This window comes from Paenibacillus sp. DMB5 (assembly GCF_001517085.1).
Lineage (GTDB): Bacteria > Bacillota > Bacilli > Paenibacillales > Paenibacillaceae > Paenibacillus_AQ.
This window is the reverse complement of sequence record NZ_LRAC01000016.1, coordinates 1-52,977: the sequence shown is the minus strand read 5'-3', so window position 1 is coordinate 52,977 and position 52,977 is coordinate 1. Positions and strand designations below refer to the sequence as shown.

Here is a 52,977-nt window from a genome sequence, read left to right as displayed (position 1 = left end):
TAACGTTGTTCTTCCGTAAGTTTTGTTGGTTGCCCAGGAGAATGATCCATTTCTAAACCTGTGAGTCCTTGGGTCTGATAGGCTTGCCAATAAATACTGATCGTTTGACGTGCACGACTAAGTAGCTCACCTATGTCCTCAAAAGTATGGCCTTCGAGGCGAAGGCGAACCGCTAAATATCTTTCGTAAAGTCGTTTATCTGAAGTTTGTTTCATCGCTGTATTCAATTGCTCAATCTCTTTGTTACTCATTTTCATCGCCGCCTCGAGTTTATTTACTAGGTATTACCCGATTTGGCGACGAGAAAATTATGTTAGTTTATTAAATGCGTTCTATATAGTTGGAAAAACGTCACTTAGATTCATGCATTTCGCACCATTAGCCATCTTTGAGCTGAAATAAGTGGCGTTTTTCACCTAAATGGTCTTATCAATGAAAAATAATAAAACTAAGTTGCAAAAATCCAACTAGATTTCTGAGGCGCATAGAATAGGCAGATTACAACCTGCCGCGTCTCATCCGGGCAGAGCCCGGCATCCCTTTATACATTAGACATCAAGCAGCCGTAACCGCAGCTGCCGCCTCAGCTGTACAGCAGCTTCAGCACCCGCAGGCCCGTGCCGGTGCTGCGGCTGTCCCGGCGCCCCGTATTACGGATCGTAATCCGCATTAAGGCGCGCTCCGCCTGCACCGGAAACATGAACGGCACCGGACGGTAAGCACCCGGGCACCATTCATCAAACAGATTAACCTCCGTAAATACTCCGCCGTTAAGCGAATACTCAAAGCTGCCGGAATCCGGCCCGCACAGCAGGACAATCCCCGCACGCTGTCCGGTCACCTCAAAGCTGAAGCCGCAGCAGGATTATCTGTCCAGGCATGCACGGTTGAGAACCGCCAGTTCATCAGCGGCTCACCGGGCGGAAGCTGCCCTACACGAAAGTCCAGGGAATACGAGGCAAAGCTGCAATCAAGCATTGCACCGTATTCATAATTGCAGCGGTCGAGCGGAACAGGCGGCAGAAGATTTTCCGCCGCCGGCTCACCAGGAGAACAGTCTCCCAGCAGTGCCTGTTCCAGATACCTCCTCACAAAAGCTGCATATAGCGCATGTCCTTCATCCAGCGGATGATAGCCGTCAGGAGCGCACTGCTTCCAGTCCAGCTGTCCGGCCTGGATCATCGCATATACCCCCGCTGCACAGTCGACCGACGGGATGCCATAATAGCCGGCCACCTCTTCATGCACCGCGATGTTGAAAGGCTTATAGCCGGTCAGGTTTTTGTCAGCCGCTGTATAGATGAAGACCAGGTCCATGTCCGGATTCAGCCGCCGGCACTGCCGGACAATCCCTTCCATGCCACGCACCGATTCTTCCCGGCCGTCCCCGTCATTCACGCTGAACTCAACGAACAGCAGGTCAGGCTCCCCTTCGTGAAACACATGCTCCGCCAGCCGGTGGGCCCCGAACGAGGAATCGGTGCCGCCGACTCCGGCATTGATGCAGCGCAGCTGGCGGCCTTCATACACCGACTGCAAGTACACGCCGGTCAACGCCCGCCAGCTCGCTGTTTCAGGCTCTGAAGCGCCTGCCCCTTCCGTAATGGAGCCGCCCAGAAAGGCAACGGTAAGCGAGGAACTGCCGGCAAGCTTCCTCCGCATGCCGGGCAGCCCCCGGCGCGGGGCAATGATTCCATTGCCGCCGCTGCTCCGGTGACTCATCTTCTCACCTCCGTTTGCTGGCAGTACAGGCTTTATTTTCATTTGGCTGAAGCATCATAGGCCTTTTGCAGAATTTCCAGGTACCGGTCCAGCTTCAGATCCTTCAGGCCTTTGACATAAGCATCCCAGTCCTTATTCAGGTCCTTGTTGCCGGTAATAAACTGCAGCTCATTCTGCTCGATGTAATTTTTCAGATTCGTCTGCAGCATGCTGGCTTCATCAATCTCTGAAGGATCAATCCAGATCGCCCAGATCGGGAACAGCTCCTTAGGCTCATGGCCTTCGTAAAGCAGGGTCGCATCATAAAGTCTGCGTTCGTATCCGTTCGATGCATAAATATCCGTTCCCTGAACCCAGGTGTCGCGGTACTCCTTAGGCATATAGAAATGCCCCATACCGCTCCAGCCCGCATTGCGCGGGGCTTCGCCCTCAGCTACCGGTATCGCCTTGATTACAGGCTTCACATCCTTGCCGAGTGCCACATCTCCCTCAGCCGGATCTGTCCAGTCAATCCCCTTCATACCGCTGGCAGCATTGGTCTGCCCCTCCGGAGTGAACATGTAATCGACCATCTTGATCAGGGCGACCTGCGCCTCTTTGCTGGCTTTGTTGGTAATGACGAACTTGGCGCCCGGTGATACGCCGCCGGCATCATGTGTTGCATAGGAGATGCCCTGCGGTCCGGTGAGCGGAGCCAGCGGATTGTAATGCGCCGAACGGGTATTGCCCGCATCGATGTTAACGAAGATTGCCGGATGCATGCCTGCGCCTGCGCCGAGGATCTCGGCCTCGGCATTTTCACCGATTTTTTTGAAGGCCTCCGCATTCTGGGTAAAGGCTCCCGGATCAATCAGGCCGGCATCGTACAACGATTTGATGTAAGCCAGACCTTCCTTCCACTCCGGCTTAATCGCTGCGGACTCCACCTTGCCGTCCGTCAAATTGAGGTAATTGCGGTCATCGTCATAGACGAAGCTGTTCATAAGATAAGGGATAATGCGTACGCCGAAATCTTCGGTTGATCCGCTCAGCGGCACTTCATCGGCCTTGCCGTTGCCGTTCGGATCCTGTGTTTTGAAGGCCTCCAGCATCTGCTTGAATTCCTCCGTTGTCTTCGGCTCCTCCAGATTCAGCTTCTTCAGCCATTCCGTATTGATCCACATTTTGTTCGGGTAGGAGCAGTGGAAGCATTCGGCATATGCTCCGAGCCCGTAAATGTTGCCGTCAGGCGCTGTAATCAGCGACTTCATTGCCGGTGTCTTCTCCATTGCCGTTTTGATGTTGGGCGCATACTGCTCAATCAGGTCATTCAGCGGAATCAGCACACCCTGCTGCCCGTATTTCAGCACATCGCCCTGGGAGAACTCGTCAATGTAGGCAGTCAGCAGATAGGCATCGGGATAATCGCCGCTGGCCAGGGAAATCTGGCGTTTCTCCTTGGCGCCGTCGGACGGATTGATCTGCCAGTCAAACTTGATATTGAATTTGTCTTCAACGTGTGCGGTGAATTTATTTGTCGGGATGTCAATACCTGATTCCTGGACGGCGAACACGCTGACCTCTACAGGCTGTGAAGCGCTCCCGGTATTAGTGCTGCCGGATGCTGTAGCGGACGGGCTGTCTGTATTGTTATTGCCCGAACAGCCGCTGAGCACCGCTGCGAATACGGTAGCCAGCATTACGAAACTTAACAGACTTTTTCTCAAAGCCGATCAACTCCCTTTTTATTGTTGGACAAGGCGAAATTTTAAAGTGCTGCTGTACTTAAAAAGAAAGGCCTCACCCCCTTGCCGCAGGCATGTTGCCTTTAGCCCTTGACTGAGCCGACCAGCATTCCCTGTACGAAATACCGCTGTACAAAAGGATAAATGACCAGCACAGGCAAAGTGGCGACGACGATCAGCGCATATTTGAGTAACTCCGCCATCTGCTGCCGCTCCACCATCGCTATTGCATCCATGTTCCCGGCACTGTTGTTCTGGATGATAATACTGCGCAGCACCAGCTGCAGCGGGAACAGATTGGCCGATTTCAGGTAGATCAGGGCATCGAAATAGGCGTTCCATTGCCCTACCGCATACATTAGCACCAGCACAGCAAGTATCGGCTTCGACAGGGGCAGCACCACACTGAGAATAAACCGCATATCACTGCACCCGTCAATCTCGCTGGCTTCAAGCAGCTCCTCAGGAATCGAGGCCTGGAAAAAGGAACGGGCAATGATCACCTGCCAGACCCAGATGGCATTCGGAATGAGCAGCGCCCAGCGGGTATCGATCAGATGCATCTCTTTCACCACCATATAGGTGGGAATCAGCCCGCCGCTGAAGATCATGGTGAAGGTAATTATCATCATTAACGCATTGCGTCCAAAAAAAGTTCTGCGCGACAGCGGATAAGCGATCATAATCGTCAGGATCACACTGATCAGCGTACCGGCCGCCGTATAAAAAATAGAATTGCCGTACCCACTGATAATCTCGGGCGTATTGAACAGCACCCTGAAGCCCTTGAAGGAAATATCGACCGGCCAGAGCCAGACCTTGCCTGAGGTGACGGCTGCCGGAGAGCTGATCGAGCTGCTGATAATAAAGATAAGCGGATACAGTACAGCGATTACCACCAGGATAAGCACCGTGTACACTGCGGCCAGAAAGATCCGGTCACCGGCGGACTCTCTGATTTTACGGGAAGCTGCGGACGAAGCTGTCATACAGAAACTCCTCTCCTACCAGATACTGTTACTGGTGATCCGCTTGGCAAGCCCGTTGACGGTAACCAGCAGCACCAGATTAATCAGTGAATTAAACAGGCCGACTGCGGTGGCGAAGCTGTAGTTGGCATTCAGCAGGCCGATCCCGTAGACGTACGTGGCAATGATCTCCGAGTTGACGATATTGAGCGGATTTTGCAGCAGATAGACCTTTTCAAAGCCGATCGCCATCACATTGCCCACATTCAGAATCAGAATAATGACAATCGTCGGCACAATGCCGGGCAGGTCCACGTGACGGATTTTTTGAAACCGTGAAGCACCGTCCACCTTAGCTGCCTCGTAGAGCGTCGGATCGATGCCCGCAAGTGCCGCCAGATAGATTACTGCACTGTAGCCGGCCGTCTGCCAGATATCGGACCACACATAAATCGAGCGGAACATCCCGGGTTCGCCCAGGAAATTCACCGATTCCAGCCCGAAAAAATTGAGCGCAATATTGGCAAAGCCCAGACGCGGTGCAAGGAACAGCATAATAATCGACACCATAACAACTGTGGATATAAAATAAGGCGCGAACGAGACCAGCTGGACGAACCGCTTGAACCGGCCGCCGCGGATTTCGTTGATCATCAGGGCCAGCAGAATCGGGATCGGGAACCCGGCCAGCAGCAGGTAGCCGCTGAGCAGCAGCGTATTTTTGACCAGCGTCCAGAACATCGGATTTTCAAAAAACAGCCGGAAATGCTTGAGCCCGACCCAAGGGCTGCCCCAGATTCCCTTTATAACGTTGTAGTCCTTGAAGGCCAGGACGGCGTTCGCCATCGGATAATACTTGAAAATAAGAAAGAACAGCAGCGGCGGAATGACCAGCAGATGCAGCTGCCAGTGCTTTAATATCTTTTTCCCGGCAGCCTGCAGTCTGGCCCGGCCGTTGCTGCGGGGCACTGTCCGGCTGCGCAGGGCTATGTCTTTTTGCAGGTTGATCTCCCCCTAAAAGTTTTGTTAGCGTATACTTCAGAGGATAGCTTCGTACAAAACTCTCTTCGGAAGCATAGGCTTTGTTTTGTGACTTTTGTGTGATAGCGCTTTCTACACGAGTTGATCATAGTGGATAACCACCGTCCCTGAACAGGTACACTTCCGTATTTTGCGTACATTTCACCCTGTTTGCAGGGGGCAGTACTTCCTGGTACGGCCTCTATCCCAGCATTTTGTAAGCGGATTCATATTATTGCAGCAAAATAGAACGGCTGCACCCTCCCTGCCGGATGATGCAGCCGTAAGCGGTAATCCATATTCAAGCCTGACCGGAGCCGGCCTCTATTCAGCACCCGATTGCCGGTACGTACTCGGTGAGATTCCAGTTAAGCGCTTGAACGCTCTGCGGAAGGAATGTGAGCTGTTGTAGCCGACCAGAGCGGCTATTTCATCGACAGTATAACGGCTGTCCCTGAGCAGAACCGCTGCACGGTCCATTCTTACCTTCACCAGATGATCGGAGTAATTGACCCCGGTCACCTCCTTGAACAGCTGGGAGATGTATTTTTCCGGCCGCTCCACATGCTCTGCCACCCGGTAGAGGGTCAGCTCGGAATCGGCGTACATTTCCTCGGTGTACTGATACATCTGCTGGACGATCTGGGTGTGGGCCGCTTTTTTCTTATTGGCAATGTAACCGCACAGCTCCTCCATAACCGTCTGGAACTCGGCTCTGATCATGTCCGGCGGCTCCGCGGAGCTGATGTCAATGATCCGCCGTCTGGCCCCCTCGAAGACAGGGGATTCCATAAAAGCCTTCTGATCCAGCAGCTTGAGAAAGGTTCCCTTGATCTCCCCGATCAGCTGGTGCTTCATCTCGACGGACAGCTCCCGTCCGCCCAGGTTCTGCTCAAAGGCCCCATCGAGAATCCGCACCGCCTCCGCCAGCTCTCCGGCCCGCAGTGTACTGATCAGCCGCTGCTCGGTATCGAGCGGATAATAATAAGTGCTGCTGCTCTCAAGCTGTGCTTCATGCACCCAGAGAACCCCTTTATTGTTCGTATAGACCGCATACTCCAGCGCCTGCTTAGCCTGCTCGAATGAGCCGCTGACCTCCATAGCCGAAGGGAAATAACCCCCGAAGCCGGACTGGATCGAGATCCGGTATTCCTTCAGGACGAACTGGGCCAGATTCTCCATAATGCCAGTAATACGGGCTTCCTGCTCCGGTGCAGGCCCTTCCTCCCCTGTCTGCGCAAAGAACAGGACGACGATTTTATCCGAGCCCAGGTCCGTTACCGGCAGGCTTCCGGCCATGGATATAAACGCCTGCTTCACCAGCAGCCTGGCCGCGTTCAGCTCATTCAGAATTTCCACACTGTCCATCCCGTTATATCCGCTGATCAGGATAACTCCGGCATATCCGGCTCCCTGATCAAGCCCGATATCGGCCTGGGCGGCTGCAGAGACGATTTCTTCCCGCGACTCGAATTCCCCGGCAATCAGCCGCTTGACAAAAGCGTCCCGCACCAGCGGAAGCTGGCGTGTAAGCTCGCTTTCCAGCAGCCTGTTCTTGGAAATCATATCGGCGATATTTCCGCTCAGGAAATCGAATTCGCTCTGTTCTGCCGTTTCCTCCTTGCCGAACTGCTCCTTCATCACGCTGATCAGCCGGTTGATCGGAGCACTGTTGCGGTAAGCCAGCACCAGACCGGCCAGCAGGCCGAGGAACAGTGTACCTCCGGTGATCAGCCAGGACGTATACTTGATCCTGTTGGCGTCCTCCATCAGGCTGCTGCGGGGAATTCCGGCCTGGTACACCCAGCCGTTCGTATCCGAAGCGGTCGTAATGACCAGATCGTTCCGGTAGAACTGGCTGACCTTCCCGGGATCGAACGAAGCGTCGGCGTGCAGATCCTCCATATAGGGTTCATCCTGCCCCTGCAGCACAATCGTTCTGCCCTGCGCATCGCTGATATGGACCCAGCCCCCGTAGCGTTCGGTCAGGCCGGAGAGGAGGCTGGCAATAATTTTTTCGTCAATCATTACAACCACTACGGCAGGAGATGAATCGTTGAAGCTGTCGAGCGGCAGCGACTGCATATAGGTAATAACCGAGGTCTGTACACCCTTGCCGACAAAGGCGCTAAGCGGCCTGATTTCGCTGCGGTGTGTTTGCTGGAGCACCTCCGTCCGCCACTTTTCAAGCGGCAGCTCATTATAATGATAGATCTCATAATAATGCTCCGGACGGTAGGAAGAGCCTGAGGTCAGCACCAGGTCATAGTTGGCGAGATAAATATAATAATCCTGCAGAAAATCATTGGTCTGTCCGAAGGTGAGCACATTGCGCATCGTTCTCCAGATCCCGTAGACGTTCTTTTCCCCGCTTCTTTCATTCAGCAGCACATTCAGCTCCGGGTTGATTGCCAGCTGCCGGGTCAGCCCCTCCACTTCAGCCATCCGGCGCTCCAGCAGCTCCTGGCTCTTCTGCAGCTGGATTACGCTGTTCTCAATGGAGATGGATTCCGTTACGGAAATGGAGGTACGGTAAGACATATAACCGCCAATGCCGGGAATGATCAGAATCACCATATAAGAGATCAGAAATCTGCGGAATATCTTGGAGTACTTGAGCATGGATTCATTCCCCTCCCGATTGATAGCGCTATCATTATATAAGCTTAAAACAATTTGCCCGGCAGTCAAGTCCCTTGTCAGGCGCTGCCCTGACTGAATCGGCATTAGGCTATCTTAAACTTAGCTGATCCTGTAGCCTATTCTATTGCAGCTTCTGCTGCACAATGCTCGGTTTCTCCAGCTTTCGGGCTTCTGGCTGCCCGGCGAAAAAAGGAGCCGCTGCCGGCTCCTTTACGCTTTGCTTCCTTGCATTTTTTCTCATACCGGTACTTAACGGTGCCGGCAAAAGCATCAACGGCTCAGCTCTTCCCCGCCCCCGCTCTTTTCCGTGTAGGTGTGATCCATCGAAGCCTCCAGAATATCCCCGAAGGCCCAGTGTGTGAGCGGAACATCGCTCCATGGGGAGGCATCCGCACCGGATAACGGTCCTCTGCCGAGCGCCCTGTTTACGGCAGTCACTGCTTCAGCACGGGTCACCGGCTGGCCGGGGCGGAAGGTGCCGTCAGCATACCCTTTCAGGATGCCGGCTCCCTGCGCCTGCAGGATAGCGGATTCTGCCCAGTAACCAGCCGCAACATCACTATATCCGGCTCCAGGCGCCGCAGTAATATTCCCAAGCAGCACTACGAGGCTGGCCAATTCTGCCCGGGTAATCTGCCGGTCCGGCTTGAAGCTGCCGTCCGGATACCCGTTCATCAGCCCCATGGAGGCTGCACCGGTTATAGCCTCTACCGCCCAGTGACCGGCCTTTAGATCACTGAACGCCGGTGCTCTCCCCCGCTTTCACGGTCAGCTGCCTTAACCAGCAAAGCCGCCATCTCAGCCCGGGTAATCTTCTGCTCCGGTTTAAATAATCCGTCAGGGTAGCCGCTGATATAGGCTGCATGCTGCTTCACGGCATCCGGGTCCGCTGCCGGTGACGCGCTTGGCACAGGCGTAGCGGAAGGCGTTGCCGACGGAGCTGCCGTTGCTGCCGGAACCCCTCCCGGAACAGCGGTCTCTGGTGTCGGGGTTGGAGCCGGTGATGCTGTAGCTGATGGTGCAGGCGTTGGCTGCCCGCCGGGATCTGTAGGCTCCACGGGACCAGCGTCTCCGCCGCCGACAATATAGCTGAGCTGGTCGCTGAGCATCAGGCTGCCTGAGGCTTTAACCGCCTTCAGCACATGAACCCCGCTGCTTAGGCCGCTCAGGCTGAAGAGCTTCTGCAGAACCTGCCGCTCACTGCCGGAGGCACTGACTGTCTGGATGAATTCGCCATCCAGATAGATATCCATGTCGCCCAGTCCAGGCCCCTTGGGTCCGCTCATGGAAATACCGGTTCCGCTAAACGTATACTCCAGATAATCCCCGTCAGCTTCCGTATAGTGGACATCATTCAAATAATCTCCGTTAAAGGCAAACGTCAGCTGGAGCGTGCCTTCCGGCTGTGCAGCCAGAAACTCCTGCTTCACTGTTACCGTATCGCCTGAAAGTGTATAATCCGTCTCTTCAGCCAATGTATAAGCGCCCTGGCGGATTCCGCCGAACAGGGAAGGCTGACGCAGCAGCTTTACCTCCAGCCCGGCTGGCGCAGACTTGTCGAAGACAGCCTCCACCGGATTGATCAGATCGGGGATTTCCACCTTCAGCATATCCAGCAGCATGAAGCTGCCCGATTTCTTTACCGCCTTCAGGGTATGAAGCCCTTCGGGCAGTCCTGTAATGCTGTACAGGTTCTGCTGTGCCAGACGCCCGTTATTGTAGGCACTGACCGTCTCCTTGAACTCCCCGTCGATGTAAATATCCATATCGCCCTGGGAGGCGTCTTTCTCGGTATACAGCTGGATGCCCGTACCGTTGAAGGTATATTCGAAGGAGTCGCCATTCTGCTCGGCGTACTGTACATCATCCTTGTAATCGCCCATTCCACGGCCTGTGCTTCGTGACCACGAGCCATTGTATACAATAGCCGGATCGTCATTGTTAATGAACGAATAGCGGACCATAGCCGAGCCCGTGATGCTTATCTCAAGCACCGCACTGGCGCCTCCGTCGAACGTAAAGGTCAGCTCCGCTTTACCTGAAGGCAGATTATACAGGTAATCCTTACGGATAGTGACCCCGTCACGGCTTACTGTATAGTCTCCGCCCTTTGCCAGCAAGGCTGTGCCGTTTCTGACCTCCTGCAGGGAGTCACTGCCCGCCGGAAGGCTAACGGACACATCCGCCTGTTCGCCCGGCGCTTTATCGAATTCAGCTGACGCCGGGTCAAGCAGCCGGCTAACGCTGATTTTCAGCGCATCCAGCAGCATGTATTGGCCTGAGCCCTTCACTACCTTCAGCGTATGCTCTTCATCAGCAAGACCCTTCACACTGTAGACAACCTGCTGGGCTTCCTTGGACCCCGGTGTGTAGGTGCTGACCGTCTGCGGGCTGGCTTCATCGTCCAGGTAGACCAGGATATCCCCTTGCGAGGAATCCTTCTCCGTCAGCAGTTCAATGCCCGTTCCCTTAAAGGTGTATTCAAAATAATCACCGTCCGTCTCGGTATAGTGAACATCCCCCCGGTAATCCCCGTGGGTTCTGCCCGACTGCGAGGACCAGGCTCCGCTGTAGACAATGCCGCTGTCGCTGTCATTGATATAGACCGCTTGCGTGACTGTCCCGCCGCCGGGCTCAGTTGGAGTTCCGCCGCCGGGAGGCTGCGTTGATTCAGTGATCTTTATAGAGATGTCCTGTGAAGCAGGAGTCTGCTCCTTGCCGCCGTTCCGCTTCCAGGAGCCGGTATAGCGGACATTCGTATCATCATCGTTGACAATGGATGTTCCGCTCTTGGCCGTAACCTTGAGCAGCCTTGAGGCATGCGGCTCCAGCGTTCCGCTGCTGAAGCCGGTATCGAATGTCCCCAGCTCGCTGCGGCTCCACAGATCACGGACAGAGGCCGGCCCCTCCAGCCCGATGTCACTCCAATCCACATCCACTGCGGCGCTGCGGCTGCCCAGATTGAACAGGGCCACGTTGTAAGTCCCGTCACCGTTATTGGCATACCAGACCTGCTGCTGGCTGTTCATTGACACCGGATGCGCCGGATGTCCGGCCTGGTTGACGGCGATGACCTCCTCATTAGTCAGCAGCTGCATTCCGAAATCATCCAGCCGGGTCATATCATTGCCGATATAGAGCTGCGCCGCCGACACTGCCCAGAAGGTCATGGCTGTCTGCCGCTCATCCCGCGTAAGTCCGTCCATCGCACCGTTGCCGACATTGAGGGAATCAAAATCATTCCAGCCGCCGGGGCCGGCTTCCCTCCACCAGATCGCGGCCTCAGGGAACAGGCGGGCGATATTGGCCCACTGGGTCAGCCCGACACTGCTGTCATAGGACTCCACATCCCAATGGATCCGCCAGCCGTTGGCATACTGCTTCCAGAAGTCCGCGTAGTTGTGGTCAAGCGCCCATGACAGCTCAAACCAGATATCATGCCGGTCCAGCGCCTTGGACCAGGCCTCGACATCCCCGCGCGCATCACGGCTGAGATTATTGATGCCCGAGCCTGGAGTAACGCTGTCGAACTTCACGAAGTCGATGCCCCACTCGCCGAGAAGATCGGCGATCGAGTCCACATATTTTTGGGCACAGGGATTAGTGAAATCAATTTTGTAAGTATAGGAGTTCCAGTAATCCATAACCGTCAAAGGCTTATAGGTGATGTCCTGTATTCTGCACTCCCCGTTGGTGCCGTATATTTCGAGATTCTGGTTATAGGCGTCAATCGATACACCCGGAATCAGATAAATCCCGATCTTCTGGCCGTTGTTATGCACATAGTCGATAACGTCCTGGAACCCGTCCGGATAGCGCTCTGCGTTAGGTATTGGCCGGCCGTATTCATCCATGCCGCCGTTCCAGCCTGCATCAATATTGATATATTCATAGCCGTAGGCCTGGAGCTTCTCGTGCATGGCATCAGACTGCTCCTTGATGCGCTCTGCCGATATCCAGTTACCGGATGGTTCATATACCTGCATGCTGTAGCTGCTCCAGCCCATATACGGCTTCTGGGCCAGCGCTTTGTCCGCTGCTTCTGCCACATTCCCTGTGATTCCCGCTATTCCGGCCTGTACAGCTACCATCATGCAGAGCAGCAGACTGACCCCGATCCTTTTAGCCAAAGACTTCAAATTATCCCAGCTCCCCTCGCAGTTTATAAAGCGCTTCCATTAATGAATGGAAATGCTTTCCGTACGAGAAAATCATAGAGGCATACGTCCGGCTTGAACAGGTACATCTGCGGTACCCGGCGTACAGCATTCCCGGTTTACAGGGGGCAAATGCCGCGGGAACAGCCATTTTTCCCTCTATGCCAAAAAACCCCGCGGAGATTATCGCCCTCCTGCAAGGTTCAATGGGAAAACTGCTATATTTGCCGTTACAATGTTCCTGCAGTCTGCTTCCGGCCTTCCGGCTGGCCAGCCGTATAACGCTGTCTTACTTCCTCCACCACATTACGCAGGCGGTCGCAGGTGGCGAGCAGCTGGTCAACCTCTTCCCGGCCCACCTTATTAATGATTTCATTCAGGATACCTGAATAACGGGCCATCCGCTCCCGGAATACTGCCTGCCCCTCACCGGTTAGGCTGATATATACGGCTCTCCGGTCGGCCGGGGAAACCGTCCGCCGGATAAAGCCCTTGTCCTCCAGCGCACTGATGGTCTGTGAAGCGGTAGGCCTGCTGATCTGCAGCAGCTCGCTTAACCTGGAAACCATGATGCCGCGGCACTCCGGCGAATCCGGCCGGGCCTCCTCTTTTTTCATCATCACATTGATCATGAACATCATCAGAAATTCACCGTAGGGAAGCGGATCATTCCAGTTCGTACGGTTCGTTAAACTTCTGATATTCTCAAGTACCTTCAGCAGCTGCTCTTCCTGATGATTCTGGGAATCCATAAGATACCTCCGTGTATGGTATAGTCAGCCCGGCCGTTACATCGCCCGAAATACAGCATCATTCAGCTTCTGCAGCAGATGCCCCAGCTGTTCACGTTCCGCTTCACTAAAGTCCTGCAGCAGCTGCGCGAACTTGTCCCGGCGCAATTCCGTATCACTCTTCAGCGTCTCAGCGCCCAGCTCTGTCATCTCCAGCGTATAGGCTCTGCCATCCTGCGGATCGGGAACGCGGAACACATAGCCTTTTTGCTCGAGGGCTGAGGCTTGCCTGCTGATTGTTGAAATGTCCAGATGGAACTCATCGGCCAGGGCCTTCACGCCGGCGGAGCCGTGCGATGCAATCTGATGCAGCAGCAGATAGGCCGAGTGATCAAGAATCCCATACTTTTTGTAAGTGCTGATGGAGATCAACCGGCGGCTGAGAATGGTCATTTCCAGTTCAATTGCTTCTAGCGGGCTTCGTTCCATAATGTGCAGCAGCCTCTCTTTCCTGCATATTCCGATATTTATTGACTTCAAATTCGCAGCTTGTATAATACAAGTATATAGTTTCATTATACAAGTTATTTCAGCAAAAGCTAGTCCATTCACAGGTGGGGGAACCTCATGAAAGCTCATGAAATCATGATTCGGCAGGTATACAAGGTGAAGGAATACGATACCGTGCGTACCGTTATTGAGAAATGCCTGGAGCACCGGATCAGCGGCATGCCGGTCATCAACGACCGGAACGAAATTGTTGCCTACATCAGCGACGGGGACATCATGCGGTATATCGGAAAGCACGATGATCTGATCGTTGATTCCTTTTTCCAGATCAATGTGATTAAAGGCGACGAGGATGAATTCGAGGAACGGACCCGGCGGCTGCTGAACCTCAACGTCATGTCCATCGCCAAGAGAAAGGTGACCACGGTAGCCTGGGACGAGGATGTTGAACGAATCGCTGCAGTTCTGGGCAAAAAACAGATCAAAAAGGTTCCGGTTGAACGCAACAATGTGCTTGTCGGTATCATCAGCCGCGGGGATGTCATCCGCCATTCTTTTAAATCCTTGTTATAGCAGCAGGCAGTAGCACAAAGAGACCGCCCCGGCTCAGGACGGCCTCCAGTACATTATTCTTTTAACAACGTAAGTTACAGCTTGAGCAGCTGATCCACTTTGACCGGCAGTCCGGTGGCAATCGACTGGTTAGCGGCAATGCCGGTCAGAATCGACTGGGCACCGTCAATGTGCGAAGCTGCCCGGTTAAAGCGGTCATCCGCCGGACGCTCGAAAATATCGCGCAGCATCACCGGGTCCCCCCCGCCGTGTCCGCCTACGCCTTCCTCAATCTCCACCTCATACGGGGCAGCAAACTGCGGGAAAACCGTAATCTGCTTGTCTTTTACCGCACCCTCCTGATCCTTGCCGCCTCCGGCATTGACGTAGGATTGCTCCACAACCTTTACCTCCATCCGGCCTTTGGTGCCGTTGAATACTATATTGAAGCCTTCCCACGGCAGGTAGGCATTCAGGGAGTAGTTCATGATTGTCTTGTTCTTGTATTTGACCATAACGCCCATGGTATCCTCAATGCTGATATTGTCGCCAAAAACGCTCTGGTCGCGCAAATACCCGTCCTCGTGCTCGGTGTCCAGATACATCTTTTTCAGCTGCTCATTGTCCTTGAGATGCAGGGCAAACGGATCATTCTCTGCCGCCTTGCTTCCGTGCACCCGCTGGTAGAACTCGGTAACCCCGCGCTTCTCGGCATTCTCCCGCCCGTAGAAACGCAGATCGCCCATCGCAAATACCGTATCCGGCTGCGAGCCGAGCCAGAAATTCATCAGGTCAAAGTGATGCGTCGATTTGTGGACCAGCAGCCCTCCGCTGTTGCGCTTGTCGCGGTGCCATCTGCGGAAATAATCCGCACCGTGCTGCGTGTTAAGCAGCCATTCAAAGTTGACGGACAGCACCTCACCGATCGCCCCGTCCATCAGCAGCTCGCGGATTTTGGTGTTGTGCGGCGCATAGCGGTAGTTGAAGGTTACGCGCAGCTTCTTGCCGGTGCGTTCGATTGCACCCAGAATTTCCTTGCATTTTTCCACATCCGTGGTCATCGGCTTCTCGGAAATCACATCACAGCCCAGCTCCATGGCCCGGACAATATAACGGTGGTGCGTGCGGTCAACACTGGTTACGATCACGGTATCCGGCTTCGTCTCTTCGATCATTTTATCAAACTCATGGGCCTTATACGCTGGAACAGCATGGTAATTATATTTGTCCGTCAGCAGGGTATTCACGTAAGCCATTCTCGCCCCGTTGACATCACACAAGCCCACGATCTCCGCGGTCTCCCGGTAATTCGTTATAATCTCCCCGTAAAAGAATTCGGCCCGGCCGCCCGTGCCCACAAAAGCATATTTCTTGCTTCCCACTGTAATCACTCCATCGCTATTGTTTTGAATGCGTTTACTACGTATATTGTATAGTATAAAATCCATTCATTTCTAAACGGTTTTTGCTGAAAATGAGCTTTTTTATGCATATATTATCCTTAGTGTAGGAGTGAACAAAGTGCAGGAGGAGAAGCAGGAATTTCTATTTTGTGTGGAGCAGGTGAAAAGGGCCGGCGCCTTCAGCATGGACACCGACCATTTTCATGAAACCTATGAAATCTATTATCTGCTTGCCGGGGAGCGCAGCTACTACATCAACAATCTGGTCTACTCCCTGCGCAAGGGCGATCTGATCTTCATTAACCGCAATGAGCTGCACCGGACGATGGCCAAAGGCGCGGTACGCCATGAGCGCATCCTGATCAACTTCCGCCGGGAATTTTTGCAGGGGATGCTTAGCGGCAATGGCCTGGAGTTCCCCTTCTTCAATGTGCAGTGCCTGCTGCTGCGGCCGGATGCGCACGAACAGGGCACCATTGAGAACCTGCTGTTTGCGATGCTGAAGGAGCAGCAGGAGCCGCGGGGCCACCAGAGCCTCTATCTGCAGACGCTGCTGATCCAGTTCCTGATTGAAATGAACCGTATCCGCGAAAGCGCGCAGGCCGCAATCACCCCGGCCAATGACGAGAAGCAGCGCAAGGTATATGAGATTATCGAGTATCTGCAGGCCAGCTACGGCGGAACTGTAACACTAGAGGAGCTGTCGGAACGGTTCTACCTCAGCGTTCCGTACCTGTGCCGCCTGTTCAAGCAGACGACCGGCTTCACGATTATTGAGTATCTGAACACGATCCGTGTTCAGGAAGCCCAGCGGCGGCTGCGGGAGAGCAGCGACTCCGTCACAAGGATTGCCGAGGACACCGGCTTCGACAGCATCGCCCACTTCGGACGCGTATTCAAGGCAATCGCCAAGCGCTCGCCGCTGCAGTACAGGAAGCAGAACCGTTGAAGGGATAGGCCGGCCTCCACTGCTCGCAGGCGCGATTATTCTATTATAATCTGCGGGCAAGCAGACAGACCGAACCGGACAAAAGCATACCGTTCCTGGTAGACGTGTGTATCCGGCGGCAGGTCCTTGTCCGTCCAGCCCGGTTTGTCCTTGAAGCTGTCCGGCCCCACCTTAAATACTTCTCCCTTGATATGGTGATGGGGCCCGAGCAGATTGCGGCAGCTGCCGGTCAGGATCAGCTCAATGTCGTTACAGCCTGGCACGAGATACGGAGTGATATCTGTTTCGTACGGCTCCCACATAAAGGTCTGCACCTTCGTTCCGTTAATGAGCAGCTCGCTGACGATGGCATCCGGCACATTCCTGAAGCTCCACTTCGCAGACGAGATATTCTCCATGTCTATATCAAACGTCTGGTTCAAATGAATACTCCCGGCAAAAAACGGGAACCCCTGCCGCGTCAAGTCTCCGGCACTCACCTGCTCCGGGGCTTCTGTCAGGACGAAAGGCCCTTCCGTCCATACCGCCCTGCGCTCAGTGTCCTCATATGACCCGGCAGACTCCACTCCGAAAGAGCCCAGCAGATAGATGCTCTCCATCTCTTGCTCCAGCGTCAGCTTGTTGCCCTCTGCCTCGAACTGCTGTGCCCGCTCCAGCTTGGCCTGCAAATCAGCCGAGTGGCGGAACTCCGTCTTCAGTATGACCGTATTCCGGCCGGATACGGCCATTCCCTGAATATCCAGCCTGCGCATGGAGATATCTCTCCACCAGCCGCAGTCTGCAGAGGACACGGGTGTACCGTTCAGAGATATTTCAAACGCCTCCGGCTGCTCCAGCACGAGGTAGAGCTCCCGCCTGCGCCGGACATCAAAGGCTACATCAAATTCAAAGGCCAGCTCGATCAGAACGGAGCGCCCCAGGGCAAGCAGCTGCTCCTGGATGAAAATTACCGGCTGCGGCCCGGACCATGCTCCGCCATCAATGCGCACCCGGGCATTGTCCAGGATTAAGCTGTTCAGGTCGATGCGGGAGATTTGCCACACGGGGTCCAGTTCTTTAAAGTGCCGGTCTTCCGCAGAGGGAGCTGATAATGCACAGCTGTTGACAACCGGAAGCTGATCTGCCCCGCCGTACCGGTCTTCCGCAGCTGCCGGAGCCTCCCGCAGATCCTGCTTCAGCATCAGGGACTGCCCGGCCTGAAGCGACAGGCGCAGGCGGACACCGTCTGCGGACGCATCCTGCGGCAGATGCCTGATCTTCCCGGTTTCGAGATCAATCTGCGATACCGGCCCTTGCCCGCTCAGCTCAGCCGTCAGTCCGGTAAAGGCCTCCGTACCGGAATTGACCAGATAATAGAGCAGCGATCCCTCAAGCTCCAAGGTCCGCAGATTAAGCTCATCTGCAGCAATTGCCCCGCCGGCCTCATCCAACAGCCGGATTGTCGGTGCACACACGGCCGAAACCGACTCAGACACCGCGCTGCAGCTCCATCCGGGCATAACGGCAGCCCGCCTAAGCTCAGCCAGCCTGCCGTCCTCTTCCCCGCCGGTCAGCACGGGAAAAGCCTGAAAGGCGATCAGTCTTCCGCCCTCAGCGGTAAACTGCTCAAGAAGCTCCACCGTAGTCTGATCCAGTGTCAGGCACGGCGGAATAATCACGACCCGGTAGGCCGCCTCCCCGACAATGAACCGGCCTTCGCTCACCCTGCCGTGCCCGGCAATAATGCTCTCGCTGCCGTAGTCATGCTCGATCAGGCTGCGGCACAGCCATCTGGTCAGCTCGGCGAAGGACTCATGGTAAGGTATAACAGCTGAGGAATCCCCGCCGCACTGCAGAGTCCAGGCTGTGCGCACCGGATGAATCAGCAGCACCTCTGCCCTGCCTTTGCCCTCAGAGAGCAGCATGGACAGCCGGGCAAAGTAGTCATTGAAAGCCTTGTAATCCCCCCACCACGGCTGCTGATAGAACAGGGACGGCGGATAATCGCGCTTGCGCAGCCCGCGCAGTGAATAGCTCTGCAGATGCTGGCAGAGCAGATTGATGCCGTGCACAAACTGCCATTCGCCGATCCGCTTCAGCTCAGCCAGGCTGACGTTCCAGCCGGAGCAGCCGAAGCTTTCGGTAATGGTCCGTTTCCGGCCAAGCTGGTGGGCTACGGAGCTGACCTGCTTGGGTACCAGCGGATCACTCCCGGTGAACCGACCGAGCCAGTCACAGCCGGGAATCTGCTGGTGCTCGTAGAAGGCCATCGGGTCGCCGACAGAGGTTACCTGATGCATCAGCTCCTGCTCATCAACGACATGGCCGGTTGCAGACCAGCCCTTCCCGGCACACCACTCCCCGATCTGCCTGGCATAGGCCTGGGTGAACATATAGGTTACGGTTTCCCAGTAATCATATCTCGCTTTGCTGCTGCCGCCTGTTTCAAGAAACAGGGAGGGCAGGATCTCCTTCACATCGTAGCCCCTGCGGGCTGCAAAAGCCTCCTCCAGCTCAAACGACCACGGCAGGCCGCCGCGGGCGAACTGCGGCTCATCCGTGAACACGCCCTGCAGCTCTGTACCGTATTGCTCTCCGAAGGTATTCCAATAACGCACATATGCAGCATCGATAAATGCACCGACCGCCTTCCGGCTCAGCGTATCGGTGTAATACGGATTGAGCTCGTAGCTGATCCTGAGACTGGCGGCGCCTTCCTCACCGGGAGCCAGAAGCCGGTAGCTCCGGCTCTGCTCCTCGAAGGCATACCAGCCGATGGTCTGCTCCTTCGTCCCGTGAAACGGGGCCTGTTCACAGACCAGCCTCTTCTGCTGGTACTCCGGTCCTTTGGCCGGAATCTCCCCGTCGGCGAAGCCGCTGGGCCAGCCGTTCTCATCATACAGCCAGGCCTGCATACCAAGCCGCGGCCCGCCTCAAGGGACACCCGGACGGCTTCCATCCATTCCGGGCCCATATACGGCGTCTTCAGCCCGCTGCGGGCATGCATGAAGAAGCCTCCGCACCCGCCCGGTGCATCTCCTCAATCTGCCGCTCCAGCTCCTCCTTCTCCAGCCTGTCATTCCAGGACCAGAACGGGACGGAGCGGTACTCCGCCGGCGGGTCACCCAGCATATTCCATAGCTTCGTCATTGTGCTGAGTTCACCCTTTCAGGCACAGGGAGAGCAGATCGTCCACATGTGCTGTTGCCAGACATTCCACCGTATCCGCAGCACCATAATAGATTTTCACCTCACCGCTGTCCTCCAGGATCATGCCGCCGGGAAAAATAACATTGTTGCGGAAGCCCCCGTCAATCTCGTAGCTTACCTCCGGAGCAAGCAGCGGCTCCTTGTACATTCCGATAATCTTGCGCGGATTCTCCAGGTCCAGCAGCATGATCCCTGCAGTATACCGCTTCTTCCAGGCCGGCTCCCAGCCGTGCTTGCCGCGGGAAGGATCAATATCCACTGCATGGAAGGTCGTCAGCCAGCCTTTGTCTGTCTTCACCGGAGGAGCGGCCGGACCTACCTTGTCATTGGCGAACGGCACATGCTCCACGGCGAACAGCAGATCTGATTTGCCCCAGTATTTGAGGTCGGGCGACTCGGAAATCCAGGTGTCAAAGCGGTCCTGTCCGCCCCGGCTGTATACGGTGAACGGACGCTCCAGACGGACATAATTGCCGCCGATCTTCTCCGGAAACAGCACCATATTGCGCAAATCCGGCGATGACAGGCTGAGAATTTCAAACGACTCGAAATCATCCGTTACCGCGATTCCGCCCCTGATCCCGTGTTTTGTATCCACAGCAAAGCACATATAGCAGCGCCCTCCGATGACGCTCAGGCGGGGATCATAGGCGCGGATGATCTCTTCGTCGTGCAGCTTGAAGCATTTTCGCGGACTGACCTCCCAGTTGATGCCGTCATCGCTGAAGGCAATACCCAGGTCTGTCGTATGATGCGGCTCAATGGTCTGGTCGGCAAGTGAACCATAATCGTTGCGGAACACCATCACATATTTGCCGTTGAACCGGGTTACGCCTGCATTGAATACAAGCGCTGTAGGATAAGGAACCCGTGAAGCATCAAGCACCGGATTGCCCGGATAACGCCGGATGAGCGGGCTTGAGGTCAAAATAGCTGGAACCTGGGCTGTCATTGTAAATCCCTCCTGATTCAAAATCATGTATTATCCATACGTTGTTATAAGAATTTTTATCAATCTATCAAACACTAAATCTGTATTCGTTGCGGCTTATCCCTTTAGCGAACCGGCTGTCATCTGCATAAAGGATTTGTTGGCGAACACGTAGGCTACCAGAATCGGCAGAATCGACAGGCAGGCACCGGCCATCATGTAATGGGTCTGCGAGGCTGCGGAGATGCCGTATTTCAGATTCGCCAGTCCGACAGTCAGGGTCTGCAGCTCCGGCTTCGTCATGGTGAACACAAGCGGCAGCAGATATTCATTCCACGCCCCGCGGAAGGTGAACAAAGCGCCTACGCCGAGGCCGGGGCCGAGCAGCGGCAGAATGATCGTCCAGAAGGTGCGGGAGAGTGAGCTCCCGTCAATCCGTGCAGCCTCGTCCAGCTCCCGCGGAATGCCCTTCATAAAGCTCAGCAGGATAAAAAAGATCGAAGCGTGCGCCGATATCAGAATCAGGATGACCCCCCATAGCGAGCTGTGCAGATGCAGCTTGACCATAAGATCGAACTGCGGCCGCAGCACCACCGCCCCGACAGCGACGAACATGGTGAAGGCCTGGAGGCTGACGTAGATTTTTTTACCGGCAAAGTCCATCCGGTCCACTACATATGCGGCCATCGAGGATACCAGCAGGGTACCTGCTACCGTGGACAAGGAGACGATCAGGCTGTTCACCGTATAGGTGGAGAAATTAGCCTGCTGCCAGGCCTCGGCATAGTTGGAAAACTGCCAGCTGTCCGGCAAAAAGGTTGCGCCTGTCGTCAGCTCCATATTGGTTTTGAAGGAGCCCAGGATCGTTATCACCACAGGCACCAAAGTAACAAAGGCAAAGGCCAGCAAAAAAATCCATAATACCATTCTGCCCGTTAGTTCTCTTACTCTCATCTCACATCACTCCTCAATCCATCCGGTTCATCCGTCTGGAGGCATAGAAATAAACCACCGAGATCATCCCCACGATCAGCGCGGACACAAAGGCAACCGCACTGCCGTACCCGAATTCCTGCACCTGGGTTGCAGCCGAGCTGCCGCCGACAGGGAAGAACAGCTTGTAGAGGTAGAGGAACATCACTTCCGTTTTGCCGGCAGGGCCGCCCTCGGTCAGCACCATGATGCTCTCATAGCCCTTCAGCGCATTGATGATCGCCAGCATAATAACCATCTGCAGCACCGGCCCCAGCATCGGCAGGGTGATAAACCGGAACTGCTGTATTTTATTAGCCCCGTCCAGAGCTGAGCTCTCGTAGACATCCTCGGGAATATTCTGCAGCCCGGCCAGAAACAGCAGCATGTAATTGCCGACCGCTCCCCATACCGCTACAAGAATGACGGTAAGCATCGCATATTTCGGGCCCAGCCAGTCAATACCGGAGGAGGACAGGTTAAATTTGATCAGGAACTGGCTCAGAATTCCGTTGTATGAATTGAATATGGTGAAAAAGACCACCGCCATAACGGCAGTACTAATAATCGTCGGCATAAAAAAGACCGCCCGGAGCAGCTGTCTGCCCCTGATCTTACGGTTCAGGACCGCCGCCAGCAGCAGAGACAGCGGTATGGAGAGAAGCAGCTTCCCTCCGGCATACACAAAGGTATTCACTACAGAATCCCAGAACTGGGCATCCTGCAGAATCCGGCTGAAATTATCGAGTCCGATAAAACGGGCTGTACCATAGCCCTTATAGTTGTAAAACATATAGCGGAATGCCCAGGCTATCGGGTAGATGCCCAGCACGATGGTGAGTATTGCACTCGGCAGCAGATAGCTGTAGGCAAAAACGGCATTCTTGGTTCTGTTCATGGTTCTTCACAGGCTCCTTCCTGTTGGCTGCCAATGAATAAGGAGGGGTACAGCCTAAGTGCAGCCCCTCCTTACCCTCTCTTTATTTGGCGAATTTTCCGGCAAGTGATGCAGGATCAAAGCCGGCATCCGGCTCAGCCTTCAGGCCGTCGTTCTTGATTGCGTCATCCAGTGCCGCGTTATAGCGCTTATTCAGATCGGCAATAACAGCATCCAGGTCGCCGCCGTTCAGCATATATTTGAAGAAGGCATCATCCGATTTCATGCCTTCAGGGGCAACTGTCGGATAGACCGGCCATACCCCGTCATACTGGTTCGGCAGGAAGCCTTCAATGCCGTTTACTTCGGGGGTCTTGGCAACGGCACTGACCGAAGGCACCATCGAGATGCCGTATCCGTTCTCCTGGTAGGCGGTCAGAATCTGATCACTGTACATGTACTCCATGAACTTCCAGGCTGCTTCCTTATGCTCAGACTTGGAGCTCAGGGCCAGCCACTGGCCGCCCAGGAAACCGGATGCTCCTTTGGCATTGCCGTCAATAGTCGGGGCGGGAGCCGCAGCCCAGTCAATTTTGGCCGGGAACTGATTGCTGTAAACGCCCGGCTCAGAGGAGAAGCTCAAGTACATGCCGATCTTGCCTTCTGCGAATTGTGCGCGCAGCGGATCGATATCCAGCGATTCCACACCCGGCAGCATGCTGCCGTCATCCTTGATCTGCTTGAAGGCTTCAATGATCGGCTTAAACCCGCTGAAGTCAAAGCGTGCCGTCCGGAAATCATAACCGAAGCCGCCAAAGCCGCTCATTTCCGCGATAACCCGGGCAGAGCGTCCAAGCGCACTGGGCGGGCTCTTGAAATTCTGGGCGAAGCCGTAGGCACCGTCTGCCTTACCTGCTTCTGTCAGCTTTTTGGCTGTTTCTACCAGCTCCTGCAGGGTGGTTGGCGGACTGGTAACACCCGCCTTGGCGAACAGGTCCTTGTTATACACCAGACGCATCGTCGTGCCATAGTTCGGCAGACTGTAGCGTTTGCCGTCGAAGGTGTTCAGATCCTTCATTTCCGGAAATTTTGTCTTCATTTCTTCAGACAGGTATTCGTCGATTGGAGCCAGGTATTCTTTTTTGTAAAAGGTTCCGATGGTGTTCTCCTTCACCCGGATCACATCCGGCGAGTCGGCCGTCTGGAAGGACAGGTCGAGTGCGGTATCGAAATCATCGCCCTTAACGACCAGCTCCACCTCAATGCCGTCCGTATTCGTCGCATTAAATTCTGCGACCTTTTCTTTTACAAAGTCGGCATCATGCCGGTCACCTGTCCAATAGCTGATTTTGGTTTTTTCGCCTGCAGCCCCCGGTTTCTGGTCTCCCCCGGCATTCTCTGTATTATCGGAGCCGCCGCATCCTGCCAGCCCTAATGCCAGCACTGTACTCAGCGAAGCCAGAAGCAGTTGTTTCTTCATTCTGATAACCCCCTCATATGGTCCAACCTGTGGTTGCCTTACACCTAAATTATAGGGCAGGCCGCTTCTTCGCATAATGCGGGTAAACCCACATTAAGGGCAGGTTTCTGCTGAACAATAGCGAACGGGAATGAACTTCCTGCCCTGCAGCAGCTCGTTCATCCCCGTAGAATTGCAAGCTATATCCCCTTAATCAGGCCTTGCCCTGATAATAGATTTTGAACTCCGAAGGAGTCATGTCGGTATATTTCTTGAACACCTCGCTGAAATAACGCCGGTGCTCATACCCGAGCTCCATGGCGATCTCCTGCACCTGCAGGCCTTCAATCAGCATCGCCTTGGCCCGTTCCATCTTCTCGTGCATTACAAAATGCTGAAAGGAAATGCCCGTCACCTTCTTGAACAGGTTCGAGAAATAACCCTGGCTGAGATTGATCTGCCTGGCTACCTGCTCCAGCGTCAGACTGGTATGCAGATTGGCGCAGATGTAAGCTTTAGCCTGATAGATAATGCGGCTGGATTCGGTGGAGCGCTCCTCTTCGATCCAGCGGCAGCTCTGCGCACACAGCTCCTCAAGCAGCAGGCGGATTTCATGCAGCGGCGGATGCGGGCGGCTCTTCAGCTGGTTCACCTGCTGCTCCAGCACCTGCACCTTCTCATGCGGGAACAGCTCCAGCATGACCCGGCAGATTTTGAACGCCAGCTCATAGCCGATGCTCTCTACATACTGCGGTGCGGGCAGCGGGCTCAGCTGCAGCAGCTCCCCGAAAATATTCAGCAGAATAAGCCGGCTCTTGTCCTCATTGCCGGAGCGCAGCGCAAACAGGAAATCCTGCTCGGCGGCGGCGGAATAGCTGTTCACAGCCTGCGGCTTATGGACGATGTTGGTATAGCTGTACACCGCATTCCCGTCCGTATAAAAGTGATAGGCCAGCGCGCTCAGCGCCTGGCTGTAGGAATCCGCCAGCTCATGGATTGTCGGGACACAGAGCCCCACGCCGACCGATAAGGTACAGCGGGAATACCGGCTGACATTGGCACAGCAGGCCTCTGCAATCTGCGCGGCAATCTCAGAGTCAGCCGTATTCATAATACAGACATAGCGGCTCGCCGCCTCACGGAATACAACACCCTTTGTCCACTCGGCAACGGTCTCCTCTAGAATATTCTGCAGACTGAACCGGATCAGCTCGATTTCCTGTACCGGCTGGCGATAGTACTTCTCTGCAAAACCATCGATTTCTGCGATAAACACCGCGAAATCTTGCTGCGCAAGCGGGATGCCGAGATACTCCCAGCGTGAATGGGCGCTGTGCTCCGCGGTCTGATGCTGCATCAGAAAGGCCAGATATTCCTGTCGCAGCACCGGCAGACTCTCCTTGATCCGGAGCTCCATCGCCTGGATCCGCTCCTGCTCCACCCGCTCCTGCAGGCACTGCTCCTTGGCCTTGAGTACGACGTTCACGATCTCATCGATTGCAAACGGCTTTTTGACAAAATCCATCGCCCCCAGCCGGATCGCCTGCTGTGCATATGCAAACTCTGAATAGGCGCTTAGAATGATAATTTTGCAGGCCGGGGCAAACTGCAGGATCGCCCGGGTCATCTCCAGCCCGTCCATCCGCGGCATCCTGATGTCCGTAAGCACAATATCCGGCCTCCGGCTGCGGATCATCTCCAGCCCCTCCTCGCCGTCGAGTGCTGTCCCGGCTACCTCGATCCCGTGCTCCTCCCACTGCGGCTTGCGCGCGATCATCTCCACCACACTTTTGATATCGTCGATAATGCATAATTTAACTGCTCTGGTCTGCCGGTAGTCCATAACTGCCTCCCTCCTCTCTCAGCGGGCTGAGCGGTATCCACAGATCGGTGCGTGAGCCCTTCCCCGCCTCGCCGGATAGCTCCATTCTGGCTGCATCACCGTAATAGAGCTGAAGCCGGTGCCTGATGTTGACCAGAGCATAGCCTTTTTTGGAATATTCCCTTCCGGCCATCCCCTGCTCCACCTTCGCCGCATCCATTCCTTTGCCGTTATCCTCAACCGCAATATGCAGCAGCGTCTGTTCCAGCGTAATGCTTACCGTAATCACCCCGCCGCTCCGGCGGTCGGCAAAGCCGTGCTGGATGCAGTTCTCGACAACCGGCTGCAGCAGAATTTTCGGGATGGGCACTTTCATCACTTCTTCATCCTCAATAAAGACACGGTAGTCGAACAGGTCCTCATAGCATTTCTGCTGAATCGCACAGTACTGCTGCACATGCAACAGCTCATCCTCAAGCGGGATCAGATCCCTGCCGCCGCCGAGTCCCAGCTGGAACATCTGCGACAGGGACAGGATCATCTCGTTGACATCCTCATTTTCCTCCATGACCGATTTGCAGTAGATCGTATTAAGCGTGTTATATAAAAAGTGGGGCTCCATCTGCGCAGTCAGCGCCCTGATCTCCGCATGCCGCTTGCCCTCTTCGTTCTTGCGCACATCCTCGATCAGCGCCTTGATTTCGGCCATCATCCGGTTAAACTGGAAGCCGACCTGGGCGATCTCATCCTGATACCTGCTCTCAAACGTCACACCCAGCTGATTCTCCTCTACCCTGCGCATCAGTCTGCTCAGCTTGAACAGCGGTCCCAGCAGCGCCGCCGTAAGCTTGTTCGAGAAAAACCATGCCGTAAGCAGAAAAATCAGAATGACCGCAACAATGGTCCGCTGGATGCCCTTGAGCTGGCCCAGCAGCTGGTCCTTGGACTGCAGTCCGCCAGCGTCCAATCCGGTGCTGCGCTTGAGCGCTTATAATTAATCAGATATTCCTCACCGCCGAATTTGTAAAAGAAGTTCCCCTCTCCGCTCTCTTGACTGCCCGGCAGGAAATCCCGGCTCTGCTGCCCGTTCAAACTGCTTTGAAGCACCTCATCGCCTTCCGAATTCAGCAAGAGATATTGCCGGTCGTTCCCTGCGGTATTCTGGCCCAGCAGCGAAGCGAGCCTATTCTCTCTGATATTGACTACGATGAACACATTGGTCACCGGAGTGTAGTCATAAATTCCCCGCACCACAAAGGAGACCACGCGCTGGCTGCCTGTAAACAGCCGGTCGTAATGGCCTTTCGCCCAATAGCCGCCGGGACTTTTTCTGCTGTTGTCATACAGCTCTGAGCCGTAGAAGGAGTGATCCTGCGTCCGTGCCTGGGTTGTAGAATAAAAATCACCGATCGGTGTGGCAATCAGGACATTCTCGATCATCGGCTCATTGAAGGTAACCTGGGACAATACATACTGCAGCTCCGAGAGGCGTACATAATAGCTGGATACGTCATGCGCCTGTACATCCAGCATCATTTTCCTGTAGGCATCGCTCAGCATCAGGGACTGAACCGACATGGCCACATCATTCAGCCGGTAATCCAGCAGCTGCAAAGTCTTGTCTACAGTCTCCCTGCTGTTGTCAAAAGCATTATTCTGGATTTCCTTCCCGGCAATCCGGTAAGTCAGTATCCCCATGGCCGTAATTGACAGCGTTATCAATATCAGAAAAGAAAACAGTACCCGCTGCTTGATGGATAGCCGGTAAAACAGGCCGGTGAGCTTCCCCCAAATCAGACTCCCCCATGCCGTTATATTCTTCATTCGCGCCGCTCCTTCCCGCAGCCTCCATAATCCATATGTCCGTCTTGAACAGACTATATTTGTCTGTACCATACGACTTCTCCGGGGAAGGTGTCAACAAAATAAAACCCTGTTGAAAAAAACTCAACAGGGTTCAGCAGTTCCGTATAAACCTTTTGCATTAGCAGATTATTCCTTGACGCCTCCCAGCGCCACGCCTGCGATGATATATCTGGATAACAGGAAATACACCACAAACAGCGGCAGGGCGGTCAGCGCCAGGCCCATATAGATAGAGCCAAACTCCGTTTTGTAAATATCGCCGCGCAGCAGACTCACCATGACCGGCATCGTATATTTTTCCTTCTGGGTCAGGAGGATGAGCGGCATGAACAGGTTGTTCCAGTTGGCCACAAAGGCAAAGATCGCCTGGGTTGCGACCGCCGGCATCATCAGCGGCAGGATAATCCGGTTAAAGGTTTTGAACTCACCGGATCCGTCGACGCGGGCAGCTTCCACGATCTCCAGCGACAGCGTTGCGAGCAGATACTGGCGCATGAAGAACACCACCGCCGGTGCGGCAATTGCGGGCAGGATCAGCGGCAGGAAGCTGTTGGTCCAGTGGATTTTATACATAAACTGATAGAACCCGATCGCACTCGCCTGGGAAGGAATCATCATCACGCACAGGATAAAAGTGAAGAACGGCTTGCGCAGCTTCCAGTCGTAAGTGACAAGACCATAGGCCGCCAGCGACGAGAAGTAGACCGTCAGGATCGTTGCCGAGCTTGAGATGATAAAGGAATTCAGGAACCCCTGCACCGGATCAAAGCTCTTGTCCAGCAGCACCCGCAGATTGTTCATCATATGGCTGGACGGAAGCAGGGACAGGCCGCTCTGAATTTCCGCTGTTGACCGGGTAGCGTTAACGAACATGATCCAGAACGGGAGGATGCTGAGGACCGCCAGAAAGATGCAGACAACATAAATAATGGTCTTGTTGATCTTCCGGGTGACGGCTCCGCTTTTATGATTATGGTCCATATGCTATACCTCCCTCACAGCTGCTGCTTTGGCTGATTTCCGGTAATTTTTTTCCGCTTTCTTCAATTTCTGCGCATCGCGGTCACGCATCAGATAGAACACCAGTCCGGACAAAATGGCCGCAATCACAAACATAATCATGCTTGCCGCCGCAGCACGGTTATACATATAGCTTCCCTTGAACGCCTGCCCATAGATGAACATCGACGTAGTAAGCGTAGAGTCGTCCGGTCCGCCTGCCAGGAACAGCTGCGGGATATCGAACATCGTCAGACCGCCGATCATTGAGGTAATGAGCGTAAACAGGAGAATGGTCCGCAGACTCGGAAGCGTAATCCGGAAAAAGGTCTGGAAGCCGTTCGCACCGTCAATCGCCGCAGACTCGAAGAGAGCGGGGTTAATGCCCATAACGCCTGCGACCAGAATAATCATGGTGTTGCCGTACCACATCCAGAACTGGATGAATGCCACGATGCCTCGCGCGGTTGTCTTGTCCTGCAGGAAGAAGATTGGAGCATCAGACCAGCCCATCAGTTCAAACAGGCTGTTCACGGGACCCATCGGATAGGCAAACAAAGTGCTGAACAATACGGCAATCGTACCCGCTGTGATGATATTGGGCATGTACAGCAGCACTTTAAATGCTCCCTGTCCCTTTATGTTGAGGCGCTTGTTCGTGAACCATGCCGTGAGCAAAAGCGCAAGAGCAATCTGAGGGATAAAGTTAACGATCCAGAGCAGTCCGGTGTTGATCAGGGATTTTCTGAAGGATACGTTGTCGAACAGCAAATCCTTAAAGTTTTGAAAAGGGTTATCCAGTATATGAATCGGTTTGGGTATCAGCCCCTGCATATCTGTAAATCCGATGACTGCGGTGTAAAGAATGGGATATAACGAAAAAATCAGAAAAGCCAGGACAAACGGAAACGTGAAGATGTAGCCGAATTTTGCGTAGTTCACACCTTTGCGGCGCATGATCTCACCCCTTGTTATATGAAGGGACGGGATGAGTTCCCGCCCCTTCCATTTCTTTTTGTCTTCTTATTCGCTGTCGATGCCAAGCTGGTCCTTGACCTGCTGCTTGAACGTTTCGATCGCTTTATCGCGGTCTTTGTTGCCTGCAGTATACTCACGTACCTGGTCGCGCCACAGCTTGTTAATGGTTTCATCATACTGGGTAAGGTTCTTACCCGAAGCGTTGGCGTTGGCCGGAACAAACACGTCGAACATGTTCTGACCGCCGAGCAGCGGCACTTCACCGTTGGATTTCGCCATTACCACAGAGGAGGCAACGCTGTCCTTGGTACCCTGCTCGCCATCTTTCATTGTTCCGTTAGCCCAGTAATACTGCAGGCCTGTTTCGGAGGTATCGAGTGTTATCCATTTAATAAAGTCTGCTGCAGCCTGCTTCTTGGCGTCGTCCTTGGTAACGTCCTTGTTGGCAAGCAGCCAGGTGCCGCCCCAGAAGAAGCCTGTCGGAGATTCGGTAACGGCCCAGTCGCCGTTCGTGTCTTTCACCTGGCCGTTCATTACATAGTTAATGAGCCATGCCGGACCGAAGAATCCGAAGACAGGCTGAGCGCCGGCGCCGGACATATCCGCATACCAGGCTTCCGTCCAGTCTGTTGTATCGTTGTGGTAGCCGTTGTCCTTCAGCTTCTTGGAGAGATCGAGGAACTCCTCGCGCTTAGGATCGATATGCAGCTTGCCGTCGACAATCCAGCCTTGTTCCGAGCTGTTTTCAATGGCATGCCAGATATCCCCGTCACCGGAAACGATGCCGTAGCCTTTGGCCTTCAGCTTCGCAGCGGCTTCATAGAATTTATCCCAGCCTGGTCCGACTTCACTCTTGATTGTTGCCGGATCGTCAGTTCCAAATACATCCTTGGCAATCGAGCGGCGGTAGATAAAGGCACCGCCTGTCGCCTGGTAGCCGAGGCCCTTCAGCTGGCCGTCCTTGCTGCCGATATCTATGGAATATTGGGCAATGCCCGCATCCTTGACCATTTGATCGTCAAGCCCGAGGTCCGCATAGTTAGCTGCATAGCCGGAAGCGTCACCTTGTGTATATTTGAGAACGAACGCCGCTTCAGCTGCAAAAATATCCGGTGCATCCTTCCCGCCAGCTGCCAGGGCCTGGTCAAGCGCAGGCTGATAAGCGCCGTCGGTCGTTGCAATTACCGTCGTTTTGAATTCCACATTGGCGTCGGGATGGGTCTCCAGGTACTTTTTGGTCATGTTCGGAATCTCATCGGTGAAGCTCCAGAGATTGATCGTCACCTTTTCCCCGCCACCTTTGGCCGGAGCCTCGGATGCAGCAGCTGATGCTGCCGGACTTGCTTCAGAGCCGGAAGAGTTTGAGCCAGAATTAGAGTTGCCGCCGCACGCTGTAAGTGCAGTTGACATCACCAGCAGTGCAGAAATCCCTGTAAACACACGTTTCAACCTTTTCATACTTTGCCTCCCCTTTTGTGTATGCCTGCGGTTTATGTAACCGCATACACAATTATATAGCTGATTATGCTTCCCCATAAGGAACCTGCGATTGGGAAAACTTCCACTATTTTTGGATTCCGCTGCCTGCAGGACGACAAAAGACACCAGGGAAACTTCCCTGATGTCTTCATTATCGTACTATTCGTTTCGCTACTTGTCTGCTTTAAGCGCCTCATCCTGCTTCCTGATGAATTCCTCCGGCGTTACCGCTTTACCGAACAGGGCCTGGACCTGGTTAATGTGAATACCGGATGCACCCGGCTTCATTTGTGTATCCAGATACAGCGTTACTTTACGGGCTTTACCCAGTTCATCCAGCAGGTCAATAAAAAGTCTAGGCAGCCTGATCGATGCCGTATCCACTTTGGTTGCGGGGATAACACCCGCGTCGACAACCGAATGCTCGCCCCATTTTTCAATAAAAAAGCTGACAAAACGCTTCGCCTCTACAGGATGTGCGGAATTGCGGGATACAAATAACCCGGTCCCCGGTCCGCCGACCCAGTCATCTACACTTCCTTTACCGCCAGCTATGGCCGGAAATTTGAAGTATCCAATGTTGTCCTTGAACTCCTGCGGGATGCCTGCAGTAGTCGTATAGTCCGGAAGCTCCCAGGTCCCTGTAGCGAACATAGCCGCTCCCCCGTTCAGAAACTGGACTTTGGCTTCATCATTGGATAATCCGTTATAGCCTTTTACGAAGGCGCCCAGGTTAACCAGCTCCTGTACCGCTCTTGCGGCTTCCAGCAGCGACGGGTCCGTGAAATCCTGATCCGCTACAGCTTTATCCAGCAGATCAGGCCCGCCGATCCGGTCAGCCAGATACATATACCAGAAGGAGGACGGCCAGCCTTCCTTGCCGCCGAGGGTAACCGGAGTAACTCCGTTATAATCCAAAATGCGGATAACCGTCTTCAGCTCATCCAGCGTCCGGGGAGTCCGCAGGCTGTATTTTGCAAATATTTCTTTGTTATAATAGACCGGAACAATGTTCAGTTCCACCGGAAGAGCATACGTTTTCCCGTCAAAGGAATAGGCTTCCGTCGTGCCGGCTACGAACTTGCCGTTCAGCTCCGTCTGTAAAAGATCGTCCAGCGCCGCAAACTTGTTGCCCTTAACATAAGGGTCCATGGACCCGGCCGCCCAGGTAAACCCGATGTCCGGCAGATCATTGGACGCGGCAAGCACAGTAAGCTTGCTTTTGTACTGCTCGGTCTCCAGCGCCTCCGTCTTAACGGTTATGTTCGGATTGGCTGTTTCAAACTCGCGGATAATATCCTTTACCATTTTGTTCTGCGCTGAATTACTGCTGTCCGGCCATGAATGCATCATTTTGAGGGTGATTTTTTCACTGCCGCCCTTGGCGCTGTTCCCCTTGTTCCTGTCGTTACCGTCGCAGCCAGCCGCTGTCAGCAGCAGGGCCAGGAGCAGGGCACAATATAATCCGATTTTTTTCGTGGGTATCCCCTCCTGGCGAATTCTCAACATTAACGGACTTCCGCTTTCGTCTCGTTCCTCATGGACCGGTACTGCCCCGGACTCATCCCTTCGTGCTCCTTAAACAGCTTATTGAAATACTTTACAGCCTGATAGCCTGTACGGCTGGCAATTTCCGCTATCGGCAGGTTGGTTTTGAGCAGCAGCTCCTTCGCCTTCTGCAGTTTTCTGCGGGCGACATATTCGCTGAAATTGATCTGGCACTGCTCTTTGAAAAGCGCACTGAAATAGCTGCCGTTCAGATGAACATGACCGGCGACCTCCTGCAGGCTTATGGCTTCTTCTATATGGGTATCAACGAATTGAATGGCTTGGCGGACAGGATCGCTTAATGCGGCTTCCTCATTCCTGACTGCCAGCAGCTGCGGGTCGGCCATCTTCTGCATGAAGCGGACATGCTCCCGTTCCTCGCCTGCCTTCAGTGCCTTCTCTACCGATTCCACCAGCTTGTCCCGGCTGACAGGCTTCAGGAGATAGTCCACTACAGACAAATGAATCGCCTGCTGGGCATACTCGAACTGGGCGTAACCGGAAATAAGAATAACGGATGGCTGGGAGTGGATTCCTCTTTCCCGCAATTGGCTGATCAGGGCAAGACCGGTGATCTCCGGCATACGGATATCGGTTATCATCAGCTCAACCGGAATCTGCTCAAGAATCTGCAGCGCGTCCACTCCATTGCTTGCGGTGAGCACCTCAAATTGGCCGGCAGACCACACCCCCAGCATCTTCTTTAGGCCTTCCCTTGATTTCGGTTCATCATCAACGATAAGAATCGTTCGGCTCCTCATGGCATTGTTCCTCCTTGGACAGGTATTTCGATGCTGATGGTGGTGCCTTGGCCCTTCCGGCTGTCGATGCGCATAACTCCAGCCTGTTCCCCCGTACCCGGGAAAAAGAGCTGAAGCCGTTTCTGGACATTGGCAATTCCGACCCCGGATGCCTTGGAAGAAGTTACCCTGCCGCTGTCCAGCTCTTCCATTAGGGAGGACAGCTTCTCCTCATCCATGCCGATGCCGTCATCCTCTACTGTAATAACAATCCGCTCCCCCTCGCGTGCAGCCGTCAGCTTGACCCTGCCGGGCTCAATCCTGCTCTCCACGCCATGCAGGACAGCATTCTCCACCAGCGGCTGCAGCAGCAGCCGGGGCAGCTCGGCATCCTGTGCTTCGGGAGAAGCCTCGATTTCCCATTCCAGGCGGTCCTCGAACCGCACCTTCATGATGTACAGGTACTTACCTATATGCTCCAGTTCATCCCGTAGCCTCACCCAGCCCTCTTCACTCTGACCGGTAATGGTATAGCGGAATAAATCGGACATGGCCACAACATACCCTGCGAGCTCGTCTTCATCCTTATCCAGCAGCGACCAGTACAGCACATCCAGTGTATTGAACAAAAAGTGCGGATTGATCTGGGCCTGAAGCGCTTTCAGCTCCGTGTGGCTCCGGGACAGCTCCTTCTCATAAACGAGCTGGATCAGCTCATTGATGTTATCCACCATTTTGTTATAGGAATAGTTCAGCTCCTGAATTTCCATAGTAGATGATGCCTTCTCGGTGGTTCTCAGTATGCCGAGCCGGGTGCTTCTCATCGCTTTGATCAGCTTGAACACAGGACGGGTTATGAGCGTGGACAGGAAAAAAGAAAGCACAGTAAACAGTACAGTGCCGATAACAGCCGATACAACAATTGTGGTCCGCAGCACCGAAATCCCTTGAGTAATAACGTTAACCGGTGTCAGGATAAGCAGCGTCCATCCGGTTACGGCAGACCGCTGTTTCACAACGACAAAGGAACGGTTGCCGATTGTTGCTGTCTGATCTCCCGACCTCCCGGCAAGCAGGGCGGCTGCTTCCTGTGAGATGGTATCATCGTTTGAAGTGATGAGCCGCCGTCGGAAGCCAGGAGCAGTATCGTCTCTTTCTCCCCCTCCCCGGATAAGGAGTCTTCCAGCGCAAACTTGCTGCGGTCTGAGCGGATAAGCAAATATCCGCCTGTTGTGAAATACCGGTCGATCAGACTGATCTGCCGGACCGCCAGCAGCGAGGTAGGGTCAAGCGGATCAATCCCATACCAGACAAGGCTCCCCTCCTTTTGAGTCGCCTGCTCAATCAGATTCCCGGGCACCTTCCCTTTCAGGCTGCTGCCGTCGAGCGGATACAGCCTCGTTCCGTCTTTGTTGTACAGCTCAACAGATTTGATATCGTCCGTGTATAACTGGACCAGGTTGATAATGGGCGGCAAGGCCTGCCGTTCCGCAAAGGTTGGCGGCTGCCCCTCCAAATCCCGCAGCAGCAGCTGCTGGATATACTCATTGGTGGATACCAGTGTGGTCAGGGAATTGATCTGCTCCAGAATGCCTTCCAGACGGCCGTTAGCCTGAACCGCGGTTTGCTGAATATGTTTTTCGGCGTTGTTTTTGAGCAGCGTCGAAACCGATCGAAACGTGAGATAGCCGACGAAAGTGAGGATCAGGAGCATAACGGCAAGAAAGCCGAGCAGCATCTGATTCCTCAGCGTATTGAACTTTAATCTTGATTGCAGCCACCGCACGCGGCCTCTTCCTCCCCTTGTCACAAGGCCATACCATGGCGGCCTGAAATAAAGTAAGGGCTTTCAATCAACCCTGACTGCATTATATTATCACGCCTGCGGACGACCGGGAACCCCTCATATTAGTGGGATTTTTTTCTGAGATAACATTGTCCTGACCGGCGGCGGCATGGTTAGAAGAGCCCCGAATTCTGCGAAGCCAGATTCGAGGCTCTTCTGTGAAATTTGATTATCTGCGGCAGCACGGCCGGGCGTTATGAATATCCGTTGTTATGAATGTCCGTTGTGCAAAATACCGCTCTTCCCCACAACGCTCAGCCACTGCCGTGCAATCAGATCATGGCCGGCCGTCGTCGGATGCACACCGTCCCACAGCCAGTAGGCGTTGTTCACGCGCTGTGCGGCAGTCTCAAACATCTCCTGCAGCGGAACAAATACCGCATCGTACTGGTGAGCAAGCCCGCGCACAATCTGCTGGTACCGGGTAATCTGCTGATGCCACCGCGGCCAGTCCTCCGCCGGTGCGCCTGTATTCAGAATAAACGGCTCGCACAGGACGAGCCTGGTTTGCGGCAGCACCTCCCGCGTCTCCTCCAGCACATGACGGTAAGCGCGTTCATAACGGTCGGTAACCCCGCCCGGCTCGTTCTTCAGCGATCTCCAGATATCATTGACCCCGATCAGAATGCTGAGCACATCCGGTTTCAGGTAGATCGCATCCTCATTCCAGCGCGCATATGGAATCCCCCTGAAACAGAATGACTTTGTTGGCTCCGGAAAAAGGGAGGGACTTGAATTCTCACACTCCGATTAAAATGTAATGGGTCATTTTCACCATTTGCACATATTTCCGGCTGAACAGCACGGATTCTCTCCCATTATAGCAACTCTGTATCCCGATACCATATAAAGTTATGATAGTATTAACTTGATTGTTTCGAAACTACTACCTACCGTGCAGAAAGGAATGGAACAATATGAAATACAGACGACTTGGCAATACCGGACTGAAGGTAAGCGAGATTGGGCTTGGCAGCTGGCTGACTTACGGGACTGCAGCCGAACAGAAGGCTGCCGATGAGTGTGTGGCCGCCGCTTTTGAATGCGGTATCAATTTCTTTGACACTGCCAATGCCTATAACCGAGGTGAAGGGGAAAAAGCAATCGGTGCAGCTCTCCGGCCATATAAACGCTCTGATTATGTGCTGAGCACCAAAGTATTCTTCCCGATGGGCGACGGCGTGAATGACCGCGGCCTGTCGCGCAAGCACATTATGGAGCAGTGCGAAGCCAGCCTGCGCCGTCTCGGCACCGATTACATTGACGTCTATTTCTGCCACCGTTTCGATCAGGACACACCGGTGGAAGAAACGCTGCGGGCGCTGGATGATCTGACCGCCCAGGGCAAAATCCTCTACGCCGCCGTCAGCGAATGGAGCGCGGCGCAGATCGCTGCGGCCAGCGGCATCAGCCGCCGGCTGAACCTGCGCCCGCTGGCCTCCAACCAGCCGATCTACAACATGTTCGAGCGTTACATCGAACAGGAAGTACTGGAGGCTTCCCGGGAAGCCGGGCTGGGACAGGTCGTCTTCTCCCCGCTGGCCCAGGGCATCCTGACCGGCAAATACAAGCCGGGCCAGCAGGCCCCGGCAGGCACCCGCGGCGCCGATGACTCGGTTAACGGCGTCATCCGCAGCTACCTGCGCGACGATGTGCTGGGCGTAGTCGCCCAGCTCGATGAAGTCGCAGCCGGCCTTGGCGTGAAGCTGTCGCAGCTCGCGCTGGCCTGGGTGCTCCGCCAGCCGGGCGTCAGCTCCGCGCTGATCGGCGCAAGCAAGCCTGCGCAGGTTCAGGAGAACGCGCAGGCCGTGGACATCGTCCTCCAGCCGGACACGCTGGAGACGATCGACCGCATTCTGAGCCAGGTGGCGGGTTTCGCACCGGCGAGGTAAGGGGTTTGGCCGGCCGATTCAGCAACGGCCGGATACACACAGCAGAGCAGCGGTCCTGCGGGAACCGCTGCTCTGCTTGTTTGGCGTTGGCCGGGGCGGAGCGTCCCGAGAGCGAAGGTTAATAGCTAAGTTGATCATACGACAGTTCCAGAAATGTTAACACAAAATGATATTTCAAACATCGCCAAAATATCTTAAATAACCTATAGACTAATACACACATTGCGGCCTCCTTTAATACAGTAACACCATAAGGAGGTCTAGATACATGCTGTTGTATGATAATGAACATATGGAGCATTCGTCTCTTGGTGGATGGAAAGAAGAAGCCTACCGTCTATTTTCCGAGAAAATGTCGGATTCTGAGCATAAATTCCCCTGCATTCCAGCAACAATTGGCTATAAATTGAATCATTTCCGCTATATATTTCTTAGTGATCCAAGGAAAGAACAGGCTCCCGAAGAGCTTGCTTACAGTCTTAGCGCATATGGTGAACAATCAAAAGATATTGGGAAATATACTTCACTTATCGTTTTCTTTGAAACTCCCGAAGACCTTACGGTAGAATATCAAGTAAAAGAATATCAAGCATTATTCTGGAAAGTGCTCAGCCAGGTCAGCGCTCGTGACGGGCAGCCATGGCCCGAACATATTCCACTCGATCCGGACCATAATGTCTGGGAATATTGCTTTGGTAATGAACAGTATTTTATGTATTGTGCTACACCTGCACACAAACGAAGGCAGAGTCGACACTTCCCTTACTTTATCTTCGCCATTACTCCCCGCTGGGTTTTGACTCAATTCAATAAAAATGCTGTAGCTGCAGCTCAAATCAAGAAAAAAATCAGAGAACGAATTACTGAATATGATGAGACCGGAGTTCATCCGGATTTAAATTTCTACGGCAGTGAGGACAACTTTGAATGGAAGCAATATTTTCTAAGTGATGATGATTTACCTGCAGCGGGAAAATGTCCTTTTGCCCACCTTCATATGAAAAAAAGCTAGACTATTCCAACAGAGGTAATAGATTACATTAAATAAGCAATGTGCTGTTCTCCAAGACAGCACATTGCTTGCGGTGATTGAACGCCAAAAGCTTCCTGCTGAACATTAAACTTTAATTACATTTTTGTAGAGGACATCATCCATATCAATAGAATCAGCAGAAATCCAGGCATAATTGAGAATACCAAGCTTCTCAGCGATTTGATAAGCACATGAACTTTCCATAGCAAAGATGACTTCGGGATCTTTCGTAAATAGCACTTCCAAGTCAGATGGATCATTACCAGCCTCTTCAACTAGTATTCTGATAACATCCAGGTCGAAAATTTCATCGGAAGGAGCACTTACTTCCCCATCACCAAACATCTCAATTAACTCCTCTTCATCGAAATCAAAATCCTCGATATTGGTTTCGTCCCACGAACAGTCAAATTTAAAAATAAGAGTAGACTGCTTGAAAATGGACAGACTCCAGCCATGGTCCTCAGCGTATACATAATGAACAAGCAATTCTTTATTGGATTCAACAATTGAGTCTGATGGTCTAAATTCATCTCCCAATATGACAAACGTAGTCCATTGATTGTTATCTTCAAACACAAAACCCTGTTCACCTGCAAGATTGATGAGTTCAACTGCTTTTTCTTTGCTACTCAACAAATGATAGCTTTGACTAAATTCGCTCATACGGGTTGCTCCTCAGAATATGATAGGTTTTAGAGAATATGTAGATAATTCCTTAATTTAATAATAACTAGAGGTTTCTATCTTCTCAATATACACTCTATGATTTTAAAAACTAATAGCCGTGATGTCTGCTTCCTACAGCCTCAATCACAATGTCCAGACTGTCGCAGTTACCTTCGTCAAAGACAGTTTATGTCCAGTTCGTTCTGAATCAACGTTGCCAGCCCTAACGACGGACTTAGGTTAGTCGTGCCCTCCACTTCACAATTTTTCCACATAATATCGCCCATTTATCAAGCACCACACTGCTCTATTTTGAATATTCTAATAAGCTGCGGACAGAATATCGCAGCACCGGCCCTTTCGCCAAAAATAATTGCAACATTTCCGGAGAATGAACGTTAATAATGGTACATCCCCCGTTTGAACAATAGAGCGGCGGGTAAAGTAAGAGTATGTACCGGATCACATTTTGCCAAGGGGGAAACAATGAGATGTTAATCAACAAATCGAAAGTTTTACTGCCTGTGCTGGTTCTGCTGTTCCTTTCCCTCATTACGACGGCAAGCACGGCAGGTACGAAAGCAGAAGCGCAGAGCGGCGCTCAGACAGAGCACCTGACAGTATATATCCACGGACTGCAAAAGAATGCAGACGGCAGTCTGAAGCTGACAGCAGACCCGATTGAGTGGTATGAGGGCGCTGAGGCAGACCGCATCTTTGCACAGCGGGAGCCGGAAGCAGCTGCAGAGATCGGCGGGGCGCTGGACGGCTACTATATCGTGAATGACAGTGAGACGCTGAGTATTTATCCGGTTGCCGCCAATGCGGCGGTAACGATGCAAATCTTTGACCACACCGGCAACATTGAAGATCTGGACATCAACTGGAACGAGAGCATTACACTCCAGAAGTTCACTCAGGAATTTGCCAAGACGGATGTGTTCGACCTTAGCGGATCGCCGTATCACCTCAGCATCGAGAACGGCGTCATCACTTCCATTGTCCAGCAGTACACCCCATAATCACACAACTGCGCAAGCAAAATACAGAGGCTATCCTGCAGTAGAGTTATCTACTTCAAGGATAGTCTTTTTTTGACGGAACAGGTGTAAAAAGGTTATCTTTTCCCCTAAGGAAGCACTTTACTTCCACTGTTCTTTCCCTAATACTAGGAGTAACAAGTGTGTTAACGTTAGATAAAGGAGATCTGTGCATGGATGCTTTTGAGCTGAACGTGGATGTGCCAGTTAATTTGGAGATGACAGGAAAATTTCTCTCCCCCTCCAGCGACTGGATTCATCTGAGCCGGATTTTGCAGGATTATGAGCTGATCGTAATGACGGAGGGCGTACTCTATCTGGCGGGTGACGATACCCGTTATACCCTTTCCAAAGGCGAGTATCTGCTGCTCCCACCCTACACCAGGCAGTACGGCTACAAAGCCTCCGGCTGCAGCTTTTACTGGCTTCACTTCAAGACGTCCTGCGGTATCAGCGTAACAGACAGTACGGGCCATATAGCGGATACAACAGATAACCGGCTGCTGCTCCCGCAATACGGCACTGTAAAAAGCCTGGAGAAAATCATCGTCATGATGAAGCAGCTGCAGGATTCCGTCAGGGCCTACAACCAGAAGACGCTCAACAACTATATGACCACGGTCATTTTGTGCGAGCTGTACAATCAGGTATTCAAGAGTGAGCTTAACCCGGTCAGAAAGACCAAGCAGGAGCAGCTATACAACGATATTGTGGACTACATCAAATGGAGCCGCAGCGAGCATATCAAGGTCACGCAAATCGCCGCCTATTTTGGCTATAACGAAAAATACCTGTCTCATCTTTTCACCAAAATTTCCGGCATCCCGCTCAAGCAGTACATCCTGCAGCAGAAGATGGAGCTTGCCAAGTTTCTCCTCACCGACACCAATCAGAATATCAGCGAGGTTTCGCTCCAGCTCGGCTATAAGGACTGCCACAATTTCATGAAATCGTTCAAAAAAATCGTCGGTCTCACGCCCACCGAGTTCCGTAATGCATACGCCAAGCGGCTGTTGTTTTATGAGTAGGCGCTTTGGACAATTGAAAGAGAGCCATAGGCGATAAGCAGGCCGGCTCTCTGGTTGAGCAAACTAAGTTGAATCAGGTCAGTTTTGCAAAAGCCACGAGCGTGCCTTGATCACAGGAAACAAACCCGTTCTTTTCGTACAAACCTCTGACATCCGGTGGATCATCGGTTAAAAGCACTTTTTGACGGACAACTGCGTACTCCTCCAAAATACGCTGCATGAGCTGAGTGGCAATTCCCCGGTTCCGGTAAGCCTTCAGAACAAGAATATCTTGTATGTAAATGATCGTTAACCCATCCCCTACCACCCGGATTAAACCGACTAATTCAGCTTCATCCCAGGCAGAGATGACCATCAGGGATTGTAACAAGGCCTGCTGCAACAGGGACGGATCATTTGTATATGCGGACCACTCTGCGTCATTGTACAATTTTATTATTTTCTCGGTTTCTATTGCTTTGTTTGTTCTGTAGGTTACCTCCACTTTTATTCCTCCTTAACATTTACGTCATGAACCGGGATACCCGGCTCTCTCCCGCTTCAATCATGCCTCCCTTATGATCACACAGCTTACGTAATGATCCTCCTGTTATCCCCAGAATTATTCTATTAGTTGAGGAGCATAATTTACTAGGAGTGGAAGCACATCGGTTATCTTTTTGGTTTAAATTAAAAATATTTGCATTCCCGGCAGACCTATGTTTAAATAGACTGACGAACGTTCGTAAGGGAGGATTGAGCTAATGACATCCAATAAAATCAGGGAAATTGCGCTGGCCCATTTTGCCAAAAACGGGTATGAAGGGGCCTCGCTGGCCGATATATCTGCAGAGGTGGGGATCAAGAAGCAGTCGATTTACAACCACTTTAAAGGCAAGGATGAGTTGTTCCTGACGGTGTTCCGCGATGCAGCCGAGCGGGAAATGCGATTTATTGAGGGCTACTTGGAGCAGAGCGATGCTTTACCGCTGGAAAAGATGCTGTACGGCTTTTTGCATAGCTACAGCAGGCGTTATGAGCAGGAGGACGACACCCGCTTCTTTCTGCGGATGGCCTTTTTTCCCCCGGATCATTTGCGCGAAGAAGTGGTGGAATACAGCAATCAGCATCTTGACCGGATCACCCTGCTGCTGCAATCCCATTTCGAATCTGCTGCAGAATGCGGGACTATTCATCCGGAAATCACTGCAGAGGTAGCTTCAGCCGCATTCATTGCGGTGCTGGACGGAATGTTCGTCGAGCTGCTGTACGGCAACATGGAAAGTGCTGCGGTGCGGCTTGATGCATCATGGCTCGTCTATTGGCGCGGGATTAGAAACAACTAGAGGAGGATTACAGATGAACCGCAGCTGGATTTACATTTTTATCGGAGCATTATTCGAAGTCGTGTGGGTGATCGGATTCAAGCATGCCGACGACATCGTTACATGGGGACAACTGTGGTTGCGCTTGTTATTTCGTTCTATTTGATTATTACCGCATCGGTTAAGTTACCGGTTGGTACGGTATATGCCGTCTTTACCGGACTCGGAACAGCCGGCACTGTGCTGGCTGAAATGATTCTGTTCGATGAGCCGGTTAAACCGGTCAAGCTTCTGCTGATTGCGTTACTGCTGGCGGGTGTGCTCGGACTTAAGCTATACGGCGGCTCAGGCAAAACAAAGGAGGCGGCATAACGATGGCGTGGTTAACATTAATGTTCGCCGGTATGTTTGAGGTTGTAGGCGTGCTCGGCATGAACCGGATTAAACGGGACCGCAACAAAATGGCTTACCTCATCTTTATCACCGGCATTGTGCTGAGCTTCGCCTGTCTTAGTCTCGCTATGAGAGACCTGCCTATGGGTACGGCTTATGCCATCTGGACTGGAATCGGTACGGTTGGCGGTGCGCTGGTCGGCATGTTCTTCTTCGGGGAATCCAAAGAGTGGCGCCGTGTTCTGTTCATCGGGATGGTGCTGGCTGCCGCAGTGGGGCTGAAGCTGATTTCGTAACGCCGGCAGGCAGTTGTGTACCTGTGTATGTAAAAACAGCGGCAGTTTATGGACGAAAAGTGTTGTCCTAACTGCCGCTGTTTCTATTCAAGGGCATTTTTGCCCTTCATTTCGCTAATTTGGCCGCATCGGCTGAATTCAAGGGCATTTTTGCCCTTCATTTCGCTAATTTAGCCGCATCGGCTGAATTCAAGGGCATTTTTGCCCTTCATTTCGCCAATTTGGCCGCGTCGGCCGGATTCAAGGGCATTTTTGCCCTTCATTCCGCCAATTTAGCCGCATCGGCTGAATTCAAGGGCATTTTTGCCCTTTCACTACACCGGCCGGCTAAGGCCTGCTACTTGTTATCCGGCAGCGGCACGCCGAAATCAGGTGTGCGTCTGCTTCCAGCCCAGCACCTTGGCGCGGGTGTGACGGTTCGGATCATACAGCGGATCGCCTGTGATCTCCTTATAGCTGCGCGCGTGGTAGATCAGCACATCCTCCCCGTTCTCATTAACGGTGAAGCTGTTATGACCCGGACCGAACTGGCCGTTCTCTTCGCTGGTCTTGAACACCGGCTCCGGATGCTTACTCCACGAGGCGGCGTCCAGCAGATCGCTGTCCTCATCTGCAGTAAGCAGCCCCATGCAGTAGTTGTAGTCGGTGGCACTGGCCGAGAAGCTCATGAAGATTTTGCCGCCGCGTTTCAGCACCGCCGCACCTTCATTCACGCTGAAGCCGATTTTTTCCCAATCGTATTCCGGCTGGGCAATCATCGTCTGCTTCCCGGTCAGGGTCCACGGATTGCTCATTTCCGAGATATACAGATTAGAGTTCCCCGGGATTTCCGGATCCTTCTGGGCCCATACATAATAGAGAACCCCTTTATGCTGGAAGGTTGTCGCATCCAGGGCAAAGGATTCCCAGGCCGTCTTGATCTGGCCCTTCTCCACCCAGCTGCCTTCCAGCGGATTCGGCGATTCGTTCTCCAGCACATACATCCGGTGGTCGAACAGTCCATCCTTTGTTTCGGTAGTACGCGCGGCAGCAAAATAGATATACCATTTACCCTGCAGATAATGGATTTCCGGCGCCCAGATGTTGGCGCTGAGCGGCCCGGTATCATATTTGCGCCAGGCTACAACAGGAACGGCTTCGGCGAGGTCTTCAATTGCTGCGGCTCTGCGCACCTCAATCCGGTCATATTCCGGTACGGAAGCGGTAAAGTAGTAAAATCCGTCTGTATGCTTATATACCCAGGGATCAGCTCGCTGCTCCACAAGCGGGTTGGTATACTCTTTGCCAGTGCTCATATCAGTTTCTCCTTTGGTCCATTTATGCTGGATCTATTTAAGTGTAAGTACAGTGACCGATGCCGGCGGGAGCGTGCAGCTCAGGATGCCGTCGGCCAGCAAAGCGCCTTCATAGGCTGAAGGTGCTATCGTTTCCGGCGCTTCGAACGTGTTATGAGCACCAAGCTCCGCATGAGTCAGGATCTCGCCTGTTACTGTGCTTACCAGCGCGCCTCTAATGTCGAGACTCAGGCCGGCGTCTGCTTCATGACTCAGATTACAGATGGATACATAAATACTGCCCTCTCCGTCGCGGGATGCAGAGATGCTTAGCTGCGGAACAGTTACTCCGCCATGGGTATACAACGGGCTGTCAAAAGCAACCTCCAGCAGCTCGTTATCCTGATGCACCTTATACATCCGGAATACATGGTAAGTAGGAGTAAGCAGCAGCTTGTCGCCTTCGGTTAGAATCAGTGCCTGCAGCACATTGACCATCTGGGCAATATTCGCCATATGCACCCGGTCGCTGTGATGATGAAAAATATTCAGGTGGATGCCGGCAACCAGCGCATCTCTGAGGGTATTCTGCTGGTAGAGGAAGCCGGGATTCGTTCCCGGCTCGTTCAGGAACCAGGTGCCCCATTCATCTATGATTAATCCTACCCGCTTCTGCGGATCATATTTGTCCATGATCGCTGTGTGACGGGTAATGAGCTCGTCCATACGAAGGGATTTCTGCATCGTCTCGATCCACTCGGCTTCATCAAAGCCGAGCGCCGGACGCTTCTCTTCCCAGCTGCCGGGGATGGTGTAGGAATGCAGGCTGAGGCCGTCCATCATACCGCCCGCTTCCCGCATCACAACCTCCGTCCAGTTGTAGTCATCGACATTGGCTCCTCCGGCAATCTTGTACAGCCGGTTATCACCGTAATTCCGGACATAGGTCTGATAACGCCGGTAGAGATCCGCATAATATTCAGGGCGCATGTTGCCTCCGCAGCCCCAGTTCTCATTGCCGACGCCAAAATATTTCAGCGCCCACGGCTTCTCCTGCCCGTTCTCCTGCCGCCAGGCAGCCATCGGGGATTCACCGTCAAAGGTCATATACTCGACCCATTCCGACATCTCCTGAACCGTACCGCTGCCCACATTGCCGCAAATGTAAGGCTCACATTCCAGCAGCTCGCACAGGCGGAAAAATTCATGCGTGCCAAAGTGGTTATTCTCCACGACACCGCCCCAGTGGGTATTAACCATCCGTTTGCGGCCTTCCTTCGGGCCAATCCCGTCTTTCCAGTGATATTCATCGGCGAAGCAGCCTCCCGGCCAGCGCAGCACCGGAATGTCCAGCTGCTTCAGCGCAGCCACGACATCATTACGGATGCCATCCGTGTTCGGAACCGGCGAATCTTCGCCAACCCATAAGCCTTCATAGATACATCTGCCCAGATGCTCGGCGAAATGCCCGTAAATGTGACGGCTGATCTTGCTTTTTGCGATATCCGCATTTAGTACGGCTTTGGTCATCGTTCTCTCCTCCATCCTTCTGCTCCCTGTTGTCTGTTTAGGCTTCGGAAGCTTGTTTACCCCAGATAGCGATCCCGTTGTCATTCAGCCCTGTAAAGACCAGAGCCGGTTTGTCTTTCTCCCAGTCCCAGGCCGGCAGCAGCTGCACCTTCTCTTCCCGCCCTTCGTCCTCTGAAAGATTGTTCCAGCTCAGCGTCAATGTCCGCCGGCCGTCAAAGGACCATGTGCCTATTCCGTGCTCGCCCATCATGTCCCCGCTCTCCTGCAGCGTAAGCAGCTGAGAACTTTCCTGTCCGTCAAAAGACGGATCATGCACCAGCCGCTCCCATAGCCCCGGGATAAGTCCGGCAGGAATATCCTGCTCCGTCTCTCCCGCATAACGTTCCGGTGAAACAACCGGCCAGCCGTCTTCCGTCCAGAGGATTTTGCGGATATGCAGATAAGGCCAATGCTTGTTCTCTCCGCCGCGCGCATGGTGCACCATATAATAGGTTCCGTTGTCGTTTAACACCGAGTTATGCCCCGGAGCAATCCAGCCGGCATCGTCACCGAACCGGTATCCGCCGAGGATTTTGACGCCTACCTCATGCTGCGGCAGGTACGAGCTATCCTTCATATCCCGGCCGTGTACATCCGTATACGGTCCGGTTATGGAATCTGCGCGCGCCACCCGCACGTTGTAATCTTCAAAAAGCGAATCATATGAGACGAACAGGTAATACTTTTTGAACTGTTCATTATAGACAATATAAGGGCCTTCCACCGCACCGTCCTCTGTAGTCTTGTCGCGGACAGCCAGCAGCCGGCCGAAGCCCTCCTCAAGCGGTTTGCCGGACTCCTTATCCAGCTCCACAATATGGATCCCGCCAAAAAACGAGCCGTACACCATCCACATCCGGCCTTCCGCATCATACACTACATTGGCATCAATGGCATTCAGATGATCCTCTTCACGCGTCTTGATTACTGCACCTTCATCTGTCCACGGGCCCTCAATGGAATCTGCCGTCTGCAGCCCGATCAGCGACTGGCGGCTGCCAAAGGAGGAAGCGGAATAATACATCCGGTATTTCCCGTTATGCAGGACAACGTCCGGCGCCCACAGATTGGTCGCGCGGGCCCACTCAGCTGCAATCTCCGGAATACCCGGCAGCGCATAGTGCACCCACTCCCAATGAATCAGGTCTGCCGATTTGCGTACCATCACACCGGGGACCGGCTCACCCCCTACTCTTACATCTGTAGAAAAGATATAGTAGCCGTCCGGCGTTTTGATGATACCCGGATCATGGGCATTATGTGCCCCCCACGCAGACTCCGTGTCCAGAATGGAAGTATCATAGAGCTTCTGTTCACCCGGGGAATCCGGGAAAAGAATGCCGCCGTCCGCACTGTTACGATGAACCGGCGTGCCCATCAGCCTTTAACCCCCGAGATGGCTACAGATTCGATAATCTGCTTCTGGAACACCAGGAAGATAATCAGCATCGGCAGCAGCGCGATAATGGAAGCAGCCATAATCAGCGGATAATCCGTCTGGATGGCATAGGTCGCATTAAAGTTGGCAATGACCAGCTGCAGCGTCTGCTTCTCCGGTGAATTCAGGTAAATGATCGGCGACAGATAATCATTCCAGATCCCCATAAACCACAGGATCAGCTGAGCGGCCACCGCAGGCTTGATCAGCGGGAAGGTGATGGAGCTGTACAGCCGGAAATAGGAGCTGCCGTCGATTTTGGCGGCTTCAATAATGGCATTAGGCACACTGCTGAGATACTGCCGCAGGAAGAAGATCATGACAATGTTGCCGAACAGGCCGGGAACAATCAGCGGAAGCAGGGTATCCACCCAGCCCAGCTTGGAGAACATGAAGAACTGCGGGATCATGACGGCCGGATACGGAATCATCAGCGATGAGAGCATCAGCAGGAAGATTTTATTTTTGGCCGGGAATTTAAGCTTGGCAAAAGAAAAGGCTGCCAGCGACGAGGTAAACGTCCCTACTACGGTTACTGAAACAGCGATAATTACGCTGTTCTTGATCCCGCTCAGCAGCGGGCCGGCTTCCCAAATCTCTTTATATTTTCCGAAATGAACCGGGTTTGGAATCCAGACCGGCGGCAAGGCAAAGACGTCCTGCTTGTCCTTCAGTGAGGTGGACAGCATCCAGAGCAGCGGGCCGATCATGAATACTGCACCGATTAACAGCAAAATAAAAATAAGGGTATTGGTAATTCTTCTTCTGCTCTTCATATTTATTCGCTCCTCCCTCTCATATCAATCAACATCGAACGACTGCTTCTCGTTCATTCTGAATTGGATAAGAGTCACGACAAATATAAACGCGCCCAGAACAACCGCCATGGCGGAAGCATAACCCATCTGGAAGTTGCCGAAGGCTTTTTGCCAGATATAGAACACGACTGAAGCCGAAGCATATTCCGGTCCGCCTGTAGGGGTCATAATGTTCATCTCGGTAAAGATTTGCGATCCTCCGATAATATTGGTAACGATGATAAAGAAGGTAACCGGGCGCACCATCGGCCAGGTAATATGCCAGAAGGCCTTGAAGCTATTCGCTCCGTCAAGCTCAGCGGCTTCATAGTAGGATCTCGATACACTTTGCAGAGCCGCCAAATACAGCAGCATCGTATAGCCGACACCTTTCCAGACCGCCATAATGATCAGTGCGGGTTTGACCGTATACTTGTTGGCCATCCAGTTGGGTCCCGTTATGCCGAACAGGTCAAGGAACTGATTAACCAGACCGTAGTCCCCGTTGTAAGCCCAGTTCCACATAATGGATACCGCAGCCAGTGATGAGATTACCGGAACATAGTAGATGACGCGGAAAGCGGTTGTACCGGGTACACCGCGGTTAAGTCCCAGCGCCAGCAGCAGGGCCAGCACAATCCCGATTGGAATGCCGAGCATCATAAAGAGGGTGTTGAACAGCGCTTTATGGAACAGCTCATCCGTCCACAAATCCTTGAAATTGCTTAAACCGATCAGGTTCATCTGGCCGAGGCCGTCCCAATCCGTAAACGAGCCGTAGATGGAATAAATCATCGGATACAGGGTAAAGATCAGAAGCCCCAGCAGCGGAGGAAGAATGAACAGAAATCCGTAGATTTTCTCCTTCCGGTAGAGGTTAGACTTTTGATTCATGGCAATCACCTCAAATTCGGATATCAGATAAAAATGATGCCGGCCGGTGCTACTTTAAGGGCCGACATCACTTTTTTCTGGGGTAAAGAAGGTTTACCGGGAATTATTTCTTGGATTTCTCTTCCTGCTCAATCGCCTTATCCAGCAGCTTCTGCATCTTAGGCTGTTCCTCTTTCACATACTCTGCAGCCGTAATTTTTCCGTCCAGGACAGGCTGGATATCAGTGAAGAACAGGTTGTACCATTCAGCATTGTAAGTATAGTGGCCTGGCAATACTCTTCCGTACTCTTCAACAACCTGCAGGAACTCTTCTTTGTTCGCTGGTTTGGTTGTAGTGTCCGCTGCCCATTCTTTAGCCATGTCGATCAGGTTAGGAATCTGTACTTTGGCCTTAACCAGTGCGTCCATGCCTTCCTTCGAAGCTGTCAGATAGTTAATCAGCTCAACTGCTTCTTCCGGATGCTTGGTTTTGGCGGATGCGCCGATACCCAGGGAGCCTGTCCATGTAGCGGATTTGCCAGTGGAACCGGCAGGGTAAGGAATCAGATCATAGTCGAAAGGCAGTGTTTCATATGTGCTCATATCCCATGGACCTACAGGGAAGAAGGCCATTTCGCCCTTCATCCAGCGCTGGTAGGTATCCAGTGTCTGCGCCTGCTCGGTGGATGGTGTGATACCGTATTTGTTCTGCATGTCGGCAAAGAACTGAAGCGCTTCCGCAAATTTCGGATCATCAATGGTAACTTTGGTTTTGGTTGCATCAATCCAGTCTGCGCCATTACTCCATACAAACGCTTGCAAAGCCCAGTTCACGTTAAAGCCTGCACCGAACTGGTCAAGCTTGCCGTCTCCGTCCTTGTCGATGGTCAGCTGCTGGGCAACCTTGATGAACTCATCCCAGGTGTAAGGCTTGTCCTTGTCAGGCAGCGGAATGCCGGCTGCTTCGAACATCGTTTTGTTGTAGCCGAGTGCAAAAGGACCAACGTCTTTAGGCATACCGTAAATGTTGCCCTGACCGGCCATTGTGCCGTCATAACGGTACAGGTCCACGCCATATTTCCAGATATTTTCTAAATTAATGTTAGAATTGCCTTCAATGTAGCTGGTCAGATCCAGCAGAACGCCGCTGTTAACATAAGCTTTGAGGTCACCGGATTCAAAATAGAAAACATCCGGTACGCTGTTGCCGGTAATAGAGGCTTTCAGTTTGGTTGCATATTGGTCGGCTGCAGTAACTACGATCTTAACCTTCACGTTCGGGTGGTCCGCTTCGAATTGCTTGACAACGCCTTCATAAGCCTTCTGCTCATCTGTGCCGCCTCTGAACATAAACGTCAGATTCTTGGTTTCCTGCGAATTGCTGCTTCCCCCGCTATTTCCTGTGTTGCTTCCCGCATTATTGCCGGACGATGCATTGTTGTTCCCGCCGCAGCCCGCCAGTACAACCGATACCAGCAAAACTAACGACAGCAGTGTAAACCAGCCCTTTTTCTTTAACACTGAAACCCCTCCTAGAGTGTTGTGAACAATTGCGAAGCTTATGATGCTTATATAGAAAGAACTAAAGTAACCGTTTGCGGTTGTTTATAGTTCAAGCTACCTTTTTGTGACCGATCCATTTCATATTTTTCTTAATCAGTTAAAAAACATTTGAATGTATTCGCTTACAGATATAAAATAACATATATAAGGTTTGTTGTAAACATAAAAATATAAAACTATTTAAACTTATTCAAAACAAAAACCATTTTCGAGCTTTCTCTGAAAAAATACGTGCATTTTCAGCACAAAACGCTATTCAAATTTCGGATAAATCTAAAACAAAAGGCTTATTTATACAGAATTTAGCTTAAATTTAATGATAATGCACAAATAAAGGAAGAAAGCTTTCCTTTTCACCTCAATTAGTTTATAATTTTATAAAATAGTCATTAATGACGTCTGCGGAAGAAGGTTTGAGATGATATATATCAAAGATCTAATGAGTGGCATCGAAATTTTCAAAGCGCTGAGCTCTGAAATCCGGATTCAGATTCTGGAGCTGCTCGCCGGCAATCAGGCCCTTAACCTGAATGAAATCGCCAAGAAGCTGAATCTGAGCAACGGCGCCATCACAATGCACATCAAGAAGCTCGAGGAAAGCGGCCTTATTGAAATTAATACCTCCGTCGGCAAGCACGGTATCCAGAAGGTCTGTTATCTGAACAAGGATAAGCTGATGGTAGATCTGCGCAGCAAGGATGTAGACAATCTGTATGAGGTGGAGATCCAGGTCGGCCACTACAGTAACTATCAGGCGGTTCCTACCTGCGGACTTGCCACCAAAGACAGTATTATCGGCGACTTCGACGAGCCGCGTTATTTCGCCGATCCCCAGCGGATTGATTCCGAGATTATCTGGATGGCCGAAGGCTTCCTGGAGTACCGTATTCCGAACTATCTGAAGGCCAACCAGACCTTCCGGGAAATCCAGTTCTCGATGGAGATCGGTTCAGAGGCTCCGGGCTTCAGTGACAACTACCCTTCCGATCTGTATTTTTACCTTAATGGTATTGAGATCGGCTACTGGACCAGTCCCGGCGACTTCGGCGACCAGCGCGGAACATTCAACCCGGACTGGTGGCCGCCGCACCTCAACCAATACGGAATGCTGAAGCTGATCCGGATCAATAATGAAGGAAGCTTCATTGACGGCTGCCGCATCTCTGACATTACACTGGACGATATCAAGCTCGATTACAAAAGCGAGCTGACCTTCCGTATCGCCGTTACCGACAAGCCGGTCAACAAACGGGGACTCACCATCTACGGCAAGCATTTCGGCAACTACAGCCAGGATCTGTTGGCCCGCGTGCTCTACAATGTGCATGAGGTGGAGGAAGTGAACCGGCGCATTCCTGTTTCCTCTACCGAATAGTTTGCTCTCCGAAAATCAAGAGCGGTCAAGACAACATGATTTCAATCCTCTGCCCTTTCGCTTCCGTTATGGATGCGGAGGGGCTTTTTACTTTTACAGGTCCAAACTCCCCCCTTTACATATATTGTTCCAGACCATTATGGATTTAAATGGATAATTGGAACCACTAGGCAGCTGAGTCTTTGTTCACTGGATATAGATCGATCCATTATTTACAATATAAATAATAATGTTCCAAATAATAGAGAGAAGGATGACGTATGCAAATCAACAAATGGGGATTACGCCTGCTATTCCCCGCCGCAGTCCTGACTGTAATGGCCGGCTGTGGAAATAACAGCAATCTTAATCATGGCGCAGAAGCCACACAAGAAGCCTCCGTCCCGGCCGCCGCGCACCAGACACACTGGTCTTACGAAGGAGATACATCCCCTGAGCACTGGGCGGAGCTGGATCAGCTCTTCACAACCTGCAGTACCGGTAAGGCCCAGTCGCCGGTTAATATTCTTCATGACAAAGTAAAGGAAGATGAGAGCCTCTCCCCTCTTAAAGTTGAGTATTCCCCTTCACCGGTGTCCATCCTCAACAATGGTCATACCATCCAGGTGAACCTTAACAATCAGGACAATAAGCTTACTATCGAGGGCAAGACTTACATATTGCAGCAATTCCACTTCCATCTGCCCAGCGAACATGTGGTTGACGGCAAGCATGCGGAGATGGAGCTTCATCTGGTGCATAAAAGTGAAGACGGCGCACTCGCTGTACTGGGAGTAATGATTCAAACCGGCAGCGAAAATACCGTGCTGAACAAGCTCTGGTCCGTGCTTCCGGCCGAAGAAAGTGAACAGGAAACTGTGGTTGACGGGCCTTTCGATCCGGCCGGGCTGCTGCCCGCCGATCTTCACTCCTTCCGCTACCAGGGCTCGCTCACTACACCGCCATGTACCGAAGGCGTCCAGTGGATCGTCCTGGAGAACCCGGTTACCTGGTCCGGGGAACAGATCGGCAAATTCGCGGCGATTTTCCCGCATGATAACCGTCCTGTTCAACCACTGGGCAGCCGGGAGATCGGCAGCGATGAATAAGGATTAATGCAATGCCAGAAAGGCTATCCCCGCGGTTGGTGGGATAGCCTTTTTGGGCGGTTACATAGGGAGGCCGGGTATACGCGGATATACACCGGCAGATAGCCGGTTTCAAGGGCATTTTTGCCTTCCTTTGATTTCACTCATTTTGCTCCGATAGCCGAAATCAAGGGCATTTTTGCCTTTGATTTCACTCATTTTGCTCCGATAGCCGAAATCAAGGGCATTTTTGCCTTTGATTTGGTTCATTTTGCTCTGA

General features: G+C 52.8%; 45 protein-coding genes and 3 pseudogenes. 11 read left to right on the top strand and 37 right to left on the bottom strand.

Going from position 1 to position 52,977, the window contains the following annotated elements; all coding sequences use genetic code 11:
• From AWJ19_RS04040 to AWJ19_RS03990, 11 genes are all read right to left on the bottom strand, one after another.
• The coding region (locus AWJ19_RS04040; protein ID WP_198536463.1) for a helix-turn-helix domain-containing protein at positions 1 to 251 on the bottom strand (251 nt) is incomplete at its 3' end.
• A 332-nt stretch (positions 252 to 583) separates the two neighbouring features.
• On the bottom strand, positions 584 to 841 hold the full coding sequence (locus AWJ19_RS04035) for a hypothetical protein (RefSeq protein WP_068721774.1): 258 nt from the start codon (positions 839 to 841) through the stop codon (positions 584 to 586).
• Positions 838 to 1,722 carry an SGNH/GDSL hydrolase family protein gene (locus AWJ19_RS04030; protein WP_068721772.1) on the bottom strand — a complete coding sequence of 295 codons (885 nt, stop codon included), beginning with the start codon at positions 1,720 to 1,722 and terminating at the stop codon, positions 838 to 840. Before AWJ19_RS04030 ends, AWJ19_RS04035 begins: the two co-directional genes overlap by 4 nt.
• Before the next feature lie 38 nt (positions 1,723 to 1,760).
• Positions 1,761 to 3,428: an extracellular solute-binding protein gene (locus AWJ19_RS04025; protein ID WP_068721770.1), complete on the bottom strand. Its 1,668-nt coding sequence runs from the start codon at positions 3,426 to 3,428 to the stop codon at positions 1,761 to 1,763.
• Between the two features lie 101 nt (positions 3,429 to 3,529).
• A complete protein-coding gene (locus AWJ19_RS04020) occupies positions 3,530 to 4,435 on the bottom strand; it encodes a carbohydrate ABC transporter permease (protein WP_068721768.1) in 906 nt (301 codons plus the stop codon).
• Between the two features lie 15 nt (positions 4,436 to 4,450).
• Entirely contained in the window at positions 4,451 to 5,383 is a 933-nt protein-coding gene (locus AWJ19_RS04015; protein ID WP_241781592.1) for an ABC transporter permease subunit, read from the bottom strand.
• Between the two features lie 375 nt (positions 5,384 to 5,758).
• Positions 5,759 to 8,056 (bottom strand): helix-turn-helix domain-containing protein, encoded by a 2,298-nt coding sequence (locus AWJ19_RS04010; protein WP_068721766.1) that lies wholly within the window; start codon positions 8,054 to 8,056, stop codon positions 5,759 to 5,761.
• A gap of 291 nt (positions 8,057 to 8,347) precedes the next feature.
• Complete coding sequence (locus AWJ19_RS04005; protein WP_068721764.1) at positions 8,348 to 8,761, bottom strand: S-layer homology domain-containing protein; 414 nt, start codon at positions 8,759 to 8,761, stop codon at positions 8,348 to 8,350.
• Positions 8,762 to 8,805: 44 nt separating this feature from the next.
• Entirely contained in the window at positions 8,806 to 12,216 is a 3,411-nt protein-coding gene (locus tag AWJ19_RS04000; protein ID WP_068721761.1) for a X2-like carbohydrate binding domain-containing protein, read from the bottom strand.
• Positions 12,217 to 12,464: 248 nt separating this feature from the next.
• Positions 12,465 to 12,986 (bottom strand): MarR family transcriptional regulator, encoded by a 522-nt coding sequence (locus tag AWJ19_RS03995; protein WP_068721759.1) that lies wholly within the window; start codon positions 12,984 to 12,986, stop codon positions 12,465 to 12,467.
• A gap of 36 nt (positions 12,987 to 13,022) precedes the next feature.
• Positions 13,023 to 13,454 (bottom strand): MarR family transcriptional regulator, encoded by a 432-nt coding sequence (locus AWJ19_RS03990; protein WP_068721757.1) that lies wholly within the window; start codon positions 13,452 to 13,454, stop codon positions 13,023 to 13,025.
• A gap of 138 nt (positions 13,455 to 13,592) precedes the next feature.
• On the opposite strand from AWJ19_RS03990, the gene AWJ19_RS03985 reads away from it, so the two are divergent.
• Positions 13,593 to 14,048, top strand: a complete 456-nt coding sequence (locus tag AWJ19_RS03985; protein ID WP_068721755.1) for a CBS domain-containing protein — start codon at positions 13,593 to 13,595, stop codon at positions 14,046 to 14,048.
• A gap of 74 nt (positions 14,049 to 14,122) precedes the next feature.
• On the opposite strand, the gene AWJ19_RS03980 is transcribed toward AWJ19_RS03985, so the two are convergent.
• Positions 14,123 to 15,409, bottom strand: a complete 1,287-nt coding sequence (locus tag AWJ19_RS03980; RefSeq protein ID WP_128083489.1) for a Gfo/Idh/MocA family oxidoreductase — start codon at positions 15,407 to 15,409, stop codon at positions 14,123 to 14,125.
• A gap of 139 nt (positions 15,410 to 15,548) precedes the next feature.
• Here AWJ19_RS03980 and AWJ19_RS03975 point away from each other — a divergent pair, with 139 nt between their 5' ends.
• The gene (locus AWJ19_RS03975; protein WP_347231082.1) at positions 15,549 to 16,379 is read left to right on the top strand and encodes an AraC family transcriptional regulator; all 831 of its coding nucleotides are present in this window, start codon (positions 15,549 to 15,551) and stop codon (positions 16,377 to 16,379) included.
• A 35-nt stretch (positions 16,380 to 16,414) separates the two neighbouring features.
• Here AWJ19_RS03975 and AWJ19_RS03970 read toward each other — a convergent pair whose 3' ends face one another.
• The 17 genes and pseudogenes from AWJ19_RS03970 to AWJ19_RS03905 all read right to left on the bottom strand — a co-directional run.
• A complete protein-coding gene (locus tag AWJ19_RS03970) occupies positions 16,415 to 19,273 on the bottom strand; it encodes a glycosyl hydrolase (protein WP_068721753.1) in 2,859 nt (952 codons plus the stop codon).
• Positions 19,274 to 19,343: 70 nt separating this feature from the next.
• A complete protein-coding gene (locus AWJ19_RS35070; protein ID WP_157889932.1) occupies positions 19,344 to 19,508 on the bottom strand; it encodes a hypothetical protein in 165 nt (54 codons plus the stop codon).
• A 10-nt stretch (positions 19,509 to 19,518) separates the two neighbouring features.
• Positions 19,519 to 20,520, bottom strand: coding sequence for a glycoside hydrolase family 130 protein (locus tag AWJ19_RS03965; RefSeq protein WP_068721751.1), 1,002 nt, complete (start codon positions 20,518 to 20,520; stop codon positions 19,519 to 19,521).
• A 96-nt stretch (positions 20,521 to 20,616) separates the two neighbouring features.
• Positions 20,617 to 21,453, bottom strand: a complete 837-nt coding sequence (locus AWJ19_RS03960; RefSeq protein ID WP_068721749.1) for a carbohydrate ABC transporter permease — start codon at positions 21,451 to 21,453, stop codon at positions 20,617 to 20,619.
• Positions 21,454 to 21,466: 13 nt separating this feature from the next.
• A complete protein-coding gene (locus AWJ19_RS03955; RefSeq protein ID WP_068721747.1) occupies positions 21,467 to 22,369 on the bottom strand; it encodes a sugar ABC transporter permease in 903 nt (300 codons plus the stop codon).
• An 82-nt stretch (positions 22,370 to 22,451) separates the two neighbouring features.
• A complete protein-coding gene (locus AWJ19_RS03950; RefSeq protein ID WP_068721745.1) occupies positions 22,452 to 23,828 on the bottom strand; it encodes a sugar ABC transporter substrate-binding protein in 1,377 nt (458 codons plus the stop codon).
• A 193-nt stretch (positions 23,829 to 24,021) separates the two neighbouring features.
• On the bottom strand, positions 24,022 to 25,650 hold the full coding sequence (locus tag AWJ19_RS03945; RefSeq protein ID WP_068721743.1) for a response regulator: 1,629 nt from the start codon (positions 25,648 to 25,650) through the stop codon (positions 24,022 to 24,024).
• A complete protein-coding gene (locus tag AWJ19_RS36225) occupies positions 25,622 to 26,596 on the bottom strand; it encodes a sensor histidine kinase (RefSeq protein WP_241781591.1) in 975 nt (324 codons plus the stop codon). Before AWJ19_RS36225 ends, AWJ19_RS03945 begins: the two co-directional genes overlap by 29 nt.
• Positions 26,512 to 27,453 carry a cache domain-containing protein gene (locus tag AWJ19_RS36220; RefSeq protein WP_241781590.1) on the bottom strand — a complete coding sequence of 314 codons (942 nt, stop codon included), beginning with the start codon at positions 27,451 to 27,453 and terminating at the stop codon, positions 26,512 to 26,514. Before AWJ19_RS36220 ends, AWJ19_RS36225 begins: the two co-directional genes overlap by 85 nt.
• A gap of 168 nt (positions 27,454 to 27,621) precedes the next feature.
• Positions 27,622 to 28,476 (bottom strand): carbohydrate ABC transporter permease, encoded by an 855-nt coding sequence (locus AWJ19_RS03935; protein WP_068721741.1) that lies wholly within the window; start codon positions 28,474 to 28,476, stop codon positions 27,622 to 27,624.
• 3 nt (positions 28,477 to 28,479) lie between these two features.
• Positions 28,480 to 29,451 (bottom strand): sugar ABC transporter permease, encoded by a 972-nt coding sequence (locus AWJ19_RS03930; protein WP_068721739.1) that lies wholly within the window; start codon positions 29,449 to 29,451, stop codon positions 28,480 to 28,482.
• Between the two features lie 66 nt (positions 29,452 to 29,517).
• Positions 29,518 to 30,930, bottom strand: a complete 1,413-nt coding sequence (locus AWJ19_RS03925; RefSeq protein WP_068721737.1) for an ABC transporter substrate-binding protein — start codon at positions 30,928 to 30,930, stop codon at positions 29,518 to 29,520.
• A gap of 192 nt (positions 30,931 to 31,122) precedes the next feature.
• A complete protein-coding gene (locus AWJ19_RS03920) occupies positions 31,123 to 32,460 on the bottom strand; it encodes an extracellular solute-binding protein (protein ID WP_068721736.1) in 1,338 nt (445 codons plus the stop codon).
• Positions 32,460 to 33,260, bottom strand: coding sequence for a response regulator (locus tag AWJ19_RS03915; RefSeq protein ID WP_068721734.1), 801 nt, complete (start codon positions 33,258 to 33,260; stop codon positions 32,460 to 32,462). The genes AWJ19_RS03920 and AWJ19_RS03915 overlap by 1 nt, the downstream gene beginning before the upstream one ends.
• Positions 33,257 to 34,255: a sensor histidine kinase gene (locus AWJ19_RS36215; RefSeq protein ID WP_241781589.1), complete on the bottom strand. Its 999-nt coding sequence runs from the start codon at positions 34,253 to 34,255 to the stop codon at positions 33,257 to 33,259. The genes AWJ19_RS03915 and AWJ19_RS36215 overlap by 4 nt, the downstream gene beginning before the upstream one ends.
• Entirely contained in the window at positions 34,252 to 35,025 is a 774-nt protein-coding gene (locus tag AWJ19_RS36210; RefSeq protein WP_241781588.1) for a hypothetical protein, read from the bottom strand. Before AWJ19_RS36210 ends, AWJ19_RS36215 begins: the two co-directional genes overlap by 4 nt.
• A gap of 270 nt (positions 35,026 to 35,295) precedes the next feature.
• Positions 35,296 to 35,763, bottom strand: a pseudogene (locus tag AWJ19_RS03905) (GDSL-type esterase/lipase family protein); the annotation flags it as partial.
• Positions 35,764 to 36,002: 239 nt separating this feature from the next.
• On the opposite strand from AWJ19_RS03905, the gene AWJ19_RS03900 reads away from it, so the two are divergent.
• Both AWJ19_RS03900 and AWJ19_RS03895 read left to right on the top strand, forming a co-directional pair.
• Positions 36,003 to 36,977: an aldo/keto reductase family protein gene (locus AWJ19_RS03900; protein ID WP_068721732.1), complete on the top strand. Its 975-nt coding sequence runs from the start codon at positions 36,003 to 36,005 to the stop codon at positions 36,975 to 36,977.
• A 268-nt stretch (positions 36,978 to 37,245) separates the two neighbouring features.
• A complete protein-coding gene (locus AWJ19_RS03895; RefSeq protein WP_068721731.1) occupies positions 37,246 to 37,989 on the top strand; it encodes a YqcI/YcgG family protein in 744 nt (247 codons plus the stop codon).
• Positions 37,990 to 38,094: 105 nt separating this feature from the next.
• On the opposite strand, the gene AWJ19_RS03890 is transcribed toward AWJ19_RS03895, so the two are convergent.
• Positions 38,095 to 38,676 carry a hypothetical protein gene (locus AWJ19_RS03890; protein ID WP_068721730.1) on the bottom strand — a complete coding sequence of 194 codons (582 nt, stop codon included), beginning with the start codon at positions 38,674 to 38,676 and terminating at the stop codon, positions 38,095 to 38,097.
• A gap of 494 nt (positions 38,677 to 39,170) precedes the next feature.
• Between AWJ19_RS03890 and AWJ19_RS03885 the strand changes: the two genes are divergently transcribed.
• Both AWJ19_RS03885 and AWJ19_RS03880 read left to right on the top strand, forming a co-directional pair.
• A complete protein-coding gene (locus AWJ19_RS03885) occupies positions 39,171 to 39,701 on the top strand; it encodes a hypothetical protein (RefSeq protein WP_082707684.1) in 531 nt (176 codons plus the stop codon).
• 191 nt (positions 39,702 to 39,892) lie between these two features.
• Positions 39,893 to 40,747: an AraC family transcriptional regulator gene (locus AWJ19_RS03880; protein WP_068721729.1), complete on the top strand. Its 855-nt coding sequence runs from the start codon at positions 39,893 to 39,895 to the stop codon at positions 40,745 to 40,747.
• 73 nt (positions 40,748 to 40,820) lie between these two features.
• On the opposite strand, the gene AWJ19_RS03875 is transcribed toward AWJ19_RS03880, so the two are convergent.
• Positions 40,821 to 41,231 carry a GNAT family N-acetyltransferase gene (locus AWJ19_RS03875; protein WP_068721728.1) on the bottom strand — a complete coding sequence of 137 codons (411 nt, stop codon included), beginning with the start codon at positions 41,229 to 41,231 and terminating at the stop codon, positions 40,821 to 40,823.
• Between the two features lie 259 nt (positions 41,232 to 41,490).
• Here AWJ19_RS03875 and AWJ19_RS03870 point away from each other — a divergent pair, with 259 nt between their 5' ends.
• The 3 genes and pseudogenes from AWJ19_RS03870 (at position 41,491) to AWJ19_RS03860 (ending at position 42,740) form a co-directional block, all read left to right on the top strand.
• Positions 41,491 to 42,072 carry a TetR/AcrR family transcriptional regulator gene (locus AWJ19_RS03870; protein WP_068721727.1) on the top strand — a complete coding sequence of 194 codons (582 nt, stop codon included), beginning with the start codon at positions 41,491 to 41,493 and terminating at the stop codon, positions 42,070 to 42,072.
• 13 nt (positions 42,073 to 42,085) lie between these two features.
• Positions 42,086 to 42,423 (top strand): annotated as a pseudogene (locus tag AWJ19_RS03865) (SMR family transporter).
• A gap of 2 nt (positions 42,424 to 42,425) precedes the next feature.
• Positions 42,426 to 42,740, top strand: coding sequence for a multidrug efflux SMR transporter (locus AWJ19_RS03860; protein ID WP_068721726.1), 315 nt, complete (start codon positions 42,426 to 42,428; stop codon positions 42,738 to 42,740).
• Between the two features lie 337 nt (positions 42,741 to 43,077).
• On the opposite strand, the pseudogene AWJ19_RS03855 reads toward AWJ19_RS03860, so the two are convergent.
• From AWJ19_RS03855 to AWJ19_RS03830, 6 genes and pseudogenes are all read right to left on the bottom strand, one after another.
• Positions 43,078 to 44,035, bottom strand: a pseudogene (locus AWJ19_RS03855) (family 43 glycosylhydrolase).
• Between the two features lie 33 nt (positions 44,036 to 44,068).
• The gene (locus tag AWJ19_RS03850; protein WP_068721725.1) at positions 44,069 to 45,544 is read right to left on the bottom strand and encodes an alpha-N-arabinofuranosidase; all 1,476 of its coding nucleotides are present in this window, start codon (positions 45,542 to 45,544) and stop codon (positions 44,069 to 44,071) included.
• A 37-nt stretch (positions 45,545 to 45,581) separates the two neighbouring features.
• Positions 45,582 to 46,961: an arabinan endo-1,5-alpha-L-arabinosidase gene (locus tag AWJ19_RS03845; RefSeq protein WP_068721723.1), complete on the bottom strand. Its 1,380-nt coding sequence runs from the start codon at positions 46,959 to 46,961 to the stop codon at positions 45,582 to 45,584.
• Positions 46,961 to 47,803 (bottom strand): carbohydrate ABC transporter permease, encoded by an 843-nt coding sequence (locus AWJ19_RS03840; protein WP_068721721.1) that lies wholly within the window; start codon positions 47,801 to 47,803, stop codon positions 46,961 to 46,963. Before AWJ19_RS03840 ends, AWJ19_RS03845 begins: the two co-directional genes overlap by 1 nt.
• Before the next feature lie 18 nt (positions 47,804 to 47,821).
• Positions 47,822 to 48,712, bottom strand: a complete 891-nt coding sequence (locus AWJ19_RS03835) for a sugar ABC transporter permease (RefSeq protein ID WP_068721719.1) — start codon at positions 48,710 to 48,712, stop codon at positions 47,822 to 47,824.
• 103 nt (positions 48,713 to 48,815) lie between these two features.
• Entirely contained in the window at positions 48,816 to 50,213 is a 1,398-nt protein-coding gene (locus AWJ19_RS03830; protein ID WP_068721717.1) for a sugar ABC transporter substrate-binding protein, read from the bottom strand.
• Positions 50,214 to 50,673: 460 nt separating this feature from the next.
• Between AWJ19_RS03830 and AWJ19_RS03825 the strand changes: the two genes are divergently transcribed.
• Positions 50,674 to 51,630 (top strand): winged helix-turn-helix transcriptional regulator, encoded by a 957-nt coding sequence (locus AWJ19_RS03825; RefSeq protein WP_068721715.1) that lies wholly within the window; start codon positions 50,674 to 50,676, stop codon positions 51,628 to 51,630.
• Between the two features lie 260 nt (positions 51,631 to 51,890).
• Positions 51,891 to 52,718, top strand: coding sequence for a carbonic anhydrase family protein (locus AWJ19_RS03820; RefSeq protein WP_068721713.1), 828 nt, complete (start codon positions 51,891 to 51,893; stop codon positions 52,716 to 52,718).
• Positions 52,719 to 52,977: the final 259 nt, after the last annotated feature.

Coding starts and splice junctions, on each gene's coding strand:
- AWJ19_RS03960 (WP_068721749.1), bottom strand. CDS start 21,453: ATGAGAGTAAGAGAACTAACGGGCAGAATGGTATTATGGATTTTTTTG.
- AWJ19_RS04005 (WP_068721764.1), bottom strand. CDS start 8,761: ATGGGGCTGATGAACGGGTATCCGGACGGCAGCTTCAAGCCGGACCGG.
- AWJ19_RS03920 (WP_068721736.1), bottom strand. CDS start 32,460: ATGTTGAGAATTCGCCAGGAGGGGATACCCACGAAAAAAATCGGATTA.
- AWJ19_RS03870 (WP_068721727.1), top strand. CDS start 41,491: ATGACATCCAATAAAATCAGGGAAATTGCGCTGGCCCATTTTGCCAAA.
- AWJ19_RS03970 (WP_068721753.1), bottom strand. CDS start 19,273: ATGCAGGCCTGGCTGTATGATGAGAACGGCTGGCCCAGCGGCTTCGCC.
- AWJ19_RS03835 (WP_068721719.1), bottom strand. CDS start 48,712: ATGAATCAAAAGTCTAACCTCTACCGGAAGGAGAAAATCTACGGATTT.
- AWJ19_RS03935 (WP_068721741.1), bottom strand. CDS start 28,476: ATGGACCATAATCATAAAAGCGGAGCCGTCACCCGGAAGATCAACAAG.
- AWJ19_RS36220 (WP_241781590.1), bottom strand. CDS start 27,453: ATGAAGAATATAACGGCATGGGGGAGTCTGATTTGGGGGAAGCTCACC.
- AWJ19_RS03825 (WP_068721715.1), top strand. CDS start 50,674: ATGATATATATCAAAGATCTAATGAGTGGCATCGAAATTTTCAAAGCG.
- AWJ19_RS04030 (WP_068721772.1), bottom strand. CDS start 1,722: ATGAGTCACCGGAGCAGCGGCGGCAATGGAATCATTGCCCCGCGCCGG.
- AWJ19_RS03925 (WP_068721737.1), bottom strand. CDS start 30,930: ATGAAAAGGTTGAAACGTGTGTTTACAGGGATTTCTGCACTGCTGGTG.
- AWJ19_RS04020 (WP_068721768.1), bottom strand. CDS start 4,435: ATGACAGCTTCGTCCGCAGCTTCCCGTAAAATCAGAGAGTCCGCCGGT.
- AWJ19_RS03850 (WP_068721725.1), bottom strand. CDS start 45,544: ATGACCAAAGCCGTACTAAATGCGGATATCGCAAAAAGCAAGATCAGC.
- AWJ19_RS03995 (WP_068721759.1), bottom strand. CDS start 12,986: ATGGATTCCCAGAATCATCAGGAAGAGCAGCTGCTGAAGGTACTTGAG.
- AWJ19_RS04010 (WP_068721766.1), bottom strand. CDS start 8,056: ATGCTCAAGTACTCCAAGATATTCCGCAGATTTCTGATCTCTTATATG.
- AWJ19_RS03985 (WP_068721755.1), top strand. CDS start 13,593: ATGAAAGCTCATGAAATCATGATTCGGCAGGTATACAAGGTGAAGGAA.
- AWJ19_RS03900 (WP_068721732.1), top strand. CDS start 36,003: ATGAAATACAGACGACTTGGCAATACCGGACTGAAGGTAAGCGAGATT.
- AWJ19_RS03930 (WP_068721739.1), bottom strand. CDS start 29,451: ATGCGCCGCAAAGGTGTGAACTACGCAAAATTCGGCTACATCTTCACG.
- AWJ19_RS03885 (WP_082707684.1), top strand. CDS start 39,171: ATGTTAATCAACAAATCGAAAGTTTTACTGCCTGTGCTGGTTCTGCTG.
- AWJ19_RS03890 (WP_068721730.1), bottom strand. CDS start 38,676: ATGAGCGAATTTAGTCAAAGCTATCATTTGTTGAGTAGCAAAGAAAAA.
- AWJ19_RS03965 (WP_068721751.1), bottom strand. CDS start 20,520: ATGACAGCCCAGGTTCCAGCTATTTTGACCTCAAGCCCGCTCATCCGG.
- AWJ19_RS03880 (WP_068721729.1), top strand. CDS start 39,893: ATGGATGCTTTTGAGCTGAACGTGGATGTGCCAGTTAATTTGGAGATG.
- AWJ19_RS03895 (WP_068721731.1), top strand. CDS start 37,246: ATGCTGTTGTATGATAATGAACATATGGAGCATTCGTCTCTTGGTGGA.
- AWJ19_RS03915 (WP_068721734.1), bottom strand. CDS start 33,260: ATGAGGAGCCGAACGATTCTTATCGTTGATGATGAACCGAAATCAAGG.
- AWJ19_RS03950 (WP_068721745.1), bottom strand. CDS start 23,828: ATGAAGAAACAACTGCTTCTGGCTTCGCTGAGTACAGTGCTGGCATTA.
- AWJ19_RS03845 (WP_068721723.1), bottom strand. CDS start 46,961: ATGGGCACGCCGGTTCATCGTAACAGTGCGGACGGCGGCATTCTTTTC.
- AWJ19_RS03955 (WP_068721747.1), bottom strand. CDS start 22,369: ATGAACAGAACCAAGAATGCCGTTTTTGCCTACAGCTATCTGCTGCCG.
- AWJ19_RS35070 (WP_157889932.1), bottom strand. CDS start 19,508: ATGACGAAGCTATGGAATATGCTGGGTGACCCGCCGGCGGAGTACCGC.
- AWJ19_RS03945 (WP_068721743.1), bottom strand. CDS start 25,650: ATGGACTACCGGCAGACCAGAGCAGTTAAATTATGCATTATCGACGAT.
- AWJ19_RS03820 (WP_068721713.1), top strand. CDS start 51,891: ATGCAAATCAACAAATGGGGATTACGCCTGCTATTCCCCGCCGCAGTC.
- AWJ19_RS03860 (WP_068721726.1), top strand. CDS start 42,426: ATGGCGTGGTTAACATTAATGTTCGCCGGTATGTTTGAGGTTGTAGGC.
- AWJ19_RS03990 (WP_068721757.1), bottom strand. CDS start 13,454: ATGGAACGAAGCCCGCTAGAAGCAATTGAACTGGAAATGACCATTCTC.